This is a genomic window from Streptomyces sp. CBMA152 (assembly GCF_014596475.1).
Taxonomy (GTDB): domain Bacteria; phylum Actinomycetota; class Actinomycetes; order Streptomycetales; family Streptomycetaceae; genus Streptomyces.
On record NZ_MECJ01000024.1, the window covers coordinates 230,208 to 287,083 of the forward strand.

50 protein-coding genes and 1 pseudogene (2 of these 51 cut by a window edge) are annotated in these 56,876 nt (G+C 70.5%); 14 read left to right on the forward strand and 37 right to left on the reverse strand.

What is annotated here, in order from left to right; genetic code table 11:
• On the forward strand, positions 1-413 hold the 3' portion of the coding sequence (locus BG418_RS20950) for a gamma-glutamyl-gamma-aminobutyrate hydrolase family protein (protein ID WP_317453711.1). 340 nt of this gene lie to the left of the window's left edge; the window shows 413 of its 753 coding nt (coding positions 341-753); its start codon lies beyond the left edge, outside the window; its stop codon occupies positions 411-413.
• Between the two features lie 120 nt (positions 414-533).
• Here BG418_RS20950 and BG418_RS20955 read toward each other — a convergent pair whose 3' ends face one another.
• From BG418_RS20955 to BG418_RS20965, 3 genes are all read right to left on the reverse strand, one after another.
• Positions 534-1,400 carry a sigma-70 family RNA polymerase sigma factor gene (locus tag BG418_RS20955; protein WP_188275471.1) on the reverse strand — a complete coding sequence of 289 codons (867 nt, stop codon included), beginning with the start codon at positions 1,398-1,400 and terminating at the stop codon, positions 534-536.
• 186 nt (positions 1,401-1,586) lie between these two features.
• Entirely contained in the window at positions 1,587-2,351 is a 765-nt protein-coding gene (locus BG418_RS20960; RefSeq protein ID WP_188275472.1) for an SDR family oxidoreductase, read from the reverse strand.
• 186 nt (positions 2,352-2,537) lie between these two features.
• A complete protein-coding gene (locus tag BG418_RS20965) occupies positions 2,538-4,721 on the reverse strand; it encodes an MMPL family transporter (RefSeq protein WP_188275473.1) in 2,184 nt (727 codons plus the stop codon).
• A 225-nt stretch (positions 4,722-4,946) separates the two neighbouring features.
• On the opposite strand from BG418_RS20965, the gene BG418_RS20970 reads away from it, so the two are divergent.
• From BG418_RS20970 to BG418_RS21000, 7 genes are all read left to right on the forward strand, one after another.
• Entirely contained in the window at positions 4,947-5,873 is a 927-nt protein-coding gene (locus BG418_RS20970) for a sigma-70 family RNA polymerase sigma factor (protein WP_188275474.1), read from the forward strand.
• Between the two features lie 793 nt (positions 5,874-6,666).
• Positions 6,667-7,020, forward strand: coding sequence for a 4Fe-4S dicluster-binding protein (locus tag BG418_RS20975; protein ID WP_223185182.1), 354 nt, complete (start codon positions 6,667-6,669; stop codon positions 7,018-7,020).
• Positions 7,017-8,936 (forward strand): hypothetical protein, encoded by a 1,920-nt coding sequence (locus BG418_RS20980; RefSeq protein ID WP_188275475.1) that lies wholly within the window; start codon positions 7,017-7,019, stop codon positions 8,934-8,936. The genes BG418_RS20975 and BG418_RS20980 overlap by 4 nt, the downstream gene beginning before the upstream one ends.
• Before the next feature lie 34 nt (positions 8,937-8,970).
• Positions 8,971-10,356, forward strand: a complete 1,386-nt coding sequence (locus BG418_RS20985; protein ID WP_188275476.1) for an amidase — start codon at positions 8,971-8,973, stop codon at positions 10,354-10,356.
• 3 nt (positions 10,357-10,359) lie between these two features.
• The gene (locus BG418_RS20990; protein ID WP_188275477.1) at positions 10,360-11,862 is read left to right on the forward strand and encodes a glutamine synthetase family protein; all 1,503 of its coding nucleotides are present in this window, start codon (positions 10,360-10,362) and stop codon (positions 11,860-11,862) included.
• A gap of 91 nt (positions 11,863-11,953) precedes the next feature.
• Positions 11,954-13,240, forward strand: coding sequence for an adenylosuccinate lyase (purB, locus tag BG418_RS20995; protein ID WP_188275478.1), 1,287 nt, complete (start codon positions 11,954-11,956; stop codon positions 13,238-13,240).
• Positions 13,224-13,628: a GNAT family N-acetyltransferase gene (locus tag BG418_RS21000; protein WP_188275479.1), complete on the forward strand. Its 405-nt coding sequence runs from the start codon at positions 13,224-13,226 to the stop codon at positions 13,626-13,628. The genes purB and BG418_RS21000 overlap by 17 nt, the downstream gene beginning before the upstream one ends.
• Before the next feature lie 308 nt (positions 13,629-13,936).
• Here the strand turns inward: BG418_RS21000 and BG418_RS21005 are convergent, their stop codons facing one another.
• From BG418_RS21005 to BG418_RS21080, 16 genes are all read right to left on the reverse strand, one after another.
• Entirely contained in the window at positions 13,937-14,737 is an 801-nt protein-coding gene (locus BG418_RS21005; protein ID WP_371655131.1) for a response regulator transcription factor, read from the reverse strand.
• Positions 14,738-15,430: 693 nt separating this feature from the next.
• Entirely contained in the window at positions 15,431-15,727 is a 297-nt protein-coding gene (locus BG418_RS21010) for an acyl-CoA carboxylase epsilon subunit (RefSeq protein WP_223185183.1), read from the reverse strand.
• 28 nt (positions 15,728-15,755) lie between these two features.
• Positions 15,756-17,336 (reverse strand): acyl-CoA carboxylase subunit beta, encoded by a 1,581-nt coding sequence (locus BG418_RS21015; protein WP_188275480.1) that lies wholly within the window; start codon positions 17,334-17,336, stop codon positions 15,756-15,758.
• A 58-nt stretch (positions 17,337-17,394) separates the two neighbouring features.
• Positions 17,395-18,066, reverse strand: coding sequence for a 4'-phosphopantetheinyl transferase superfamily protein (locus BG418_RS21020; protein WP_317453712.1), 672 nt, complete (start codon positions 18,064-18,066; stop codon positions 17,395-17,397).
• A complete protein-coding gene (locus BG418_RS21025) occupies positions 18,063-19,385 on the reverse strand; it encodes an MFS transporter (protein ID WP_188275481.1) in 1,323 nt (440 codons plus the stop codon). The genes BG418_RS21020 and BG418_RS21025 overlap by 4 nt, the downstream gene beginning before the upstream one ends.
• Positions 19,386-19,394: 9 nt before the next feature.
• On the reverse strand, positions 19,395-20,273 hold the full coding sequence (locus tag BG418_RS21030; RefSeq protein ID WP_188275482.1) for an alpha/beta hydrolase: 879 nt from the start codon (positions 20,271-20,273) through the stop codon (positions 19,395-19,397).
• Between the two features lie 130 nt (positions 20,274-20,403).
• Positions 20,404-21,906, reverse strand: a complete 1,503-nt coding sequence (locus tag BG418_RS21035; RefSeq protein WP_188275483.1) for an FAD-dependent monooxygenase — start codon at positions 21,904-21,906, stop codon at positions 20,404-20,406.
• Positions 21,907-21,997: 91 nt separating this feature from the next.
• Positions 21,998-23,473 (reverse strand): FAD-dependent monooxygenase, encoded by a 1,476-nt coding sequence (locus BG418_RS21040; RefSeq protein ID WP_188275484.1) that lies wholly within the window; start codon positions 23,471-23,473, stop codon positions 21,998-22,000.
• A 7-nt stretch (positions 23,474-23,480) separates the two neighbouring features.
• Positions 23,481-24,416 carry an aromatase/cyclase gene (locus BG418_RS21045; protein ID WP_188275485.1) on the reverse strand — a complete coding sequence of 312 codons (936 nt, stop codon included), beginning with the start codon at positions 24,414-24,416 and terminating at the stop codon, positions 23,481-23,483.
• 30 nt (positions 24,417-24,446) lie between these two features.
• Positions 24,447-25,232, reverse strand: a complete 786-nt coding sequence (gene fabG / locus BG418_RS21050; RefSeq protein ID WP_188275486.1) for a 3-oxoacyl-ACP reductase FabG — start codon at positions 25,230-25,232, stop codon at positions 24,447-24,449.
• Positions 25,233-25,256: 24 nt separating this feature from the next.
• Positions 25,257-25,523 carry an acyl carrier protein gene (locus tag BG418_RS21055; RefSeq protein ID WP_188275487.1) on the reverse strand — a complete coding sequence of 89 codons (267 nt, stop codon included), beginning with the start codon at positions 25,521-25,523 and terminating at the stop codon, positions 25,257-25,259.
• A gap of 103 nt (positions 25,524-25,626) precedes the next feature.
• Complete coding sequence (locus tag BG418_RS21060; RefSeq protein WP_188275488.1) at positions 25,627-26,841, reverse strand: ketosynthase chain-length factor; 1,215 nt, start codon at positions 26,839-26,841, stop codon at positions 25,627-25,629.
• Positions 26,838-28,112 carry a beta-ketoacyl synthase gene (locus tag BG418_RS21065; RefSeq protein WP_188275489.1) on the reverse strand — a complete coding sequence of 425 codons (1,275 nt, stop codon included), beginning with the start codon at positions 28,110-28,112 and terminating at the stop codon, positions 26,838-26,840. The genes BG418_RS21060 and BG418_RS21065 overlap by 4 nt, the downstream gene beginning before the upstream one ends.
• Positions 28,109-28,438 (reverse strand): TcmI family type II polyketide cyclase, encoded by a 330-nt coding sequence (locus BG418_RS21070; protein ID WP_188275490.1) that lies wholly within the window; start codon positions 28,436-28,438, stop codon positions 28,109-28,111. Before BG418_RS21070 ends, BG418_RS21065 begins: the two co-directional genes overlap by 4 nt.
• A 439-nt stretch (positions 28,439-28,877) precedes the next feature.
• Complete coding sequence (locus BG418_RS21075) at positions 28,878-29,567, reverse strand: antibiotic biosynthesis monooxygenase (RefSeq protein WP_188275491.1); 690 nt, start codon at positions 29,565-29,567, stop codon at positions 28,878-28,880.
• Positions 29,568-29,618: 51 nt separating this feature from the next.
• Positions 29,619-31,034, reverse strand: coding sequence for an FAD-dependent monooxygenase (locus tag BG418_RS21080; protein WP_262928602.1), 1,416 nt, complete (start codon positions 31,032-31,034; stop codon positions 29,619-29,621).
• Positions 31,035-31,231: 197 nt separating this feature from the next.
• Here BG418_RS21080 and BG418_RS21085 point away from each other — a divergent pair, with 197 nt between their 5' ends.
• The gene (locus tag BG418_RS21085; protein ID WP_188275493.1) at positions 31,232-31,678 is read left to right on the forward strand and encodes a nuclear transport factor 2 family protein; all 447 of its coding nucleotides are present in this window, start codon (positions 31,232-31,234) and stop codon (positions 31,676-31,678) included.
• Between the two features lie 76 nt (positions 31,679-31,754).
• Here BG418_RS21085 and BG418_RS21090 read toward each other — a convergent pair whose 3' ends face one another.
• A complete protein-coding gene (locus BG418_RS21090; RefSeq protein WP_188275494.1) occupies positions 31,755-32,171 on the reverse strand; it encodes a pyridoxamine 5'-phosphate oxidase family protein in 417 nt (138 codons plus the stop codon).
• Between the two features lie 170 nt (positions 32,172-32,341).
• Between BG418_RS21090 and BG418_RS21095 the strand changes: the two genes are divergently transcribed.
• Positions 32,342-32,935, forward strand: a complete 594-nt coding sequence (locus tag BG418_RS21095) for a TetR/AcrR family transcriptional regulator (RefSeq protein WP_188275495.1) — start codon at positions 32,342-32,344, stop codon at positions 32,933-32,935.
• Positions 32,936-32,941: 6 nt separating this feature from the next.
• Here the strand turns inward: BG418_RS21095 and BG418_RS21100 are convergent, their stop codons facing one another.
• From BG418_RS21100 to BG418_RS21125, 6 genes and pseudogenes are all read right to left on the reverse strand, one after another.
• On the reverse strand, positions 32,942-35,875 hold the full coding sequence (locus BG418_RS21100; RefSeq protein ID WP_188275496.1) for a trypsin-like peptidase domain-containing protein: 2,934 nt from the start codon (positions 35,873-35,875) through the stop codon (positions 32,942-32,944).
• Complete coding sequence (locus BG418_RS21105) at positions 35,865-36,176, reverse strand: trypco2 family protein (protein ID WP_317453713.1); 312 nt, start codon at positions 36,174-36,176, stop codon at positions 35,865-35,867. Before BG418_RS21105 ends, BG418_RS21100 begins: the two co-directional genes overlap by 11 nt.
• A gap of 105 nt (positions 36,177-36,281) precedes the next feature.
• Positions 36,282-36,962, reverse strand: coding sequence for a dihydrofolate reductase family protein (locus BG418_RS21110; RefSeq protein WP_188275497.1), 681 nt, complete (start codon positions 36,960-36,962; stop codon positions 36,282-36,284).
• Between the two features lie 12 nt (positions 36,963-36,974).
• Positions 36,975-37,373 carry a 6-carboxytetrahydropterin synthase gene (locus tag BG418_RS21115; protein ID WP_188275498.1) on the reverse strand — a complete coding sequence of 133 codons (399 nt, stop codon included), beginning with the start codon at positions 37,371-37,373 and terminating at the stop codon, positions 36,975-36,977.
• A gap of 45 nt (positions 37,374-37,418) precedes the next feature.
• Positions 37,419-38,424, reverse strand: a pseudogene (locus tag BG418_RS21120) (zinc-binding alcohol dehydrogenase).
• Between the two features lie 79 nt (positions 38,425-38,503).
• Positions 38,504-40,666, reverse strand: a complete 2,163-nt coding sequence (locus tag BG418_RS21125) for a RecQ family ATP-dependent DNA helicase (RefSeq protein ID WP_188275499.1) — start codon at positions 40,664-40,666, stop codon at positions 38,504-38,506.
• 325 nt (positions 40,667-40,991) lie between these two features.
• Between BG418_RS21125 and BG418_RS21130 the strand changes: the two genes are divergently transcribed.
• The gene (locus tag BG418_RS21130; RefSeq protein WP_188275500.1) at positions 40,992-41,630 is read left to right on the forward strand and encodes a hypothetical protein; all 639 of its coding nucleotides are present in this window, start codon (positions 40,992-40,994) and stop codon (positions 41,628-41,630) included.
• Positions 41,631-41,804: 174 nt separating this feature from the next.
• On the opposite strand, the gene BG418_RS21135 is transcribed toward BG418_RS21130, so the two are convergent.
• From BG418_RS21135 to BG418_RS21145, 3 genes are all read right to left on the reverse strand, one after another.
• Entirely contained in the window at positions 41,805-42,440 is a 636-nt protein-coding gene (locus BG418_RS21135; protein WP_188275501.1) for a hypothetical protein, read from the reverse strand.
• A 105-nt stretch (positions 42,441-42,545) separates the two neighbouring features.
• Positions 42,546-43,256 (reverse strand): ribonuclease HII, encoded by a 711-nt coding sequence (locus BG418_RS21140; protein ID WP_188275502.1) that lies wholly within the window; start codon positions 43,254-43,256, stop codon positions 42,546-42,548.
• Positions 43,257-43,329: 73 nt separating this feature from the next.
• The gene (locus BG418_RS21145) at positions 43,330-43,956 is read right to left on the reverse strand and encodes a TetR/AcrR family transcriptional regulator (RefSeq protein WP_188275503.1); all 627 of its coding nucleotides are present in this window, start codon (positions 43,954-43,956) and stop codon (positions 43,330-43,332) included.
• A 196-nt stretch (positions 43,957-44,152) separates the two neighbouring features.
• Here BG418_RS21145 and BG418_RS21150 point away from each other — a divergent pair, with 196 nt between their 5' ends.
• Complete coding sequence (locus BG418_RS21150; RefSeq protein ID WP_188275504.1) at positions 44,153-45,712, forward strand: MFS transporter; 1,560 nt, start codon at positions 44,153-44,155, stop codon at positions 45,710-45,712.
• A gap of 3 nt (positions 45,713-45,715) precedes the next feature.
• On the opposite strand, the gene BG418_RS21155 is transcribed toward BG418_RS21150, so the two are convergent.
• From BG418_RS21155 to BG418_RS21170, 4 genes are all read right to left on the reverse strand, one after another.
• Positions 45,716-46,627, reverse strand: a complete 912-nt coding sequence (locus BG418_RS21155) for an ADP-ribosylglycohydrolase family protein (protein WP_188275505.1) — start codon at positions 46,625-46,627, stop codon at positions 45,716-45,718.
• Positions 46,628-46,639: 12 nt separating this feature from the next.
• Positions 46,640-47,299, reverse strand: coding sequence for a histidine phosphatase family protein (locus tag BG418_RS21160; RefSeq protein WP_188275506.1), 660 nt, complete (start codon positions 47,297-47,299; stop codon positions 46,640-46,642).
• A 98-nt stretch (positions 47,300-47,397) separates the two neighbouring features.
• Entirely contained in the window at positions 47,398-48,003 is a 606-nt protein-coding gene (locus BG418_RS21165) for a YdbC family protein (RefSeq protein ID WP_188275507.1), read from the reverse strand.
• Positions 48,004-48,036: 33 nt separating this feature from the next.
• On the reverse strand, positions 48,037-48,864 hold the full coding sequence (locus tag BG418_RS21170) for an arylamine N-acetyltransferase (RefSeq protein ID WP_188275508.1): 828 nt from the start codon (positions 48,862-48,864) through the stop codon (positions 48,037-48,039).
• A gap of 91 nt (positions 48,865-48,955) precedes the next feature.
• Between BG418_RS21170 and BG418_RS21175 the strand changes: the two genes are divergently transcribed.
• Positions 48,956-49,480: a TerD family protein gene (locus BG418_RS21175; protein WP_188275509.1), complete on the forward strand. Its 525-nt coding sequence runs from the start codon at positions 48,956-48,958 to the stop codon at positions 49,478-49,480.
• Positions 49,481-49,556: 76 nt separating this feature from the next.
• Here the strand turns inward: BG418_RS21175 and BG418_RS21180 are convergent, their stop codons facing one another.
• Positions 49,557-52,451, reverse strand: a complete 2,895-nt coding sequence (locus BG418_RS21180) for a vitamin B12-dependent ribonucleotide reductase (protein ID WP_188275510.1) — start codon at positions 52,449-52,451, stop codon at positions 49,557-49,559.
• Between the two features lie 140 nt (positions 52,452-52,591).
• A complete protein-coding gene (gene nrdR / locus BG418_RS21185; protein ID WP_188275511.1) occupies positions 52,592-53,113 on the reverse strand; it encodes a transcriptional regulator NrdR in 522 nt (173 codons plus the stop codon).
• A gap of 644 nt (positions 53,114-53,757) precedes the next feature.
• Between nrdR and lexA the strand changes: the two genes are divergently transcribed.
• Positions 53,758-54,552 carry a transcriptional repressor LexA gene (gene lexA / locus BG418_RS21190; RefSeq protein WP_188275512.1) on the forward strand — a complete coding sequence of 265 codons (795 nt, stop codon included), beginning with the start codon at positions 53,758-53,760 and terminating at the stop codon, positions 54,550-54,552.
• Positions 54,553-54,652: 100 nt separating this feature from the next.
• On the opposite strand, the gene BG418_RS21195 is transcribed toward lexA, so the two are convergent.
• Entirely contained in the window at positions 54,653-56,623 is a 1,971-nt protein-coding gene (locus tag BG418_RS21195) for an ATP-dependent DNA helicase (RefSeq protein ID WP_188275513.1), read from the reverse strand.
• A gap of 37 nt (positions 56,624-56,660) precedes the next feature.
• On the reverse strand, positions 56,661-56,876 hold the end of the coding sequence (locus BG418_RS21200; protein WP_223185184.1) for an IucA/IucC family siderophore biosynthesis protein. 1,674 nt of this gene lie beyond the right edge of the window; the window shows 216 of its 1,890 coding nt (coding positions 1,675-1,890); its start codon lies beyond the right edge, outside the window — the gene reads right to left on this strand; the stop codon is at positions 56,661-56,663.

The window sequence follows — 56,876 nt, forward strand, 5'->3', positions numbered from 1 at the left end:
CGTTGGAGGCCGATCTGCCCACCCTCGGCATCTGCCGGGGTGAGCAGCTGATCAACATCCTGCGCGGCGGCACGCTCCAGCAGCATCTGCCGGACATCGTCGGGCACGACAACCACTCGCCGGGCGGAAAGGAGTACGGGCAGCAGAAGGTGCGCCTGGAGCCGGGCAGCCATCTCGCCAAGTTCCTGGCCAAGGACGTCGTGCCGTGCCATCACCACCAGGTCATCGACCAGGTCGGCGACGGCCTGACGGTCACCGCGTGGTCCGAGGACGGGACGGTCGAGGCCATCGAGGTGAACGACCACCCGTTCGCGGTCGGCGTGCAGTGGCACGCCGAGGAGTCCGACGACGACAGCCCGTTCATCGCGCTCGCCGAGGCGGCCCGCCAACGGATGTCGGTCCGCGCCCGCTGACCCGAACACCCGGGAAAGAGCGGCGACTTCAGAACCGCTCAAGGAACGACAGAGGCGCAGCCCGGCCCGATGGCCGCGCTGCGCCTCTTCGTGTTTGCTGGAGAAGTGACCGCGCCCGGGTCAGCCCTCCAGCACCTTGACGTCCATTTCCGACAGTTGCTCGGCGTCGGCGAGCATGTCGATGGCGACGACCTGGCCGTCCACGACGATGAAGTCGAAGACGACGCGCACACTGCCGTTCGGCGCCCAGACCAGGCCCGGAGCCCCGTCCACCAGCGCGAGCTGGGCGACCTGGGCCCGGCCCGAGAACGTCTTCGCGACCGCCTGCGCACCGAGGGCACCGCTCGCGCCCATCGCCAGGGCCGCGCCGTCGACGCGGACCACGACCTCCGGGTCGAGCAGCGCGAGCAGGTCGTCGAAGCGGCCGCCGCGCGAGGCGGCGAGGAAGGCGTCGACGATCTGGCGCTGCCGGCCCCGGTCGGCGGCCGGGGCCTCGGCGCCCTGGACGCGGCGGCGCGCCCGGCTCGCCAGTTGCCGGGTCGCGATGGTGGAGCGCCCGACGACGGGGGCGATGTCGTCGAACGGCACCGCGAACATGTCGTGCAGCACGAATGCGAGCCGCTCCGCCGGGGAGAGCGTGTCGAGCACGACGAGCAGCGCCGGGCCGACGGTGTCGACCAGGACCGCCTGCTGTTCGGGGTCGGCGCCCTCATGGGCGTCCGGGGCGGGCGGCGGGCGCTCGCCGAGCAGGTCCTCGCGGCGCGACTCGCGGGCCCGCAGCATGTCCAGGCAGACGCGCCCGACGACCGTCGTCAGCCAGCCGCCCAGGTTCTCGACGGCGCTGACGTCCGAGCGGCTGAGCCGGAACCAGGACTCCTGCACGGCGTCCTCGGCCTCGCTCAGCGAGCCCAGCATCCGGTAGGCGACCGCCCGCAGATGGGTGCGGTACTCCTCGAAGCGCTCAGCCAGCCGTTCACTGTCGTCCATCGGTCACATTCCTCCGCCGGGTCCGTCATCGCCGTGAAGCGAAACCCAGCCTATGGGACAAGTCACATCAATCTCAGAATCTTGGATGTTCGGTATCCAGTTCGGGCAATTCACAGGAAATCTGCTCGCAGGCAGCCCGCGATCCCCGTCTGTCCCGGACGCCCCCCGGCGTCCGGGACAGAGCTGTCAGGCGAGCTTCGCGGCCAGGAACTCCTCCCAGGTCACCCGGGCCGTCGCGTACTCGCCCTCGGCCCCCTTCGGGAGCAGGCCACCGGAGCGGATCTTGCCGATGCCGGGCATCCACACCGGCAGCACGGGCGCGCCCTTGTGGATGGCCTTGAGATAGGCGCGGATCATGTCCGCCGCGTCGGTGGCCTCGGGTCCCACCAGGTCGGGCACCCGCCCGGCCGGCTTGCCCACCGCCAGCTCGGCGAGCTTGACCGCCACCTCCTCCGGGTCGATCGGCTGCACCTTGAACCCGGCGGGCACCGGGACCAGCGGCAGCTTCTTGGCCTTCTGGGCGCCGTTGAGGATGAAGTCGTAGAACTGGGTGACCCGCAGCATCGTCCACGGCACCCCGGACTCCTTGATCACCTGCTCGGACTCCAGCTTCGACTTGAAGTAGCCGAAGGTGACGTCGTCGACACCGACGATCGAGATGTAGACGAGATGCGGGACGTCGGCCTGCTCCGCCGCCCGGACCAGGTTGCGGGTGGCGTCGGCGTCGCCCTTCTTGTCACTGGCGCAGTGGACGATCGCCGAGACGCCTTCCACCGCCGGGCCGATGCCCTCGTTCTTGGCCAGGTCACCGGTGGCGTAGCTGAGACCGTTAGCGTCCGGGTGGCTCTTCCTGCTGAGCACCCGTACGTCACGGCCCGCGTCCCGCAGCCGCGCGACGACCAGTCGTCCCAGCGTGCCCGTGCCGCCGGTCACCAGGATGGGCGACGTCATGGCTCCTCCTCCGTTGAAGTGTCGCCACACTGACGATCCGGCCCGCAGAAGTGTGACTCCCGGTTCCGGACGGCCCCAAAGCCGCTTCGGAGGACGACCACGGGCGCACCGCTCCCGGAAGGAAGCGGCACGCCCGTGATCAAGGAACCGTACGTACGCGCCGGTGCGAGTGGCGTACGTACGGACTCAGCCCAGACGGGCCGATTCGGGGCTGAGCTGGACCGGGATGTCCGCCTCGTCGCGCTCCGGATGGCCGGGGCGCCAGAACCTCGGGCCGATCTCCAGGGCGAGCGCCGGGATCAGCAGGCTGCGGACGATGAACGTGTCCAGCAGGATGCCGACCGCGACGAGCAGACCCTGCTGGAGTGAGGCCACCGTCGGGATCGCGGCCAGCACGCTGAAGGTGGCGGCCAGCACGAGTCCCGCCGAGGTGATCACGCCGCCGGTGACGGTGAGGCTGGTGAGCACACCGCCGCGGTGGCCGCGTTTGCCGACCTCCTCCCGGGCCCGGGTCATCAGGAAGATGGTGTAGTCGACACCGAGGGCGACCAGGAACAGGAAGCCGAAGAGCAGCAGTCCGCGGTCGATCCTCGGGTAGCCGATGGCGTGGAAGAGCAGCGCCGCCGTGCCCACGGCCGCCGTGTACGAGAGCACCACGGACAGCAGCAGGACGATCGGTGCCACCAGCGCCCGCAGCAGGATGATCAGCATGATCAGCACCACCGCGAGGATGAGCGGGATCAGTACCTTCTCCTCCTTGCCCTGGGCGTTGGACGTATCGAGTGCGACCGCGCTCTGGCCGCCGACCTTCGCGTCCTTGGCCTCACCCGAGGTCTTGTCGAGCGCGGAGCGCATCCGGTCGACGGTCGTCCGGGCGGCCTGGGTGTCGGGCGCGTCCTTCAGCACCGCCTCGATATGGGTGTAGCCGTTCCTGGACGCGACGGGAGTGGCCAGGGAGACGCCGGGGACGTTGTGGAGCGCGGCGAGCGCGCTCTGTGTGCCCGCGTCCTTGACGTACACATCGGCGGGCGCCGACGAACCGGCCGGGAAGTGCTTCGACATCAGGTTCTGACCCGAGACCGAGTCCACCGTCTTGGTGAACTGCTCGGCCTGGGTCTGCCCGGTCGACAGCGACATCGCCCCGAACGCGAGAGCCGCGAGGACCAGCACCGTACCGATCCAGATCGGGCGCGGCGAACGGCCCACGAAGCCGGAGATCTTCGCCCAGAAGCCGTGCTCCTTCTCGACGCTCGCATGGTCGAACTCGTGCGAGAAGCGCGGGATGAACGGCCAGAACGCCCAGCGGCCGAGGATGACCAGGAAGGCGGGCAGCAGCGAGACCATCGCCAGATAGACGACCACGACGCCGATCGCCACCACCGGGCCCAGACCCCGGGTGGAGTTCATGGAGCCGAACACCAGGCAGATGGTGGCGATGCCGACGGTCGCCGCCGAGGCCGTGATCGCGGGCAGGCAGCGGCGCAGCGCGGACACCATCGCCTCGTGCCGGTCCTCGTGGCGGTGCAGCTCTTCTCGATAGCGGGCGATGAGCAGCAGCGCGTAGTCGGTACCGACGCCGAGCACCAACACCGTCAGTACGTAAGCACTTTGGCCGTTGACCGTGAGACCCGCGTGTTTGGCGAGCAGATAGACCACGGCGCTGGCGACCTGGCTGGCCAGACCCACCGAGAGCAGCGGGATCAGCCACAGGACGGGGCTGCGGTAGGTGAACAGCAGGAAGATGGCGACAAGTCCGAGGGTCGCGCCGAGCAGGGCGCCGTCCATGCCGGAGTAGACATCGATGAAGTCGGCGATGTTGCCGGCCTGGCCCGCGATCTTCACTTCGAGACCGTCGGGGGCGTTCTTCTGCGCGGCCTTGCGCAGGTCCTTGACGCCGTCGCCGAGGACGCTGTTGTCGGCCTTGTCGGACTTGACGGGCACGCTGAGGAACGCGGCCTGCTTGTCACCGGAGATCGTGACCGAGGGGACCGGCCCCGCCGCGAGCTTGTCGGCCACGAACGCGCCGCGGTCACTGTCGATCTTCGCCAGGTCGGCGGCGGTCAGGCCGCTTTCACGGGCGTAGACGACGACGGCGCCGATGCGGCCCTTGTCCTGGAAGTAGTCCTCGGCGATCTTCACCGCCTTCGTCGACTGCGCGTTGTTCGGCAACCACGTCTGGGCTTCGTTGTTCTGTACGTCGCCGAGCTTGGTCGCCAGGGATCCGCCCACCGCGATGAGCAGGACCCAGAGCACGAGTACGGCCCACTTGGAACGATGGCCGGCCACGGTCTTCGCGTACTTGTGGGCGAACGTGGACGGGGGCGGCGGCTCCTCGGTGGCCAGCCCAGGTGATGGAGGATGCGTCGTCATGACTGCTCGCTAAGGGTTGGGAGTCCTGCGCTCAGGGCTCGGTCGAACTCGGTCTGTTCGAGGGGCCTCCCCTGTACGACCCGATCGCCTCGACTCGATCGGGGTACCTCTTCCTGTCACATGAGCTGGGTTTTGTTCGTCACTGCTATGACGGAACGTGGCCAGAGGGTGTGACCGTGACGCGTTCGTCACTCACTGACGGAGCGCGACGGAGGAATGTGACCGATGGACGACGGCGAATGGCTGGCGCGGCGTTTCGAGGAGAACCGCCCGCATCTGCGGGCCGTGGCGTACCGCATGCTGGGGACGCTGAACGAGGCCGACGAAGCCGTCGAGGAAGCCTGGTTAAGGATCAGTGACGGGGGCGACCCGGAGGACGAGGGTGTCCGGGGGCTGCCCGCCTGGCTGATGACGGTGGTCGCGAACGTCTCCCTGGACCGGCTGCGCTCGCGCAGAACGGTTTCCCCCGATGCCACCGAGCCCCGGGTACCGGCGGCGCGGCGGCCGCCGGACGATCTGGCCGACCCGGTCCCGGCCGAACTGGTCGCCCGGCTCGGGCAGATGGGCCCCGCGCACGAGGAGTTGCTGGCGGACTCGGTGGGCCTCGCCTTCCTTGTCGTATTGGAGACGCTGGACCCGGCCGAGCGGATGGCGTTCGTGCTGCACGATCTGTTCGGCCTCCCCTATGACGAGGTGGCACCGATCGTGGGGGCCAGCGCCGAGGAGGCGTGCGAGCTGGCCGACCGGGCGCGGGCGCGGGTGCAGCGGGTCGATCCGATGCCGGACGAGGGGGCGACGCGGCTGCGCCGGATCGTCGACGCGTTCCTGACCGCCTCGCGCGGCGGCGACTTCGACACCCTGACCGCGATGCTCGCCCCGGACGTGGTGCTCCTCGCCGACCCGGAGGCGGTGGCGGTGGGGGCGCCGACGGAGGTGCGGGGCGCGAGCTCGGTGGCGAACGCGTTCTCGGGGCGGGCCAAGTTCGCCCAGCTCGCCCTCATCGACGGCGTGGTCGGGGCGGTGTGGGCGCCGCGCGGGCGGCCGAGGGTCGTCTTCGGGTTCACCGTCGTGGACGAGAAGATCACCGGGATCGACATGCGGGCCGCGCCCGACCGGCTGAGCCGGCTCGACCTCACGATCCTGGACGGGTGAGCGGCTTCCCCGCGACCCCTCCCGTGCGACGGATTCCCCCAATCCCCCTCATGAACTGGGCGTACGGCGACGGAACTTGAGGTGACACAGCTCCAACACCAGTGCGCCGCCGGGCATTTGACCCGGCGGCGCACTGCTGCTCCGTCCGGCGGCGCACTGCCGCTCTTCCCGGACAACGGATTCCCTTTCCCCCTGAAATAACGTGGCACAGGACCTGCCCCTCCCGCCCTCTTCCCTCTTTAAGAGCGATTCGCCGCGTGCGATATACACGCGTATCCGGCGACGGACAGAAGACCGCTAAAACGGTAGGCTGCGACCAGTGGGTTTTCGTGCACGGAGTTGACAGACCGGAGTGCACAGGTCGCGGTGTTCGACTGCGTGAGTTCCGCGGTTGCACGGGCTCCGTTCGCCTATACCGTCGTACGCCGGTGCTCGCCCCGGCCCGGGCCGCAGAGGCGCCGCCGAAGTTCCGATCACCCCATCGAAGCAGGTCAGAGCAGGTCCCGGTGAACCCGAAGGGGATCCCCCACGCCGTCGTCCGGTGGACGTCCGCGCGCCGACTTGAGCATATTGCGTCCCCTTGCGGAACGCGGGATTATCAGAAGCCCGCGGGTTCGAGATTCCCTCTAGCAGGAATCCACCGCACCCACGAAATCCGCGCCTGCACACCGCTCTCCCGCCGTTCCCATGGAGCGGGGCCGCGTGTAATTCTGGCCGTCGTCGCCGCACTGCGGCGCAGTTATTAATGCTCTCTTACCGTGGCACGAGCGAAACAGGACAAGAGGGGGGCCCAATGCCCACGAACACTTCGGACGACTCGCTGGACGAGACAGTGGAAGGCTCGGCGGCCGGGCGCGACAAGCTGATCGCCGAGCGGACCCGCAGCGAAACGTGGAAGAAGCCGCCACGCCGTATCGAGCGCGCGGAGTGCATCACCTGCGACACCTGCCTGCGCGCCTGCCCGCCCGAGTTCAACGCGATCTTCGACAACGGACTCGACGTCGTCATCATCCCCGAACTGTGCTCCGGCTGCCCCAAGTGCGTCCTGGAGTGCCCGGTCGACTGCATCTACGTCGACGAGGACTGGACGCCCACGACCGACGAGATGTGGAAGCACATCGGGCTTACCGCTGAGGGTGTGTCATGACAAGTTCCGCCGAGCGCAACGGCACCTCCCGCCGGGCCATCAACGCCAAGAAGCGGCAGAGCCGCCGGCCGAGCCGCCAGGGCGCGGTGGCCGGGGCCACGCCGAAGCCGGACCGCCTGAAAGACGAGGAGGCCGGTTTCCCCACTCTCCTCAAGCGCGCCTGGGAGCGCGCCACCGAAGCCCCGGACCTGCGGAGCGCGGTGGACACCCTGCTCACGCTGGACGGTCATGTCCCCGCCGAGGTCCAGCTGCGCGCCCTGCGCACCGCCGACGAGGCCGCGCTCAAGGTGCTCTGCGGCATCTCGTGGCGCGAGGAGAACCTGCCGACGCCGATACGCGACGTCAAGGAGCGCCCGGCGTTCCTCGGCGAGCTGGGCCTGACCACGACCGGCCGCATCGTCGTCCGCGTCCCTTCCCAGGGGCCGCTGGAGGACGAGGAGAAGCTGGTCGAGGGCGTCATGAGCGTGCCGTGGTCGGCGCAGGACCTGCTCGACTACGAGTCCGAGGTCGACCGGGCCGCCGCCCGCTTCGCCGACCAGGTCGTCGACTGCCGCCAGTGGCTGGCGGCGCTCGGCACCCAGGCCCGTGACGAACTCCTGGAGATGGTGCGGGAGTCCGCGCTGCGGACCGCCCCCTTCGTACTGCACCAGGAGGGGAAGCTCTACACCAACTTCCGCGAGACCAACAACGTCATCGGCAAGACGCTGTGGGCGGGCCACCCGAACGAGACGTTCAGCCGTCTCATGGGCGTCTCCATGGAGCAGTGGTCCGACCACGACGCGGTGATGGTCGTCTGCCTCACGCTGCTGGTGCGCTCCGCGGGCGCCGGGCGCATCGAGGAGGCCAACGGCACCCAGCTGACGCTGGATCACATCGCGTACATGCTGGAGCGCACGCGCGGCAACTACAACGCGGTCCCCGGCGGCGAGCCGGTCCCGGCCGCTCCCACGCACCGCGTCGAGGCGCTGAACGCCCTCGCCATGGCGCTGCGCGAGCGCCGCATCGGCCATGTCATCCCCAACGCCCAGCTCTACCGCGAGATCCACGGCGCGCTGATGCACAAGATCGAGCGCCTGGCCGGTCCGTACGGGGAGAAGTCGCAGCAGCGCGAGGCGGAGCTCGCCGCCCTGCTCAGCGACCGCCTCCCGGTCACCGGCGCCACCTTCGCCGAGCTCCGCGCGAGCCTGGCCGCGTCCCCCTCCTGGCTCGCCCGGCCGTACGGCGAGTTCGGCACCGGACTTGAGGCGCTGGTGTACGAGACGGTGGCCGGGGCGACGCAGGTCTTCGAGGCCGACTTCGCCATGAGCCGTGGCATGCGTTCGATCCCCGAACTGATGCGCGCACTGCGGGAGCAGAGCTGGGCCGAGATCACCAAGTGGGACATCACCGACTTCTTCTGCTGCGTGGTGCCCGCCCCGGCGGCCAAGCGCTACTTCGAGGACTCGGTGCCCCAACTCGCCGACACCGCCTGGGCGATGTCGTCCCGTATGCAGTACAACTCCTGGCACTTCATCGCCGGCAACCTGCCCAAGGTGGCCGCCGTGGTGGAGCGCGACCACTTCATCCCGCCGACCATTCCCGATGTCGCCTTCTACTCCGACCAGCACCACCACGGCCATGTGGCGGCCAAGGTGCGCTTCAGCATCCGCAGCCCGCAGGCGGTCGAGGTCCTGGACCGCACGTTCAACGGGTTCATGGACCTGCGGCTGCTGCGCTGCGAGGGCACGCCGTTCGACGAGAGCGACCTGCTCGCCGCGCACCGCACCTCCGGGTTCATCGCCGGCGCCATGAGCGCGGCAGCGGCCCTGGTGGCCCAGGGCGAGGACATCGAGGTCACCGCCTTCGACTCCGAGTGGCACCTCAAGTCGGTCCAGGCCGCGGCGGCGCGCGCCAAGCAGCCGCTGCAGGTGTCGTGACCGGCGGCCCGCCCTGTCCTGACGAGGAGCTCCGTTGACCTCAGCGTCCATCGGCGAGATACGCGACCTGTTCGCCCGGGGAGAGCTGTCCGCCGCCGACCATGTGCAGTCGGTCCTCACCGCGATCCAGAAGACCGACATCGAGCTCGGCGCCTTCGTCTCGGTCGCGGGCGACGAGGCCGTACGGGAGGCCGAACTGGCCGACGCCCGGATCCGCGAGGAGGGCCCGGCCGCTTTCGAGCGCCGGCCCCTGCTCGGGATCACGGTCTCGGTGAAGGACCTCATCCAGACCGGGGACCTGCCCACTGCCCGTGGGTCCCTGCTGGAGAACCGGCGGCCCCGGGCCGACGCGCCCTCGGTCGCGCGGCTGCGGGCCGCCGGCGCCATCGTCATCGGCAAGACCACGACGTCGGAGTACGGGTGGAGCGCCTCCACGGTGAGCCGGGTGGCGCCGCCCACCCGCAACCCGTGGGACCTGGAGCGCTCCGCCGGCGGGTCCAGCGGCGGCGCCGCGGCCGCGGTCGCGGCGGGGCTCGGCTCGGGGGCGCTCGGCACCGACGGCGCGGGCTCGATCCGTATCCCGTCGGCGTTCTGCGGTGTCGTCGGCTACAAGCCGTCGTTCGCCAAGGTGCCCTATGTGCCCGCGTGCGCCGACCGGCTCTCCCACCAGGGGCCGATCGCGCGGACCGTGCCGGACGTCGTCGAGCTCGCCTCGGTGATCACCGGCGGGCATCCCCAGGACCCGGACTCGCTGCTCGGGGTGCATGAACTCCCGCGCCAGCGGCGCCGGTTGCGGATCGGCTGGATCGAGTTCCCGGGCACGTCCCCGGAGGTCCGCAGGGTCAGCGAGCAGGGGCTCGACGCCCTCGCCTCGCAGGGGCACCGCGTGGAGCGCATCGAGGTGCCGTTCCGCGACCCGTATCCCGCGCTCGTCGACATCCTCGCCGCGAGCGACGCGGCCGGTACCTCGCCCGCCGACGAGGAGTGGTGCGACCCGGGCCGCCTCGCCATCGTGCGGCACGGGCGCACGCTCAGCGCGGCCACCGTGATGCGGGCCGAGGAGGTGCGCCTCGCGCTGCGCACCACCCTGCACCAGATCTTCGACCGGTACGACCTGCTCGCGATGGCCACCGTGCCCATCGAGCCGATCGATCCCCACATGATCGGCCCGGAGTGGGCGAGCCGTCCGGAGGACCTGCTCTGGCTGGCGTGGACACCCGCCGCGTATCCCTTCAATATGACTGGCCAGCCGGCCGTTTCCCTCCCGGCCGGACTCACCCGCGCCGGTCTCCCGGTGGGGCTCCAACTCGTGGGCCCCTTCGGCGCGGACGATCTGGTCCTGTCCGCCGCACGCCGTCTGGAGGCGGACCTCGGGCCGCTGCCGGCCGCACCGGACCGAGTAACCGAAAGGATCCTGTAACCCATGTACTCCCGGTCGTGGTCCAGCCCCTTCTCCGAGGCGGGCGGCACAGGACGTCCCGCGTTCGTCACCGAGTTCGGCCTGTGGACCGACGAACAGGCCGCTGCGGCCGAGCAGATCGAGGCGTCGCTCGACGAGATCGACCTCGTCCGCCTCGCCTTCGCCGACCCGCACGGCCTGGCCCGCTCCAAGACCCTGACCGTCGACGCGTTCCGCTCGGTGCTGCGCAACGGCATGGACTTCAGCTCGGGCCCGTTCATCTTCGACACCGGCCACGCGGCCGCGCTGGACTTCCTGGCCGACCCGGGCGTCGGCGTCGACGAGATCGCGGGCGCGGGCAGCTTCGTCCTGGTCCCGGACCCGCTGACGTTCCAGGTGCTCCCCCACGAGGGGCCGCGCACCGCGTGGGTGCTCGGCGACGAGTATCTGCGCGACGGCTCCCCGCACCCGCTCTCCGCGCGGAACGTGCTGCGCCAGGTCGTCGCCCGGTACGCGGCCCGCGACCTCACGCCGGTGCTCGGCCTGGAGGTCGAGTGGTACCTGACCCGCAGGCTCGCGGGTCCGCCCGGGAACGCGGGCAACGGCTTCGGTCTCCAGGGCGCGGCCCCCCGGGTCGAGGCGATGAACTCGGGCTACCAGTTCAACCTGGATGCCAACTACGACTCGGTGGCCCACTTCACCAGCCCGCTGGCGATGAAGCTGCTCGAACTCGGCCTGCCGCTGCGCTCGATCGAGCACGAGTCGGGCCCGGGCCAGATCGAGACGACCTTCAACCCGATGCACGCGCTGGACACCGCCGACGCGATGCTGCTGTTCCGCACCGTGGTCAAGCAGACCGCCGCGCGCCAGGGCTACCACGCCTCCTTCATGGCGCTGCCCCGCGTCGACAGCTTCGACCCGTGCGGCTGGCATCTGCACCAGTCGGTGATGGACGCCAAGTCCGGCCGCAACCTCTTCGCGGCCGAGGGCGGCGGCATCTCGGACCGGGGCGTCGCGTACATCGAGGGGCTGCTCTCCCGCGCCCGCGACCTGTGTCTGCTCTCGGTCCCGACGGTCAACGGCTACCGCCGGATGGGCGCGGACTTCTCGCTCTCGCCGACCCGGCTCGGCTGGAGCTACGAGGACCGCAGCGCGATGATCCGCGTGGTCGGCGGCGGCGCCGGCACCCACATCGAGAACCGGGTGGGCGAGCCCACCGCCAACCCGTACCTCAACATCGCCGCCCAGCTCTCCGCCGGGTTCGACGGCATGGCCGCCGAGGTCGGCGCGAGCCCGCGTGCAGGCGGCGAGGAGTCGTACGAGACGCTGCCGCAGGACCTCGGCGAGGCTCTTGAGGCCTTCCGGGCCGGGCAGGCCGCCGAGCTGCTCGGCAAGCCGCTGGCCGCCACGATGGCCAAGCTGAAGGAGAGCGAGCTCGCCCGCTTCGAGGCCTGGCGCGCGATCGAGCAGCCCGCCGACGGCCAGGTCACCGAGTGGGAGCAGCGCGAATACTTCGAGGCCTTCTGATGACGGCCCGTCCCCTCCCGACGGCCCGCGCACCGCTGACGGTCCGTCCGATCCACTTGTCGACAAGCTCACCCTGGGGGTGCTGGCCCAAATGATTCCCCGCTATACCCTGCCCGCGATGGCGGACATCTTCTCGGACCAGGCGCGGTACGCGACCTGGGTCCGGGTGGAGATCCTGGCTTCCGAGGCGCAGGCGCGCCTGGGACGGGTGCCCGAGGACGCGGTCGAGGACATGCGGCGGGCCAAGGTCCCGACGCCCGAGCGGGTGCAGGAGATCGAGCGCGAGCGCGACCACGAAGTGCTCTCGTTCCTCGCCGCCTACTGCGAGGACATCCCGGACGAGTCGGCCCGCTGGGTCCACCTCGGCATGACCAGCTACGACCTGGTCGACACCTCGCTCGGCTACAACCTGGCCCGCGCCACCGACCTGGTGATCGCGGCCGGGGTGGAGCTGCGCAAGGTGCTGGTCGAGCGAGCGCTTGAGCACTGGGAGACGGTCATCGTCGGCCGCACCCACGGCGTCCACGCCGAGCCGACGTCCTTCGGCCACAAGCTGGCGCAGTTCGCGTTCGCGGTGGACCGCTCGATCACCCGGCTGCGCGCGGCGCGCAAGGCCGTGGCGGTGGGCACGATCTCCGGCTCGGTCGGCACGTACGCGCTGATCGACCCCTCCGTCGAGGCGTACGTCTGCGAGGAGTTGGACCTCGGGGTCGAGCCGGCCCCGAGCCAGGTCGTCGCCCGCGACCGGCACGCCCAGCTCATCCAGGCCGTCGCCGTCCTCGGCGCGAGCGTCGAGCAGATCGCCCTGGAGCTGCGGCTGCTCCAGCGCACCGAGGTCCGCGAGGTGGAGGAGCAGCGCACGTCCGCGTACCAGGGCTCCAGCGCCATGCCCCACAAGCGCAACCCGACCACCAGCGAGCGCCTGACGGGTCTGGCCCGGCTGCTGCGCGGTTACGCGACCACGGCGCTGGAGAACGTGGCGCTGTGGCACGAGCGCGATCTGGCCCACCAGTCGGTGGAGCGGGTGATCCTGCCGGACGCGCTGTCGGTGGGGCACTTCCAGGCCACGATGGCGGCCGACCTGGTCCGCAACCTCAAGGTCTTCCCGGAGCGGATGCGGGCGGGTATCGACCAGACCGACGGTCTTGTGTTCAGCTCGGCCGTACTCGCCGATCTGCTGGCGGACGGGGTGGAGCGGGAGAAGGCCTACCGGGCCGTCCAGGCCGCCGCGAACCGCACCATCACGACCGGCGAGCACTTCGGGGACACGCTGCGGCAGGAGGGCATGGACATCGGCCAGCTCCGCCCGGAGCGTTTCCTCGTCAACCACGGTGTGATTCTCAAGCGATTGGAGCAGCTTCGTGACCTGGACGACTGAGCGGGTCGAGGGCGCCGACCTGGACCTGGACGAGGTCCTCGACGTCTACCGCACCTCGGGCCTGGGCGAGCGCCGTCCCATCGAGGACGTGGAGCGGTTCGCCGCCATGGTGCGAGGCGCCAACCTCGTACTCGTGGCGCGTGACGCCCAGGGCAGGCTCATCGGCATCGCCCGCAGCATCTCCGACTTCTCCTACGCGACGTACCTCTCGGACATCGCGGTGAGCGGCGACTACCAGCGCTCCGGCATCGGCCGCGCGCTGATCGACGCGACGCAGAAGGAGGCCCCGCAGGCGAAGATCATTCTCCTGTCGGCGCCGGCGGCGGTGGAGTACTACCCGCACATCGGCTTCACCCAGCACAACTCCGCCTGGGTCCTCAACCCGTAGGCACACGGCGGCAGTACGGCAAAGGCCCCCGCGGTCCGGCTTCTCGGCCGGTCGCGGGGGCCTTTTTCTGCGCACAAGGGGCCTGGCAAGGTGTGCAGGATGCCATGTTGCACGGAATTGATATTTTCGGGAGTTACTGCTAATACGGGCGGGGCCCCGGGGGAGGAATAATACCCCCGGGGCCCCGCCCGAAAACCCGTCTCACACTCGGCAATCATTACCGGCTGCGGCACCAGAGAATTCTTCGGATATAAGACGGTTGTTCAACTTGTTTTTCTGTTTCCCTCACCGGGCGGAAAGGCAGGAATTCACCCGTTGCCCAGCTTGAAACCGACTCCGCGCACGGTAATGATCCAGCCGCTGTCGCCGAGTTTTCCACGAAGGCTGCTGACATGGGTGTCGACAGTACGGCGGGACCAGGAGTCCCCCCAGACCTGCTGGAGCAGGCGCTTTCGCGGAATGACCGTGTCCGGGTGGGACGCGAGCAGGCAGAGCAGATCGAATTCCTTGCGGGTCAGCCCGACCTCACGGCCGTCCAGGCTCACCTCGCGGGAGCTCACGTCAATGCGCAACCGCCCGTGCAAGATCTCTCTGGCAACAGGCGGTTGGAACCTAGCGCGACGCATGACGGCTTCGATCCGTGCCATTAACTCCCGGAAGCCATAGGGCTTGACCACATAGTCGTCTGCGCCGGCCTGTAGGCCGAGCACACAGTCGAGCTCGGAGCCCCGGGCGGTGACGATGATCACAGGGATGCCGCTCACGGAGCGGATGGCCCGGCACACCTCCAGCCCGTCCAGGTCCGGGAGTTCGAGGTCGAGGAGGACAAGGTCCACGTCCTCGTACGCCTGCAGCGCGGTGCTGCCGCTCTTTACGCCGATGGCCTCGTGGCCGTGCCTGCGCAGCCTGCACACCAGGGACTCCGCGCCGTCGACGTCGCTGTCGACCACGAGGATCCGCCGGCCCCGCGAGAGGCCGGCCACCCTGCGCACCGCTTCCGACACGCCCTCTTCGATCAGGTGTGGTCCACCGGGACCACGCTGGACAGGTATATGAGGCTCCAGCACTGCCTCTGACGAACTCTGAGTCATGCCTCCCCCGCGAGTCATGTCCCTCCCCCATCTGAGTGAGTCCAATACGAGATCCGATCCAGATCTCACCGACGAACCTACAGACCGCTGCTACGGAATTCAAAGAGGTTCGAGCAAATAACAAATAAACTGTGTCGGTTATTGAGCGGGATCGGACAGGCTGCCTGCTCGTTTCCATACGTGATCACGGCCGGAAGCCCTCGTCAACCAGTCCTCGCCATGCGGAAGCGGAAGACCGGTACTGCTGTCGATTCAACCAAGCGTAACTCGCCGCGACTCGCATAAACCGGCCATCTTGGCGGAGCTCTGATGTTGGCAGAGTCATGACATGACGTTCGCCACATCGGCCTGCCCGTATACAGAATTCCGGCAGGTCTGTTGACAGCAAGTTAAATAACGGGTGTCCAAGTGGCGCCATGATGGCCGTTGGCTGAATTTCGTCTGCCTGCGCCTCAGTCGGGCGCTGCCGGAGCGCCCCAGCGCTCCCAGTGATCGGGCAGTAGCTTGCAGTACGGCAACACCTGCATGACGAAGACCCCCATTCACCGCACAGAATGGTCGTCCGGCCGAGCGTGTGTCAAGTAAAGTCCGGGCACCCTGAACAGGGGCGCACCCCGGGCGGTGCCGCCCTGGTGGGGCGGCCCGCACGGGGTGCGCGCGTGGTATGCGAGGGAGGGAAAGCGCTTCAGTCGCCTGGTAATTGACGAATCGTCAGACGAGTGCGGGGCCGCCCGCCCGCCAGGTGCGCGGGCCGTCGAAGCCCGGCGCCCGCTCGGTGCGGCGCCAGCTCGCGGAGCGCCGCTGCCTCGGGATCAGGACACGGGCGGCCTCCCGCCGCGCCTCGATCGCCGAGAAGTGCGCGAAGAACAGCGCCGCGAGCGCCGCGAGTTCCTCCGGATCGGGGTTGCCCCGTTCGATCCGCAACAGCTCGCGGCAGTCCTCCAGGGTCATCTCGGCAGGCTCGGCCGCGGTCTCGGCGGTCTCGGTGAGCTGCGTCATCTCGCTCATGTCGGTCACCTCTTCTGGGTCGTCGGGCCTACTGGGGCGGGTTGCCGTGCTTGCGGCGGGGCAGCTCGGCGTCCTTGGCGATGAGCATCGTGACCGAGCGGCACAGCACCGAGCGGGTCTCGCGCGGGTCGATGACGTCGTCGACCAGACCGCGCTCCGCCGCGAAGTAGGGGTGCACCAGCTCGTTCTTGTACTCGTCGATCTTCTGCTTGCGCATCGCGTCCGGGTCGTCGGCCGCGGCGATCTCCCGGCGGAACACCACGTTGGCCGCGCCCTCGGCGCCCATCACCGCGATCTCGTTGGTGGGCCAGGCGAACGACAGGTCGGCACCGATGGAACGCGAGTCCATCACGATGTAGGCACCGCCGTACGCCTTGCGCAGCACCACCGAGATACGAGGCACCGTCGCGTTGCAGTAGGCGTAGAGCAGCTTGGCGCCGCGCCGGATGATGCCGTCGTGCTCCTGGTCGACGCCCGGCAGGAACCCGGGCACGTCCACGAGGGTGATCAGCGGGATGCTGAACGAGTCGCAGAACTGGACGAACCTGGCGCCCTTCTCGCTCGCCTTGATGTCCAGGACTCCGGCCATGGCGGACGGCTGGTTGGCGACGACGCCGACGACATGGCCGTCGAGCCGGGCCAGGGCCACCACCAGGTTGGGCGCCCAGTTGGCGTGGATCTCCATGTACTCGCCGTCGTCGACGAGCTCCTCGATCACCCCGCGCACGTCGTACGAGCGGTTGCCGTCGGCCGGCACCAGATCGAGCAGGGCCGTGGCCTCGCGGTCCACCGGGTCCGAGGTCTGCGCCAGCGGCGGCATCTCCCGGTTGTTGGACGGCAGCAGCGACAGCAGATAGCGCACCTCGGCGAGGCAGCTCTCCTCGTCGTCGTACGCGAAGTGCGCCACGCCCGAGGTCCCGGCGTGCACATCGGCGCCGCCGAGCCCGTTCTGGCTGATCTCCTCACCCGTCACGGCCTGGACGACGTCCGGACCGGTGATGAACATCTGCGAGGTCTCGCGGACCATGAACACGAAGTCGGTCAGGGCGGGCGAGTACGCCGCGCCGCCGGCGCACGGGCCGAGCATCACGGAGATCTGCGGGATGACGCCGCTGGCCCGGGTGTTGCGCTGGAAGATGCCGCCGTAGCCCGCGAGGGCGCTGACGCCCTCCTGGATACGGGCGCCCGCGCCGTCGTTGAGCGAGACCAGCGGCGCGCCCGCCGCCAGCGCCATGTCCATGATCTTGTGGATCTTGGCGGCGTGGGCCTCGCCCAGCGCGCCGCCGAAGATGCGGAAGTCATGCGCGTAGACGAAGACCGTACGGCCCTCGACCGTCCCCCAGCCGGTGATGACACCGTCCGTGTACGGCTTCTTGGCCTCCAGGCCGAACCCGGTGGCACGGTGCCGCCGCAGCTGCTCGACCTCGGTGAAGCTGCCCTTGTCCAGGAGGAGTTCGATCCGCTCGCGTGCGGTCAGCTTGCCCTTGGCGTGCTGCGCCTCGGTCGCCTTGTCGCTGGGCCCGCGTACGGCCTGTTCCTTGCGTTCGCTGAGTTCGTCCAGCCGGTCGGAGACCTCGGCGGAGGACTGTGTGGTCGGCGTGGTCGGCATGGTTCGGTTTCCCCCTGTTGGTTGCGGAATCCTGGTGCGGAATCGACTGCCTTCTCGATCAGGTCGGTTGGTGGCGGAGCGCGGCCGCGGCCGCGTAGCCCGGCTGTACGGACACGTTGCGCACCGTCCAGCCCGCCGGGCGGGCCGCGGCCTCCAGATCGCCCAGATAGTCCGCCGCGGGCGAGCGGGTGAGGCCGGTGCCCAGGCCCTTGAGGTAGGCCTCCTTGCGGGTCCACAGCCGCGCGAACGCCTCCGGGCGCTCCGATGCGGGCAGAGCGCGCAGTTCCTCGCGCTCGCGCGGATGCAGTCTGGGCAGGACCACCTCGACGGCCTCGGGCGTCGGGACGCGCTGGACGTCGACGCCCACCGGGTCCGCCGCGACCCCGATGGCGATCAGGCCGTGGCTGTGCGAGAGGTTGAAGTGCAGCGGCACGGGCGGGTCGATCAACTGCGGCTTTCCGTACGGCCCTTCGGCCCGGCCGAGCGGCACCCGGTTGGGTTCGTGCCCGGTGTACTCGGCGAGGACGCGCCGCAGGGTGGCGTGCGCCGCCACGTACTGGCGGCGGTCCCTGTCGTGGACGAAGGTGGCCGCGCGGGCCGCCTCCAGCTCGTCCAGGGCCTGCATCAGCGGGCACACCGTCGCCACGTCCTCGGCGGGCGGGCGGAAGACGGTCAGATGCAGCTGCCCGGCCTCCGGCGGCGCCTTCAGCGGGGTCACGGTCGCGTTCACCGGCGCACCGCCTCGGGCTCGAAGCCGTCCTGTCCGGGCGCGGCTTCCTTTGCGATGGCCACGCCTTCGGGTTCGACGTCCTTGGTCATCGTCACGTCCTCGGACGCCTCCTTGCCCGTACGCCGGTCGAAGGCCAGGGCCGTCAGGGCCGCCGCGAGCGAGACCAGGCCGCCCACGTAGAACCCCGAGCGGGCACCCAGGTGTTCGGCGAGAGCGCCGATGAGGAGCGAGCCCAGCGGCGTCGAGCCCTGGACGATGAGCGTGTAGAGCGCCATCACCCGGCCCCGGTACTGCGGGTCGCTGCCGAGCTGGACGCGGTGGTTGGCCGCCTGGACGAAGTAGATGGTCGCGCCGCCGGTGAGCGAGAGCAGCACGATCGCGGAGGCGAAGTCGGGCGCCCAGCCCGCTACCGTCTCCAGGGCCGCGAACACGATCGCCGAGGCGACCACCAGACGGCTGGAGGGACGGCCGCGCCGCGCCGTGGTGACGAACGCGGCGACCAGCGAGCCCGCCGCGAAGCCGGTCGTGAGCAGCCCGAACGAGGCCGCGTCGGCATGGAAAACCGTTTTGGCAAACAGCGGCAGCGTCAGCTGGAAGTTGAGCCCGAAGAGCGAGATCACCCCGACGAGGGCGAGCGGCAGCTTCAGATCGGGACGGCTGCGGATGTACCGCAGCCCGTCGATCACCCGGGGCCGGGTGTCCGGCTGTGCGCCCCGCAGCAGCTCGTCCGGCCGCATCATCCGCAGCCCGGCGACGGTGGCCAGATAGCTGACGGAGTTGAACAGCATGACCCAGCCGGTGCCGAAGCCGGTGATGAGCAGTCCGGCAAGGGCCGGGCCGACGACCCGGGCGGTGTTGAAGTACGCGGCGCTCAACGCCGAGGCGTTGGGCAGCAGTTCGGGCCCGACGAGCTCGCTGACGAACGACATCCGGGTCGGCACCTCGACGGCGTTGACCACCCCGAGGCCGAACGCGCACAGCCAGATGTGCCACAGCTGCACCGCGTCCGCGAACGCGAGCATCGCGAGGACCAGCGCCAGCGCCCCGGACGCCAGGTTGGCGCAGGTCAGCAGCAAGCGCTTGTCGTAGCGGTCGGCGAGCCGCCCGCCGTACAGGGTGAACAGCAGCAGCGGAGTGAACTGCAGCGCGGTCACCACGCCCAGCGCCGTGCCGGAGTTGTCGGCCAGGCCCAGGACGATCCAGTCCTGGGCCACGACCATCATCCAGGTGCCCGCGACGGAGACCACCTGCCCGGCCGCGAAGAGCCGGAAGTTCCGTACGGACAGGGAACGGAAGGGGGTTGCGAGAGTGCTGGTCATAGGCTCGGATCACCCATCGCGTCCTGCCCGCGTGATGCAGTCCTCCAGGAACGCGAGGGTGCGCAGGTGGTAGGAGCGGGCCGCCCAGCCGAGGCTGATGTTGTGGCCGGCGTCCGGCTGGCGGTCGACGACGATACGGGGCGAGGCGGTCAGCTGGGCGGCGAGGTCGGCGAGGTCCTGCTCGCCGTGCAGCCACCAGCCCTCGTGCTCGGCGAAGGTGAGCCGCACCGGGATGCGTACGCGCGGCGCGAGGGTCGCGAACAGCTCGGGCCAGCGCTTGAGTTCGCCCGCCTCGCGCTCCGGCATCGGCGCCACCAGGTTGCCGCTGCTGCGGAAGGTGTCCGGCGGGTAGAGCCGCAGCGGGCCCCAGTGGCGGGCGATGTGCTTGAGGCCCTTGCGCAGGACGCCCGGGGTGACGGCGTAGCGGTGGCCGCAGCCGGAGATGTCGATGCCGAGCAGACCGTCACCGGTGCAGTGCGCGGCGGCCGAGAGCGCGAGCTTGCCGCCGAAGGAGTGGGCGACCAGCAACACCCCCGCGCCGGTCGGGTACTTGGAGGTGAAGTCGTCGATCCCGGCCCGCAGCACCTCGGTCTGCTCGGCGACGGTCAGCCCCTCGGGCAGCTGCGCGGCGGAGTGGCCGTAGCCGGGTCGGTCCACCGCGAGCACGGTGTAGCCGAGCCGCGCGCCGAGGGTGAGCAGGGACAGCTCGGGGTGCGCCTGACCGTCGAAGTACCCGGCGTTCATCCCGCCACCGTGCACGGCGACGACGGTGGCGCGGGGCGTCCCTTCCGGCTCGCACAGCAGCGCGGACAGCGTGACTCCCCCGGCGTCCAGGGTGATCCTGCGAACGCCCTGGGAGACCGCGCCCGGTGCGAGCGTGCTTTCCATCAATGCCCCCGTTTGCGTTGACTGTTGAGTGGCCAGGTGCCCGCGCCCCGATAGGGGCGCGGGGAACTGCGCGACAAGCCAGGGACGGCCCGCAGCCGCGAAACGACCACGAGAACCGAGCCGGTGGGCGTCACGAACTGGCCGGACCGAACCACTGGTTCAGCGCGTCCGCGAGGCCCACCGCGCTCTCTCCGGCCCAGGCGACGTATCCATCGGGCCGTACGAGCACGGCAGCCGCACCCGCGAGCGGGTCGACGCCACCGTCCACCGGCTTGGGCGAGGCGGTGAAGACGTCCACTCGCTCCGACCACGCGGCGGCGGCCGCCCGCAGCGAGCTGTCGTCGGTGAGGTCGAGGAACACCCCGCGCGCCGGGTGCAGCAACTCCGTGGTGCTGGTCTCCCCCGCCGCACCCACCAACCGCCGAGGCGGGATCCGGCGCCCCACCAACGGGTGCGCGTCCCCGATCTCGTACCGGATGTCCAGACCACTGACGACACCCGCGAGATGCCGCTTCACATCGTCGTACTGGATGAGCTCGCCGAAGAGCTGCCGCAGCGGCTCGGCCTCGGGCCCGCCGAGGAACACCATGCCCTGGGCGCGGGTGTTCATCAGGAGCCGCGCGCCGACCGGGTGCCGCTCGCCGTGGTACGTGTCGAGCAGCCCTTCCGGCGCGGTCCCGGCGACCGACGCGGCCAGCTTCCAGCCGAGGTTGACCGCGTCCTGGACGCCGGTGCTCAGGCCCTGGCCGCCGGCCGGGAGGTGGATGTGGGCGGCGTCGCCGACCAGCAGGACCCGGCCGCGCCGGTACTCGGAGGCCTGGCGGGTCGCGTCGCTGAAGAAGCTGACCCACTCGGCGCCGCCGTGCGAGATGTCCTCGCCGGTGATCGACTGCCAGGCGGCGGCGACCTCTTCGAAGCTGACCGTGTCGCCGCTGGCGCGCGCGGGCGTGCCGTCGGGGCAGACGATGATGCGGTCGACGCCCTCGGCGAGCGGGGCCGCCATCACCATGCCGTTGTTCAGCCGCTCGCCGAGGAAGCGCGGCTTGAGGTTGCAGCCGGTCACATCGGCCAGGAACATCGCCCGGGTCGCCGAGGTACCCGGGAAGTCGAACCCGGCCGCCTCGCGCACCACACTGCGACCGCCGTCGGCGCCCACGAGGTACGAAGCGCGCAACTTCCGTACGGAGTTGGGCGTCTGCACCTTGATCTCGACGCCGTCGCCGTCCAGGTAGCCGTCGGCTATCTCCAGGAAGTCCCAGCCGCGCCGGATGTCGACGCCGAGCTCGGTCGCCCACTCCTCAAGCACCGTCTCGGTGATGTTCTGCGGGATGCCGCGCGCCCCGAAGTGGGCGCCCTCAAGCACGGTGTAGTCGAACTGCACGCCGCCGAAGTGCCCGAGCGGGCTGATCTCCAGCGTCTCGCCCTGGCCGAACCGGGGCAGCAGCCCGCGCTGGTCGAAGATCTCCATGGCGCGGGCGGTGAAGCCCAGGCCGCGGGACTGGCCGGTGGGCTTCGTCAGCCGCTCGACGACGACGACGTTCGCCCCGCCGAGGCGCAGTTCCCCGGCGAGCATGAGACCGGTCGGACCCGCGCCGACGATGATCACATCGGTGTCCACGGCTGTCCCCTCCATAGTGTTCCCTTTCCTGGGCGTGCCCGGTGGTGCTGTGAGGTGGAGTCATACGGTCGTGCGCGGGGGTGGGGGGTTCTTCTCGTACGGGGACTCAGTGCGAGGGGCCGAACCAGCGCTCCAGGGCCTCCCGCAGCCCGGTGCCGTCGGTGTCCGGGCTACCGGCCCAGGCCACATGGCCGTCGGGGCGGACCAGGACGGCGCCCACCGAGTCGAGGGCGCCGTCCTTCTCCGGCACGGCGGGCAGAGCGGTGACCCGGTCCGCCCAGCCGGAGGCGTCCGGCAGCACCGCACTGCCACCGGACAGATCGAGGAGCACACCGCGTGCGGTGCGCAGCAACTGGGCGGTGTTCAGGGGGCCTTCGCCGGTGGTGAGCCCGGCGTCCGGCAGCCGCGCGCCGAGCAGCGGGTGCTCGGGGCCGCCCACGTCGTAACGGATGTCGAGGCCGCTGATCATCCCGGCGAGGTGCGCCCGGACGTCGTCGTACGGCAGGAGTTCGGTGAGGACCGAGCGCAGCGGCTCGACCTCCTGCCCGCCGAGCAGCAGCATGGCCTGCGCCCTGATGTTGGACAGGACCCGCCGGCCGACCTCGTGCCGCTCGTCGTGGTAGGTGTCGAGCAGGCCCTCGGGGGCCGACTCGCCCAGGTGCAGGGCCAGCTTCCAGCCCAGGTTGAAGGCGTCCTGGAGGCCCAGGTTGAGGGCCTGGCCGCCGATCGGCATCTGCCGGTGGGCGGCGTCACCGGCGAACAGGATCCGGCCGGCGCGGTACTGCGTGAGCTGGCGGTTGGCGTCGCCGAACGAGTTCGCCCACAGCGGGGTTCCGCCGCTGATGTCCTCGCCGGTGACACGCTTCCAGACCCCGGCGATCTCGCTGAACTCCGGGTCGCCGGTGCGGGGTTCGGCCTTCGAGCCGAACTCGTGCACCATCACCCGGGTCACCCCGTCGCGGGTCGCCGCGATGGCGAGCCCGGCGGGCAGCCGCTCGAAGCGGCGGTTGGGGATGGTGACACCGGCCACGTCCGCGCGCAGCAGCTCGCGGCCGGCGTCGTTGCCCGGGAAGTCGGCGCCCGTCAGGCGGCGCACGGCCGACTCCTCGCCGTCGCACCCGACGAGGAACCGCCCGCGCACCACGACCGCGCCCTCGGGCCCAGCCGCCCGGGCCTCGACGAAGTCGCCCTCGTCGGACACGGCGACCAGCTCGTGGCCGCGCCGGATGTCCGCGCCCAGCGACAGCGCCCACTCCTGGAGCAGCGCCTCGGTCCGGGTCTGGGGCATCTTCCACTGCCCCGGGAAGGGGCTGGGCAGCGTGAGGTCCATCGGGATGCCGCCGAAGTGGCCACGCGGCTCGTTCGGCGGCGTCCCGAACATCTCCAGGAGGCCGCGGCTGTCGAGGAGCTCCATGGTGCGGGCGTGCAGCGTGGAGGCCCTCGACTCCGTGGTGGGCGTGGCCCGCTGTTCCAGTACGACCACATCGGCACCGCCAAGACGCAGCTCACCGGCGAGCAGAAGCCCGACGGGGCCGGCGCCGACGACGATGACCTGGGTGTCGAGGCGGTCCGTGGTGGTCATCTCCGGTTCAGCCCTTCGACTCGGCGTACGTCTTGGCGTGGTTGAGCGTGGCCGTGCTGTTGGTGGACAGCGCGGTGTGGACGTACTCACGGGCGTCCGCGACGGTGGCCTCGGGGCCGAGGATCTTCGCGATGTTGTCCGTGTTGAGCGTGACGGTGTGCTGCGAGGAGGCGGCCGTGCCCTCCGGGGTCTCCTCGAACGTCCAGATCCCGGTGTGCAGGGTCATCAGCGCGGGCAGCGTGATCTGCTTGTACGCGATCTTGTGGTGCGGGAAGGTCACCCGGTACGACTTGGTGGTGTGCACCGAGCCGTCCTTGGCGCGGGTGTCCATCTCCAGGGTCTGCAGGCCCGGGGTGTCCTCGGTGAGCCGGACGACGGCCACGTGCGGCAGCCGCTCGGACCAGAGGTTGGCCTCGTTGATGAAGTCGTACAGGTCCTTGGGCGAGCCCTGGACGATGACGGTGTCGGTGAACGAGAACGTCACCTCTTCGGTCGCGTGGGCCAGTTCGACGTTCTGCTTCAGCGCGGCCAGCTCCGAGCGGCTGTTCTTGTCGACCGCCTCGTCGATCCAGGCCAGGCCCTCGGGGTCGTCGTCGATGGCCCGGTAGTCGTGGAGCAGCCGGACCCGCGAGGTGGACTCGCCCAGGGTCTCGATGATCCAGGTGCCGCCCATCGCGGCGACCGGCGGCGTGGTGACCTCCTGGCGGAAGGTGATCCGCAGGGCCTCGGGGTCGAGCTCACGGTGCGAGGTCCAGTTCTTGGCCTCGCCGTTGGCGGTGGCCCAGATCCGGATGCGCTCGTGGTTGTTGTGCTCGCCCACCTGGTCGACGTAGATCGTCGGCGGGAAGATCCGCGGCCAGTTGGTGACCTCCGCCAGCAGCCGGTACACGGCGGCGGCGGGGGCTTCGACGGTGATCTCGTGCTCGACCTCGCGGGTCGTCATATCCGCTGCTCCTTCGGGTACGTGGCGGGACTAGAAGTTGCCGAGGCCGCCGCAGACGTTGAGCGCCTGCGCGGTGATGGACGCGGCCGTGTCCGAGGCGAGGTAGCCGACCAGACCCGCGACCTCGTCCGGGGTGGAGTAGCGGCCGAGCGGGATCTTGGACTGGAACTTCTCCAGGATCGCGTCCTCGGAGGTGGAGTACGCGGCCGCGTAACCCTGGCGAACCCGCTGCGCCATCGGCGTCTCGACGTATCCGGGGCAGACGGCGTTGACCGTGATGCCGGTCGGCGCGAGCTCGTTGCCCAGCGCCTTGGTGAAGCCGACCACGCCGTGCTTGGAGGCCGAGTACGGGGCGCCGAGGACGACACCCTGCTTGCCGGCGGTGGAGGCGATGTTGATGATCCGGCCGCGGTCCTTGTGACGCATGCCGCCGGTGTTCAGGACCTCACGGGTGACCCGGAAGACACTGTTCAGGTTGGTGTCGATGACGGCGTCCCACAGCTCGTCCTCGATGTCGGCGGTGACGCCGCCACCGGAGCGGCCGGCGTTGTTCACCAGCACGTCGACGGTGCCGAAGCGGTCGACGGCCGCCTGGACGAAGGCCTTGACGCTGTCGGCGTCGGTGACGTCCAGCGCCGAGCCGTCGGCCTCCAGACCCTCGCCCTGGAGCTGCTTGACCGTCTCGGCGACGTTGTCGGCGTTGCGCGCGCCGATGAAGACCTTGTGGCCCTGCGAGCCGAGCAGCCGGGCGACGGAGAGCCCGATGCCGCTCGTGGCACCCGTGACCAGCGCGACCCGTGCGGTGTTCTCGGTCATGATTCCTCTTCCTTTTCGAGCGGCTCAGGCGGCGGACGCGGAGGACAGCTGGGCGTTGACGACCTCGATGAGGGCGCGCGGGGTGACCGCGTCGGTCAGCGCGTCGTCGTCGAGCGAGATGCCGTACTCGCGCTCGATGCGGCCGCCGGTCTCCAGCAGAGCGAGCGACTCGTATCCCAGGACCTCGAACTCGGTGTCCAGAATGTCGCCGTCCAGGTCGACGCCCTCGTCGGCGCCCGCCGCCTCCAGCAGAATGCGCTTCAGGTCTTCGAGGGTGAACGTGGTGGCCATGGGATTTCCCTTCCTCAGTACGCGTGCCCAAGTGGCTGGTCGCAGTGGTGTTCAGCGGTGGTGCGTGAATATCGGGTGGAGCGGTGGAGCTGGTGCGTACCAGCTACTCGGCTGCGCGTACGACGACGGCCGAGTTGAAGCCCCCGTAGCCGCGGGCCAGGACCAGCGCGGTGCGCACCTCGGCGGTGCGCGGCTGGCCGGTGACCAGGTCCAGGTCGTACTCGGCGGCCGGATCGACGTGCACGGTCGGCGGGATCAGACCGTCCTTCATGGCGAGGAACGCGGCGGCCAGGTCCAGCGGGGCCGCGCCCGAGTAGAGCCGTCCGGTCATCGTCTTGGGAGCGGTGACCGGCACGCCGCGCACGCCGAACACGGCGTTGATGGCCTCGGCCTCCTGCCGGTCGAGCTCGGGGTCGGCGGCCGCGTCGGCGAAGACCACGTCCACGTCACCCGGGGCGACCCCCGCGTCCGCCAGGGCGAGTTCGATGGCCTTGCGCAGCCCCGGCGGACGGCCGGAGCCGGCCTTGGGGTCGATCGTCGAGCCGTAGCCCGAGATCTCGCCGTAGACGCGGGCGCCACGGGCGCGCGCCGACTCGGCGTCCTCCATGATCAGGATCGCGCCGCCCTCGCCGGGCACGTACCCCGCGGCCTCGCGGTCGAAGGGGAGGTAGGCGCGGGTCGGCTCCTCGCTGGTGGAGAGCCGGTCGCTGGCCAGCTGTGCCACCCAGCCCCACGGGCAGACCGAGGCGTCGATGGCGCCGGAGACGACCACGCTGGTGCCCTTGCGGATCTGCCGCCGCGCCTGCGCCACCGCGTCGAGCCCGCCGGCCTGGTCGCTGACGACCACGCCGCTGGGGCCCTTCATGCCGTTGCGGATGGAGATCTGGCCGCTGTTGACCGCGTAGAACCAGGCGAAGGACTGGTATGCCGAGACGTACTGGCTGCCCTTGGACCACAGCGCCTGGAGCTCGTTCTGGCCGAACTCGAAGCCGCCGGCCGCGCTCGCGGTCACCACGCCCATGTCGAACTCGCCGAGTTCGGACGGGGTGATGCCCGCGTCGGCGAGCGCCCAGTCGGCGGCGACGAGCGCGAGCCGGGTGACCCGGTCGGTCTGCGGGAGCAGACGGCTGGGCAGCAGCTCCTCCGCGACGAAGCCCGGGACCTCGCCGGCCAGCTTGGCCGGGTAGGACGACGGGTCGAAGCGGGTGATGCGGCCGATGCCGCTCTTGCCACCGACGGTCGCCGCCCAGAAGTCCTCGATGCCGAGCCCGTTGGGGGACGCCACCCCCAGACCGGTGACCACCACGGACGACGTCATGCGAGCTTCCTCTCGGGACGGGCGAGCACCACGGCGCTCTGGAATCCACCGAAGCCGCTGCCGACCGAGAGGACCGCGTCGGTCTTGCGGTCGCGGGCGGTCAGCGGGACGTAGTCCAGGTCGCACTCGGGGTCGGGCGTGTGCAGATTGGCCGTGGGCGGTACGACGTTGTACTCCATGGCGAGCGCGGACGCGGCGATCTCGATGGAGCCGATCGCGCCGAGCGAGTGCCCCACCATCGACTTGATGGAGCTCATCGGCGTCCGGTAGGCGTGGTCACCGAGGATCCGCTTGACGGCCGCCGTCTCGTGGCGGTCGTTCTGCTTGGTGCCGGAGCCGTGGGCGTTGATGTAGTCGATCTCGTCGCCGTTCATCCGCGCCTCGTCGAGCGCCACGCGGATCGCCTCGGCCATCTCCGCGCCGTCGGGGCGCAGTCCGGTCATGTGGTACGCGTTGGAGCGCGTGGCGTAGCCCGCGATCTCCGCGTAGATGTGCGCGCCACGCTTCTGCGCGCTCTCCAGCTCCTGAAGGACGAAGAACGCGGTGCCCTCGCCGAGGACGAAGCCGTTGCGCGAGTTGTCGAAGGGCCGCGAGGCCGTCTCGGGCTCGTCGTAACGATTCGTCGTGGCCTTGATCGCGTCGAAGCACGCCATGGTGATCGGCGAGATCGGCGCGTCCGAGGAACCGGCGATCATGACGTCGGCGGAGCCCTCGCGGATCAGCTCGACGGCGTAGCCGACCGAGTCGATGCCGGAGGTGCAGCCGGTGGAGACCACGGTGCTGGGGCCCTCGGCGCCGACCGCCCAGGCCACCTCGGCCGCGAACGAGCTCGGCACCAGGTGGTTGTAGAGGTGCGGCGCGGCGTACTGGTGGTCCACGAGGTCGAGCCGGCCGCCGTCGCTGACGACCCGGTACTCCTCGTCCAGGCCCATGGTGGCGCCGACCGCGCTGCCGACCGTGACACCGACCCGGTACGGGTCGAGCGCGCCGAGCTCCAGACCGCTGTCCGCGAGCGCGCCGCGCGAGGCGACGACCGCGAACTGGCCGGCGCGGTCCATGCGCCGGACCTCCTGCGGGCTCAGACCGTGCTCGTACGGGTCGAAGTCGATCTCTGCGGCCACCCGCGAGCGGAACGGCGTGGGGTCGAAGAACGTGATCCCCCGGGTCGCCGTGCGGCCCTCGCTGAGAAGGCTCCAGAAGTTCTTGGCGCCGATACCACCGGGGGCGAGAACCTCCATCCCGGTGATGACCACCCTGCGAGGCGTACTCACGCGCGCCCCTCCCAGTTGTAGAAGCGCGTGGCCATGGCGTCGGCGGGCGAGCGCCAGGTGGCCGGGTCGTACGCCTGGATGAACGGCTTGAGGTCGTTGCTGATCCCGATGAACCGCGGGTCGTTCTTCGCGGCCTCGATCAGCTCACCGCCGTTGTCCGCGTCGAAGTCCTGCAGGTGGAAGTAGAGGCCCCGGTAGGAGAACAGCTGGCGGCGCAGCGTTCCCATCCGGTGCGGCATCTCCGTCGCGTCGAACTCGGCGAAGAGCTTGGCGACGTCGGTGCTCGAACCGGGTTCCATGCGGGCGACGATGAGCGTGCTGTGCATACGTATTCGCTCCTCAGCGGTTGCGGTTGATCCGGCACTGGCCCCGCTTCCTGCGCGTACGACGTCGGACGCGGCCGAATGCGAGAGCCATGAACGGGAGTTGAGCGAGAGGATCAGCGGTGGCGAACCACGCCCCGGATCATGCATTCAAGGGTCCGCTGAGCGGGCATGTCCTTTCAAGGCGCCCCGGTTCAGGTCTACGTCCGGTTCGGTCAGGTTCCGCAAATGTCCCGCAGCCATGTCAGAGAACCCGCAGTAATCAGCAGCTGACCCGTGCGGAATTGTCACGTCGGCGTCAGGTGCCGTCAGGTCGCGAACCGGACCGTCTTGCCATCGGAAAGCCGCCCGAACGGGCCTGAAAAGCCGGAACGCCCGGCTCCATAAAGGGAGTCGGGCGTCCGGATGTGCTCATTCCGCCTCAGCGGAATGCTCTGTTTCGTTACTCGCCGGCCGCGCGGGTGTGGACCACGCGGTAGGTGTTGGAGTCCACCGACGTCAGGAGCGAGCCGGTGCGCCTCTCCGCGTCCTGGCGGGCGGCGGGCTTGTCGCCCTGCGCCGTGGCCTGGTAGGCGTCGAAGGCCTCCTTGCTCTCCCACTGCGAGTAGGAGACGACGAAGGAGCCCTCAAGGCCACGGGCAGCGATGCCCTTGAGGATGGTGTGCGAGACGTAGCCGGGAACGTCGCTGAGGAACTTCATCGACGGGCCGAGCGCGTCCACCAGGTCGTCCTGGTTCTTCTCCTCGACACCGAAGACCGCGATGACGGTGTAGTCGGTGCGGGCCGGGGAGATCTCGACGCCGTCGCCCGACTTGGTCTGCGAGTACGCGACCTCGTTCTGGAGCAGGCGGATCGACGTGGTCAGCTCGCCGAAGAGCGGGAGCGTGCGGTGCTTGAACTCCTCGCCGTCGTAACGGTCCTCAAGGTCCGCGCGGCTGCGCCACTGGATGAAGTTGGCCGTGCCCGGCTTGTCCACACCGGCGTGCACGGTGGACGACATCCAGCCCGGGTAGGCCGCCGCGTCGACGATCTCGCGCATCGCGCCGAGCAGCCCCTCCTGCTTCTCCGGGGCGTCCGTGGAGAACAGGTTGAGGACGGTCAGGTGCTTGTCATCGGAGGAAATCTTGGGCATGTTCTTCGCTTCCTTCGGTCTCTACGGATGTGAAAGGGAGTCAGGCCCAGCTCAGTTGGGTCGGCCGAACCATCGGTTGAGTGCTTCGGCGAGCCCCTCCGTGCGCGACGCGGCAGGGGCGACCCATGCGACATAGCCGTCGGGACGGACCAGGAAGGCGTCCAGCCCGTTGTCGCAGTCGTGTTGCTCGGCGGTGACCGTGATGACACGGTCGGCCCAGCCTGCGGCGAGCTCCCGCAGGTGGGGGTCATCGGTGAGGTTGAACAGGATGGCCTTGCCGGCCGAAAGGAGCTCGAAGTTGGTGGTCTTCTTGCCGTCGACCACCAACTCCTCGTCCTTGAGACGCCGGCCGAGCAGCGGATGGTCGCCCGCGCCCACGTCGTGGCGGATGTCCAGGCCGGTGACCATGCCGATCAGCGTCTTCTGGACGTCCTCGAACCCGGTGAGCTCGGTGAACACATCGAGCAGCGGGGTGATCTCGTCGCCGCCGAGGTAGAGGATCCGCTGGGCGAGCGTGTTGGTGAGGACCCGCGCGCCGACCGGGTGCCGCTCGGAGTGGTACGTGTCGAGCAGGCCCTCGGGAGCCTGGCCCTTGATCTCCAGGGCGAGCTTCCAGCCGAGGTTCACCGCGTCCTGCACACCGGCGCTCATTCCCTGGGCGCCGATGGGCAGATGGATGTGGGCCGCGTCGCCGGCCAGGAAGACCCGGCCCCTGCGGTACTCGGCGGCCTGCCGGCTCACATCGCTGGTGGTGGAGACCCAGTGCACGGTGGCGCCGCTGATGTCCTCGCCGGACAGGCGCTTGAACGCCTCGGCCACCTCGTCGAAGGTGATCGGGTCCGGGCTCTTGCGCAGCGGCTCGCTGCGGTCGAAGTAGACGATCCGGCAGCGCTCCGGGCCGAGCGGCAGCACCATGACCATGCCGCCGGGCACCCGCTCGCCGCTGAAGCGCGGGCGCAACGGCACCCCGCTGATGTCGGCGAACCGGAGCTCGATGGCCGGGTCGGTGCCCGGGAAGTCGATGCCCGCGAGCTTGCGCACCGCGCTGCGGGCGCCGTCCGCGCCCACCAGGTAGCGGCCGCGCAGCGTGGCGGGCCCCTCGGGGGTGCTGACCTCCACGCTCACGCCGTCGGTCCCATTGTCCAGGCCGGTGACCTCGACCCCGCGCCGCACCTCGGCGCCGAGCTGCCCGGCCCAGTCGGCCAGGACGCCCTCGGTGCGCGACTGGGGGATGCCCCGCGCCCCGTACGAACCGCCCTCGACCAAACGGTAATCGATGGACACTCCGCCGAAATGACCGACCGGAATGACGTCGACTTCACCGAAACGGGACAGCAGGCCACGCTGGCCGAATTCCTCGATGGTACGTGCCGAGAATCCCAGCGCACGGGACTGCTGAATGGGCTCGGCAAGGCGATCGACGACAATCACGGACACGCCGTTCAGGCGCAGTTCGCCTGCGAGCATGAGTCCAGTGGGGCCGGCTCCCGCGATAATTACGTCCGCGTCAAAGTTATCCATCTACCCTCTTCCGACTGGCGTTTCACCAGTATCCCGAGGGGTCCGGCGGGCGTAAATAGCCGCTAGTACAGACCTCTGACAAGTACGTCAAGTCTGCGACAAGGACTCTTGGTCAGAGGCTTGTTCCGGAGCCATCCTCAACCATGACCTCAAGCCAATCCTCCGCCGATGTCGCGGGACTGCTGAACCGCTACCTGATCAATCTGGACGACGACAAGCTCGATGACGCCTGGGCCAAGGGGCTGTTCACCGAGGACGCGGTCGTCGAGTTCCCGATGAGCCGGCACGAGGGGATCACCGGACTCGCCGAGTACCACAGCACGGCGCTCGCGGCCTTCGCGCGCACCCAGCACATCAACTCGCCCGCCGTCGTGGAAATCGACGGTGACCAGGCGTCTTTGCGGTGCAACATCGTCTCCACCCATGTGCACCACCCGTCCGACCATCCGGAGGACGCCGACCGCGATCCGATATTCGCCAACGGAAGCCTGGTGAGCGCCAAGGCCCGACGCACCCCGGACGGCTGGCGGCTCAGCCTGCTGTCGCTGCGCATGATCTGGGTGACGGGCACCCCGCCCCGCAAGGGCTGACACCGACGACAAGAGCGCGGCGGTACGGGGAGCGTCCTCCCCGTACCGCCGCGCTCTGCCGTTGTACGGAACCGGCTCAGACGTTGAGGGTCATGACCCGGTCGACCGCGATCTCCACGACCACCCGGCCGGGCGGGTTGGGCGGGCCGGACCGGTAGCGGCGGGTGTAGCGGCGCGCGCCCTCGGTGACCCGCACCGGGTCGTCGGCCACCACGGCGGAGCCTTCGAGGGTGACCCAGGCGAACCCGGCCACCTGGCATATCGCGACCCGGCTGCCGGGCGCGGCGATCAGGTTGCGCGCCTTGCGGGAGGTGGACACCGTCATCACCCGGGCGAGACCCGCCTGCGCGTCCCAGGTGAACCGCACCGGCGCCACATGCGGGGACCCGTCGGGCCGGATCGTGGTCAGCACGCCGATGTGCGGCTCCGACAGGAATGCCTCCACCGACGCCGACACCTCCGGCGCACTCGTACGCCCCAGGGGCAACGACATCGTGTTCGTCCTTCCGTTTCACTGTGCGACCAGGCCATTGTCAACACCCCGGGCCGCACTGCGTAACCGACTGGGCAACTGCGAACCGCATACCCCAACTGGCGCGAAGTCAGGGCTGGTTCAGTAGGTAACGGCAGGGCATAGTAGAGTCAAACGGAGGGAGGTTCCGTATGCCAACGTCAACGCCAGTCACCGAGAACGGTCCCCGTCGGCTCCGGGCCGACGCGGAGCGCAACCGGGCCAGGGTGCTGAACGCGGCCCGGGAGCTCTTCGCGGAACGCGGCGCCAACGTGTCCATGGACGAGGTGGCCCGCCGCGCCGAGGTCGGCGTGGGGACGCTCTACCGGCACTTCCCCACCAAGGAAGCCATGGTCGTCGCGGCCTCCCAGCAGCGCTTCGGCGAGATCCTCACGTACTACCGCACGGTCTGCCGCGAGTCGGCCGAGCCGCTGGAAGCACTCCAGATGCTGCTCACCCGGGTCGGCGAGGTGGAGGCGCGCGACCGGGGTTTCGCCAGCGTCGTCGGCGGCACGCTCGGCTCCGAGGGACCGCCCAGCACCATGCGCGCCGACCTGGAGGCCGAGCTGGTGGACCTGGTCGGCAAGGGCCAGGCGGCGGGCTCCATCCGCACCGATATCGCGGGCGCCGACATCCTCGCACTGACCTGCGGCCTCACCTCGATCGTGCACCGGCGCAGCGGCGACTGGCGACGCTACATCGACATCGTCCTCGACGGTCTGCGCTCCGCCCACGTCACGTCGTAACGGCGCTCAGCCCACCAGGCGGCGTGCCTCGGCGGTGAGCCAGGCGGGGGTGACGACCTCGGCGTTGCCGTCGAGGGCTGCCGCCGCGCGGATCAGGGCGTCGGCGGCGGCCCGGGGGTCGTCGGGCAGGGCGCGGGCGGCCTCGGCGAGGAAGCGGGCCGCCGCCTCCTGCGCCGCTCCGGCGATCTGGAGGGCGGTCGAGGCGCGTTCGGCCGTGGCGGCGCACTCCTCCGGGCGGCCGTCCCGCCAGTACGCCCAGGAGAGGTTGAGCAGGCAGACGCCCTCGGCCCGGGGGCTCTCCATCAGCGAACCCTCGTGGCGGGCCTCTTCGAGGACCGCGGCCGCCCGCGCCGGGGCATCGAGCGCCAGCAGGGCAAGGCCCCGCGCGTTCAGCGCGTACGCGACCGCTTCCTGGCTGTCTGCGGCGCGATACGCGCGGGCCGTCTCGGCGCCCGCGTCGGCCGTCTCCTGCCAGCGGCCCAGGGCGAGCAGGGCGATGGTGCGCGCGTTGCCCGCGCGGGCGATGGCGAGCAGGTCGCCGCTCGCCCCCGCCAGCACGGCCAGCCGGTCGGCGCCGTCCAGCGCACGCTCGCCGTCGCCGAGGTAGCTGTGGGCGAGGCTGAGCGAGAGCAGCGCGTGCGCTTCGCGCTCGGCGTCGCCGAGTTCATGGGCCAACTCGGCGGCGCGGGCGAGCGGTTCGACCGTGGCGCCCTGATCGCCGAGCTGACGGTGGGCGTCGCCCAGGCCGAACAGCGCGTTCTGCAACGCGGGCCGGTCGCCGAGGCGTTCGGCGAGGGCCGCGGCTTCGGTGAACAACTCGACCGCCTGCTCCATCGGACCGGCGCTGAGCCGGGCGTGCCCGTACGCGACGGTATGGGCGAGGCGTACCCGCTCGTCGGTGAGGTGTCCGTCGACCGCCAGGTGCATCGTGACCGCGGCGAGCACCGAGCCGTGCCAGACGAGCCATTCGCTGATCTCGCTCAACACCCGTGCGGCGCCGTCGTGGTCCCCGGCGGCGACAAGGTGGTCGAACTGCCGCCGGTGCGGCTCGACGTCCCCCAGCGTCCGCCAGGCGCCACGCGGCTTCGCCTTCAGCGCGTACCAGGATGCGATCCGCCGTTCCACCGCTTGCCTCCCGAAAGGTCCGTACCAGGGCATCTGGTCGCGGGCGATGTCCGCGTCCAACGGATGCAGGACGACCGTCCGGCTGGCCCGGTCGACGGAGACCAGGCGTACCCGGACGAGCGCCTTGAGGACCGGGCCCACCCGCAGCTCCGGGTCGAGTCCGCCCGCGATCTGTGCCACCGCGCTCTGCTCCACCGGGGTACGCAGCGCGGCGAGGACACCGAGGACGGCACGCGCGGGCTCGTCGAGGCGACGGTAGCGGTCCTGCGCGAGGTCCGCGACGACGTCGTGGCGACGGGTGAAGTCCTGCAACACGTCCTTGAGGCTGGGCAGCAGCACCGTTTCCTCGGCGACGGCGCCGACGAGGAGTTCAAGGGCGCGCGGGACGCCGTGGACCCGTAACGCCGCGTCGAGGAGTTCGTCGTCGGACAGGTCGGCGATGCCGAGGCTGCCGTCGCGGTCGAGTTCGCGCAGCAGCGCGGCGGCCTCGGCGGGGCGCAGTCCCTCCGAGAGCGGCACCTCGGCGGCGAAGCGGCGAAGTTCGGGCGCGAGTCGCACCGGCACCTGGCTGGTGACCAGCAGACGCGGGGTGGTGCGGGCCCGGAACAGCCAGTCCAGGAAGAGGGCCAACTCCTCGTCCTCGATGGTGCCGTCGTCGCCGAGCAGTTCCTCCACGTTGTCCATGAGGATGACGATCAGCCGCTCGCCCATCGCGTCGAACAGCGCGGCGAGCCGGTCCTGCGTGCTGCCGCCGCCCGCCCAGACCCCGCGCAGATGTTCCTCCCGCTCAGGGCCGAGCAGCCGGGCGCAGTCGAAGTAGAGCCGCTCCAGGGAGATGCCCGAGGTACGGGTGGAGAGATTGACCAGGCCGGACGGGAGGGGTCCTGCGGCGGGGCCCGGCCATTCGCCCCGGTCGAGGAGGTCCATGACCTTGGCGGCCAGCGCGCTCTTGCCGATTCCGCGCCGCCCGACGACGGTCACCATACGGATGGCGGGATCGCTCAAGTGGCGTGCGATCACGTCGCTTTCGCGGGTGCGGTTCTTGAACAGCTCGATGCCGTACGCCACGGGGACGCCGACCACCCGTATGCCAGGTGATTCCCCGGGGACGGCGAGGGGCAGGGCCGACATGTCGGGGAGCGCGAGCAACCGGGCCAACTCGGCGCGCTCCACGGCGTCGAGCCCGCGCAGCGCGTGGTCGAGACGGACGGCGGTGAGCCGTCCCGGGCCCTCGAAGCGATGGTGTTCGGCAACCACGCCGACGATGCGGCTCCCGGCCCACACCGCCGCGCCCGACATGCCCGCCCACGGCGACGCCAACGGGTCGGGATCGGTACCGGCCGGTGCCACGGTCATCTCCAGCGTGCCGGTCCGCAGATTGGAGAGCGTCGCCACCGTCCCGTCCGCCTGGTGCAGTTCACGGAAATACGCGCCGTCGGCCCGACGGCGACGCTTCCACAGCGGGAACCCGGCGGCGTGCACGCCGATCACCCCGTGCCGGTCGTCGGCGATGCGCCCGAAGCGGGCGGGTTCGGTGACGACGGGGGCGGCGGCCGGTGCCTCGATACTCAGCACGGCGAGGTCGCTGTCCATGTCCGCCCAGATCACGGCCGCTGGGACCGACCACTGTCCTGGCTGGTCGGCGTCGCACCGTACGACTGTCGAGGTCGCGTCGGCGACCACATGGGCGGCGGTGAGGACCGTCCGGGCGGAGATCCGGTAGCCGGAACCGCGCCGTCTGCCGTCGCCGCTCTCGACGATGATCTCGGCGATCCGATGCGGGTCAAGACCGTCGGACAACGGCTCAGCTCTCATCGGGCAGCTCCGCGCCCGAGATCAGCGCGGGGCTGTCGGGTGCGTCGCCGAGCACCGGCTGAAGGGTGAGCTTGATCCGTTGGGTGGCCGTGTGCGCGGAACGGGCGGAGCCGTGGACGTCGAGCACCCAGAACCGCACCTTCGCGCCCGGCTCGCGGCTGCGCTCCACTGCCACCGTGAGTTCGAGCTCCAGCTTCTCCGCCTGGAACCGCAGCCCTTCACCCGCCCCGTCCGCCATGGCCCGGCTCAGCTCGCTCCGCAACTGGCCGATCATCTCCGCCAGTTCCACCGCGTCGTCCACTCTCGTCCCCGTCTCGTCCGCCACCGTCCGGCCACGCGCCCGAGGAGCATACCGACGGATCGTCAACTCGGCTCGGCACTGGCCGACTTACGCACCAGCACCGGCTCAGGAGCGGAGTTTCGGGGCGTAGCGCAGCAGCACGACGTCGTCGACGGGGCGCGCCTCAAGGAGTCTCATACGGGCCGTGGGGCCACCGGGGTACGGTGCCGGGCCCAGGAACGCCGGTGCGGCGGCCTCGCCCACCAGCAACGGGGCGACGACGAGGTGGAGTTCATCGGCCAGGTCCTGCGCCAGGAGCTGGGTGTGGACGGTACCGCCGCCTTCGACCAGAAGCCGTTCCACCCCACGTCGGCCGAGTTCGTCGAGGAGGCGGGGCCAGTGGAGAGCTGGGCCAGTACTGACGACGTCGGCGAAGGCTCCGAGGGCACGGCGGGCCCGGGCGAGTGCGCTGTCCACCGTGAAGACCAGCTTCTCCCCGCCGCAGTGCCAGAACGCGTACGACGCGTCGAGCTCGGCGGACCCGGTGACCGTGACCTTCAGCGGATGCTCCGGCTTGCCGAGCACGATCCGCCGGGCGCGCCGTCGGGCGCTCGCCACCAGCAGCCGCGGGTCGTCCCGGCGCAGGGTGGTGGCGCCGACGAGGATGGCGTCCGCCGCGGCGCGTTCATGGTCGACACGGTCGAGGTCGCGCCGGTTGGAGAGCACGAGCCGGTCACGCGAGGTGTCGTCCAGACGGCCGTCCAGGGAGACGGCTGCGGACAGCAGTACGTACGGGCGTATGGCCATGACCGGGGCCGGTCAGAGCGTGCGGTGGTAGTCGGCCCACGCGATGTGCGACTCATGGAGCCGGACGGTGAGTCCGGTCAGGCCACGGGCGCCGGGGCCGAGGGAGCCGTCGTGTACGCGGGTGGCGATCCGGTCGGCGATGACCTTGGCCAGGAACTCGGTGGTGGTGTTGGTTCCGGCGAAGTCGGGGTCCTCGTCGAGGTTGCGGTAGGACAGGTCGCCGACGATCCCGCGCACTTCCCTGGCCGCCAAGCCCATGTCTATGACGATGTTGTCGTCGTCCAGCTCCGGCCGCTGGAAGGTCGCGTCGACCAGATACGTCGCTCCGTGCAGGCGCTGCGCGGGCCCGAAGACCTCGCCGCTGAAGCTGTGGGCGATCATGAGGTGATCGCGGACGGTGACGGTGAACATGACCTCTCCGGAAGGGCGTTGACGGCGGCTGACGGCGGGCGCGGGTCAGCGGGGGCCGTAGCGGATGCGGTGGCAGAGGCCGGGCAGCGCGCCGTTGGCGATCTCGGCCATGACCTGCGGGAGGTCGTCGAAGTGGGACTCGCCGGTGATCAGTGAGTCGAAGACCGGGTCCCGGAGGAGGTCGAGCGCGAGGGTGAGCCGGTCGGCGGTCGTGTGGCGTGCGCGCCGGTCCGGCGCGATGGCGCCGACCTGGCTGCTGCGCAGCGACAGCCGCCGGGAGTGGAAGAACTCCCCCAGCGGCAACGTCACCGGCTGATCGCCGTACCAGCTCAGGTCGACCACGCAGCCCTCGGGAGCGAGCAGTTCCAGGGAGCGCCGCAGCCCTGCCTCGGTGGCGCTGGCGTGGAAGACGAGATCGCAGTCGGCACTCGCGCGTGCCGGATTGGCGAAGGCGACGCCGAGCGCCTCGGCGACCTCCTCGCGGGCCGGATCGACGTCGACGAGCTGTACCCGCACTCCGGGGAACCGGGCCAGCAGCGCGGCCGCACAGCAGCCGACCATGCCCGCGCCCACCACGGCGATGCGGTCACCGATCCGGGGCGGCGCGTCCCACAGCGCGTTGAGCGCGGTCTCGACGGTCCCGGCCAGCACGGCCCGCTCCGGCGGCACCTCGTCGGGCACCGGCGTAAGGGCGCCGACGGGGACCCGGAACCGGGTCTGATGCGGATACAGACTGAACACGACCCGGCCCACAAGCTGGGCCGGCCCCTCCTCCACGCGGCCGACATTGAGATACCCGTACTTGACGGGCCCGGGGAAGTCACCTTCCTGAAACGGGGCACGCATCGCTGTGTACTGACTCGCGGGCACCCGGCCGTGGAAAACGAGCGACTCCGTGCCACGGCTCACGCCGGAATACAGCGTCCGGACTACGACCTCGTCATTAGCAGGCGGGCAGGCGGGCAGGCGGGCAGGCGGGCAGGCGGGCCGAGGACACGATCTCACCCTGTCCCGGGGCGGTGACCCAGAAGGAGCGTATGTGGCTCGGCACGCGTGATCCTCTGCTAAGTGGCCCGCCTGCGGGCCGAGTTCCGTGATCCTAGACGACGGTCACGCCGGAACGGAGAAGCTCAGCCCGCCGCCGCCAGCACCAGCGGCAGAACCCCCTCGCTGCCCGCCCGCCGCAGCAGCCGCGCGGCGACCGCGAGGGTCCAGCCGGAGTCGGTGTAGTCGTCGACGAGCAGGACCGGGCCGGGTGCGGCGGCCAGCGCGGCGGCCAGGTCCTCCGAGACGGTGAAGGCACCCGACAGCGCCCGCAGGCGTTGCGCGGAGTTGCTGCGGCGGGCCGTGTGCGCCGCGTCGCCCGGCCCCGTGTACGTCAGGCTGCCGAGGAAGGGCAGGCGGCCGACCGTCGCGATGCCCTGGGCGAGGGAGCCGACCAGGTGCGGGCGGGCCAGGGACGGCATCGCGACGACTCCCACCGGCCGGGCGATGGCGTCCGGGACGTTCGGTGCCCAGCCGCCCGCCGAGCGCGCCCAGTCGGCGAGGACCGACACGGCGGCCCGCAGGACGTCGTCGGGGACCGGCCCGTCCGGCGCGTTCTCGGCCAGCAGCGGGCGCAGCCGGTTGCCCCAGCCGATGTCGGACAGTCGCCCCAGGGCGCGTCCGGTGGAGCACTGCTCCTTGGCGGGGATGCGCCCCTTGAGCTCGATGCCGAGCGCGGGCATCCCCGTCGGCCACATCCGGCGCGGCTCGACCTCCACGCCCGGCCGGTCCAGCTCCTTCGCCGCCCCCGTCACCGTCTCCGCCGACACGGCGGAATCGGCCCAGGCCCCCGCGCAGTTGTCGCAGCGGCCGCACGGGGCCGCCCCCTCGTCGTCCAGCTGCCGACGCAGGAACTCCATCCGGCACCCGGTCGTGCTCACGTAGTCGCGCATGGCCTGCTGCTCGGCCGCCCGCTGCCGCGCCACCCACGCGTACCGCTCGGCGTCGTACACCCAGTCCGCCCCCGTGGCCGTCCAGCCGCCCTTCACCCGCTTCACGGCGCCGTCGACGTCCAGCACCTTCAGCATCGTCTCCAACCGGCTGCGCCGGAGGTCGACCGCCGCCTCCAGGGCCGGTACGGACAACGGCCGTCCCGCGCCCGCGAGAGCCGAGAGGGTCTGGCGGACCTGGACCTCGGGCGGGAACGCGGTGTCGGCGAAGTAGCGCCAGATGGCTTCGTCCTCCTTGCCCGGCAGCAGCAGGACATCGGCGTGCTCGACGCCACGACCGGCGCGCCCGACCTGCTGGTAGTACGCGATCGGCGAGGACGGCGAGCCGAGATGGATCACGAAGCCCAGGTCCGGCTTGTCGAAGCCCATGCCGAGCGCGGAGGTCGCGACCAGCGCCTTGACGCGGTTCTCCTGGAGGTCGACCTCGGCCTGCAGCCGGTCCGCGTTCTCCGTACGACCCGTGTACGAGGCCACCGTGAAGCCGCGCTGGCGCAGGAAGGCGGTGGCCTCCTCGGCCGCGGCGACGGTGAGGGTGTAGATGATCCCGGAGCCCTGGAGCTCGTCGAGGTGCTCGGCGAGCCAGGCCAGGCGGTGCGGGGCGTCCGGCAGCCGGACCACGCCCAGGCGCAGGCTCTCGCGCTCCAGCGGGCCGCGCAGTACCAGCGCCTCGCCCGCGCCGGTGCCCAGCTGCTCGGCCACATCGGCGGTGACCCGGGCGTTCGCGGTCGCGGTGGTGGCGAGCACCGGCACACCGACGGGCAGCTCGGTCAGCATCGCCCGCAGCCGCCGGTAGTCCGGCCGGAAGTCATGCCCCCAGTCGGAGATGCAGTGCGCCTCGTCCACCACCAGCAGACCGGTGGTGGCCGCGAGCTTGGGCAGCACCTGATCGCGGAAATCGACGGAGTTGAGCCGTTCCGGACTCACCAGGAGAACATCGGTCTCGCCGCGCTCGACCTCCCCGTAAATGGCGTCCCACTCCTCGGGGTTGGCCGAGTTGATGGTGTGCGCGCGGATGCCGGCCCGCGCCGCCGACTCGACCTGGTTGCGCATCAGCGCGAGCAGCGGCGAGATGATCACCGTGGGACCGGCGCCGCGCCGGCGCAGCAGGGCGGTCGCCACGAAGTACACCGCCGACTTGCCCCAGCCGGTGCGCTGCACCACCAGGGCCCGCCGGCGCTCCTGGACCAGAGCCGCCACCGCCTGCCACTGGTCCTCGCGCAGCCGCGCGGAACCCCCCGGGTCGCCGACCAGCTCGGCGAGGATGGCGTCGGCTTCGGCACGCAGCTCCTGGTTGCTCATGCCCCCCATGCAACCGCACACCACTGACAACGGCCCAATCCCCCGCCGTGAAGATCAGGCCAGGGCGTGTTTCCGCTGGTCCTTGCCGTACGGAGGGGACGGTTGTGGCGCCGATGGCGTGGCCGCGGGTGCGGCTGGGCAGGGATATGAGCGTCATACCCTCCGATTCCAGTCAGCGGCGCCATTTGCTCGTTGCCGCGCACCGGCGCGCCAGCGAGAATTGGAGCCGTGCCTTCACGCTTCGCCCGGTGTTCACGGGCCCTGTCGTGCTGCGCCCTCACCCGACCCTGCCCGCACTGTGGGCGCGTATCCGGAAGGGAGGACCGTGACCTTCGGATTCGCTCCGTCCGCAGCCTCGGCGGCCTCGTCGTCGCTCGCCTCCGCCGGCTCCGCCAACCGCCTGGGCCGCACCCTGGAACCCGCCGAGTGGGCCTCGGCGGGGATCCCGCTGCTGCGCAACCCGCGTGAGGTGGTGAGCGGGCTGCACGCCCGGCACCACCCGACCCCGTCGACGGCCGTCGTCGCCGTCCTCGACCACGAGGAACGGCTCGCCGCCAGCGCGTCGTTCGCGCGGCGCGCGATACCCGCCGACGGCTGGGAGCTGCGCAACGCGCTGCTCGCGCATCTGCGCCGGGTGATCCCGCACGACCTGCGCCGCCGCACCCCCGTGCGCACCGCCGTACTGCTCTACTGCCGTGACGGCGACGAGCGTTGGACGGAGGAGGACGGCGCGTGGATGTGGGGTCTGCGCGATGCCTGCACCCTGCACGGCCTGCGCTGCGGCGCGTACATCACGCTGACGCGCGCCGGCTGGCAGGTGCTCGGCGAGGGCCGCGGCGGCCGCCGCCCCAGCTCCACGAGTCCGCCGGGCTCCCTGGCGGACGCGTCCACCGACCCGTCCCCACTGCCCCTGCGCACGGCGGGCGGAGCGACGGAGCCACTGCGCAAAGTGGCAGCCCGGTAGGCGCTCCGCGGGGGTGCGATATCCGTCTGCGGACCGTGCGTGGCTTGTCGCGCAGTTCCCCGCGCCCCTAAAGGGACACGGAACCGCATCGGTCTTCCAAAAGTGGCGCGCCCACCAAGGGGCGCGGGGAACTGCGCGGCCGACCCAGGACGGCCCGCAGTCGAAGAACAACCCCTAGACGCCCGAGCCCAACGCCGAGTCGATCCGCTGAGGATCGCCGCAGACGATCAGCAGCGCACCCGCCCGCTCGCGGGCGAGAGGCAGCGACGCGAGGGCCGCGTCGTCCCCGCCGTTGACGGCGACGATCACCACGGGCCGGGCCGAGGCCCGGGCGACCGAGGCGGCGGACGCGTAGAACACGTCGTCGCGGGCGTCGTGCTGGGCCCAGTACGACGCCTCCCCGAAGGACAGCTCGTGCGCCGCCCACGGGTGCGGCTCACCGGTGGTGAGGACCAGGATGTCGCCCGGCGCGCGACCGGTGTCGAGCAGCAGGTCCACGGCCTCACCGGCGGCGTCGAGCGCGCCGTCGGCCGGGGCCGGGATCAGCTGGATCTGCGGCCCGGAAACAGGCCCGGAAACGGGCTCGGCGGGCTCGGAAACAGGTGCCTGGGGCTGCGCGGCACCGTGGGTGCGCTGCGCGGGGGGCGTGGGCCGGGCGGGACCGGGGCCCGGGTGTCCGGGACGCGGTGCGGCCGCGGTACGCGGACCAGGAACGGGACGGGGGGTCGGCGCGGTGCGGCCGGCGGCCGGAGTGACGCGGGGACCCTGGGCGCTCTCGTGAATCTGAGGCTCCTCGGGGATGAGAGGCATGAGTGAATGTCTATCAAACGCCGGTGAAGGGAACACCACCGGGTGGGCACAAAAGTGCGATCGGGCGGGAGTCTCCCCGTAAAGGGCGGGGAAAGTCCAGGGATTTCAGAAGTCGAAGCCGAGCTGGCCCCCGCTTTCCAGTGCGGCCGCCGCCGCGGAGACCCGGACCTTCTTCAAGTGCCGCCACTGGGGCAGCGCGTCGAGATACGACCAGGACAGCCGGTGGTACGGGGTGGGACCCCGCTCCACCAGGGCCGTCTTGTGCGTGGGCGAGGGGTAACCGGCGTTGTCGGCGAAGCCGAACGCCGCGTACTCCCCTGCCGCTGCCCCCAGTTCGGCCATCATCGCGTCCCGGCGCACCTTGGCGATCACCGAGGCGGCCGCGACCGCGATGCAGGACTGGTCCCCCTTGATGACGGTACGGACCCACCACGGCTCGCCGAGGTAGTCGTGCTTGCCGTCGAGGATCACCGCCTGGGGCCGTACCGGAAGCTGATCCAGCGCGCGTACGGCGGCGAGACGGAGCGCGGCGGTCATTCCGAGCTCGTCGATCTCCTCGGGCGAGGAATGCCCGAGTGCGTACGCGCTCACCCAGGATTCCAGTTCCCCGGCCAGTTCGAGGCGGCGCTTGGGGCTGATCAGCTTGGAGTCGGTCAGGCCCTCGGGCGGTCGGCGCAGCCCCGTGATGGCGGCGCACACCGTGACGGGACCGGCCCACGCCCCGCGTCCGACTTCGTCGACTCCGGCGATGATCTTGTAGCCGGTGGTGGCGCGGATCGAGCGCTCGACGCTGTGGGTGGGTGGTTCGTACGGCATGGCGCCAGCAAGGTTACGCCGCCGCGGCCGCCGATGACACCCCGGCCCGCCCGCCCCGCGCGATCGGGGCCGGTCAGCGCGTCAGGGGCCGCAGCAGCGGGACCAGCACCAGGTCGACCATCTCGGCGACCGCCTGGTCGGGCCATTCGCTGCCGCGCACTTTCGTGCGGAACATCATGAGCCCGGGAATCACATCGAAGATCACTTCGGCGTCGGCGTCACGCCGTACGTCACCCCGCTCGATTCCGTGCCGTATCGCCTGCGCGAAGAGCCGCTGGGCGGGCGCGACCATACGGTGCAGCACCATGCCGTGGAACCGTTCGGCGCTGGCGGCGTCGCATTCGTAAAGCACCGAGCGGAGCGCGAATCCCGAGCGGGAGTACATCGCGTCCCGCAGCCGCAGACAGAGCCGGTAGAGGTCCTCGCGCACCGATCCGTGGTCGTCCGCGTGGTCCAGGTCGGGCAGCCCCGAGCGCAGCGCGTCGGCGACCAGCTCCTCCTTGGACGACCAGCGCCGGTACACGGCGGCCTTGCCGGTCTGCGCGCGGGCCGCCACGCCCTCCATGGTCAGGGCGTTCCAGCCGACCGTGCTCAGCTGCTCCAGGGTCGCGTCGAGGATCGCCCGCTCCAGGACGGGCCCCCGGCGGCGCGGCGAGACCGGCGGGGCCTCGTCGGCCGCGGGCGGTCGCGAAGTAGCCATCGTCTTCTCTCCGTTGGGGAGACGCCATGAGGGGCGTCATGGGGGACGGTATGCCCTCATGGTGGTCGCCGCCCGATCGTTTGACCAGGACCGCCCCAACTCCCCTTAGAGAACGATTGCGTTCACTGTTTTCCGCTCGTTACAGTCGTCGATAGTGAACGGTGGCGTTTCCTAACACCCCTCAAGGGGACGACATATGACGTCGGAACAGATAGACGCACAGCCCCACTCCTCCACGCCCGAGACCGGCCCCCCGCGCGCGGACCACAAAGGCATAGCCCTCGCCGTGATCGCGATGTGCCAGCTGATGGTGGTGCTCGACGCGACGATCGTGAACATCGCGCTCCCCCACATCCAGACCTCCCTCGGCTTCTCCACCAGCGATCTGACCTGGGTCATCAACGCGTACGCGCTGACCTTCGGCGGACTGCTGCTGCTCGGCGGGCGGGCCGGCGACCTGCTCGGCCGGCGCCGGATGTTCATCACCGGCATCCTGCTCTTCACCCTCGCCTCGCTGCTCGGCGGCTTCTCCCAGGAGCCCTGGCAGCTGCTCGCGGCCCGCGCCCTCCAGGGCGTCGGCGGCGCCATCGCCTCCCCCACCTCGCTCGCCCTGATCGCGACGACGTTCCCCGAAGGGCCCGAGCGCAACCGGGCGTTCGGGGTCTTCTCGGCGGTCTCGGCGGGCGGCGGCGCCATCGGTCTGATCGCGGGCGGCATGCTCACGGACTGGCTCAACTGGCGCTGGGTGCTCTTCGTCAACGTCCCCATCGGCCTGGTCATCGCCGCCCTCGCGCCCCGCTACATCAGGGAGTCGCAGCGCCATTCGGGCTCCTTCGACCTCGCCGGCGCCTTCACCTCGACGGGTGGCATGGCCGCGCTGGTCTACGGGTTCATCCGCGCCGCGAACGACGGCTGGCGCGACGGCGGAACGCTGGCTTCCTTCGGCGCGGCCGTGGTCCTGCTGCTCTCCTTCGTCGCGGTGGAGCGCCGCTCGGCGCAGCCCATCACGCCGTTGCGGATGTTCGCCGACCGCAACCGCTCCGGCACGTACGTGATCATGCTGAGCCTGGCGGCCGCCATGTTCGGCATGTTCTTCTTCATCGTGCTCTTCGTGCAGAACGTGCTGCACTACAGCCCGGTCAAGGCGGGTGTCGCGTTCTTCCCGTCGACGCTGGCCATCGTCCTGGCGGCGGGCCTCGCGACGACCTTCCTGCCACGCATCGGCCCCAAGCCGATCGTGGTCACCGGCTCGCTGATCACCGGCGGCGCGATGGCCTGGCTGACCCTGATCAAGCCGGACAGCACCTACGCGGGCGGGATCATCGGCCCGCTGCTCCTGTTCGGCTTCGGCATGGGCCTCAACTTCGTCACCCTCACCCTCACCGCGGTCTCCGGCATCGCCGAGCACGAGTCGGGCGCCGCGTCCGGCCTGCTCAACACCACCCAGCAGGTCGGCGGCGCGCTCGGCCTGTCGATCCTGACCACGGTCTTCGGCACCGCGAGCCGCAACGAGGGCAAGACGCAGGTCAAGGACTTCCTGGCACACGGCTCACCCGAGCAGAAGGCGGCGTTCGCCAAGTCGCATCAGCTGCCCGCCCCTTGGAGCGACGAGGTCCTCGCCCATGGCATCGGCACGGCCTTCATCGCCGCCGTGGCGCTGGTCGCGGTCGCGGCCGTGGTCGCCCTCTTCGTCATCCAGGTCCGCAAGAGCGACCTCGAAGCCCTCAGCGGCCGGACCGGGGCCCCGGCCGGATAGAGATCAGCGCGGCGCGGTCGCCGGGACCCAGTCGGGCAGCTCCTCGGTCCGCTCCAGCCACTCGGCCGGGGGCGCCCCGGCGGAGGCCGCGGCGACCACACCGCCGACGATCGCGCAGGTCGTGTCGATGTCTCCGCCCGCCTGCGCGGTCGTCCAGAACGCCTTCTCGTACGCCCCGAGCCCGCGCGCCGCCGACCAGAGCGCGAACGGCACGGTGTCGTGCGCGCTGGTGCGCCGGCCGCAGCCGAGCACCGCGGCCACCGTGGTCGCGTCCCCGTAATCGAGCATGTCCCGCGCCCGCCGCAGCCCCGCGCCGACCGCGCTGCGCGGCACCAGCGCGACCACGCCGTCCAGGAGGTCACCCGGGCTCGGCGGGCCCGCCGGAGCGGCCACGAGCGCCGCGGCCGCGGCCACCGCCATCGCGCCCACCACGGCCTCGCGGTGCTGGTGGGTGGTGTACGAGGAGATCTCGGCCTGATGCGTGGCCTGCTCCGGGTCGTCGGCGTACCAGGCGCCGAGCGGCGCGATCCGCATCGCGGAGCCGTTGCCCCAGGAGCCCTGGCCGTTGAAGAGCCCGGCGGCCAGCTCGCGCCAGTCCCCGCCCTCCCGGATCAGCCGGAGCATCCGGTTCACGGCCGGGCCGTACCCCCGGTCGAAGTCATGGTGCTCGGCGAAGGAGCGGGCCAGCAGGTCCTGGTCGATCCGGCCGCTCGCGGCCAGGACCGCGAGGACCGAGCAGGCCATCTCGGTGTCGTCGGTCCACTGCCAGCGGCCGGCGGGCAGGTCTCGGCGCTTGAGCAGCGGATAGTTGACGGGGACGAAGAACTGGGAGCCCAGGGCGTCTCCCACGGCCAGTCCGCGCAGGCTGGCCAGCGCGCGTTCGAAGCGCACTTCGAGTGTGGAGTCAGCGGTCATCGCACACCCACTCTAACCGGAGATCCCATACGGCTCGGGGACACGCCAGCGTGCGAACGGCCGGTCCAGGGTGTAGCGCCCGTCCGTACCGAGAACGAGCGTGCGCGTCTCCGCGTTCCCGGGGTTGGACAGCGACTCGAAGTCGGCCACCGTCCAGTGGAACCAGCGCATGCAGAACAGCCGCATGGTCAGACCGTGGGTGACGAGCAGGACGTTCGGCGGATGGTCCGGCGCCTCGAAGCTGCGGTGCAGACTCTCCAGGAACGACCCCACCCGGTCGTACACGTCCGCCCCCGACTCGCCCTGCGCGAAGCGGTAGAAGAAGTGCCCGTAGGCGTCCCGGTAGGCCTTCTGCAGGCGCACGTCGTCGCGGTCCTGCCAGTTCCCCCAGTCCTGCTCGCGCAGTCTCGGCTCCTCGCGGATGCGCACCAGCTCCGGGTCGAGTCCGAACTCCCGGAACGTCTCATGGGTGCGGCGATACGGCGAGACGTACACGCTGACCCGCTCGCGCCCGAATATCTCGCGCAGCAGCTCCCCGCTCGCCCGGGCCTGGCGCCGCCCGGTCTCGGTGAGCCGCAGCGCGTGGTCCGGCTCGCGCTCGTACACGGTGTCATCGGTGTTCCCCTCCGACTCGCCGTGCCGGACGAGGACGATGCGACGCGGTCTTGCCATGCACAAACCCTAGATCGCCGCGCGCGCGTTCGAGCACTCGTCCGGGCCCGTACGGCGTACCGGGGCGTTTTGTCGTACGACGTACGGGCCCGGGCCGGTCAGACCGTCCAGGTGGGATTCAGGTCGACGACGTCACCCGTCAGCCCGGCCACATCGGCCTCCGTCTGGGCCCGCAGCGACAGGCGCTCGACCCGGTCGGCCCGGTATTTTCCGTGTTCGGCGGCGGACTGCCACATGGAGAGCACCAGGAACTCGTTCCCCGGCGCCTCGGCGAACACCCCGCGCAGCATCCCCGGCGACCCGGCCATCGCCGGGTTCCAGATCTTCTCCTGCGCCAGCGCGAAGTGCTCGACGCGGTCCTCATAAACCCGGCAGTGCGCGACCCGGACCACGTCGGCGTCCGTGAAGCGCGGCTCGAAGCCGGTCTTCACGTCGAAGCGATGGGCGAAGAGCGCGGCGCGGGCGTCCCGGTAGGTGCCGGACTGGGCGGCCGCGAGCCGGTCGTGCGCCCGCGCCATGAACGAGTCGTAGAACGGCCGACTCTCCCAGAACGTGAACACATGGGCGACATCCGGCCGCCCCCGGCTCCACCCGCCGCCCTGGCCCCGGAACCCCGGCTCCCCCAGCAGCCCCGCCCACTTCCGCTGACCCCGGTCGAAACCGGGACGGTCGACGACGGTGCAGCGAATCCACTTGACCAGCACCGCGCCATCGTACGGCGCGGAGCACCGCCCCGGTCACGCTCCGGCGGACCCGCCCGCCCCGAGCTCGGCGAGACGGGCGACCTCGTCGTCGGTCAGCACGATCCCGAACACGTCGGTCAGCACACGTCCCAACTCCCCGGTGGGCACGGTCACTTGATCGACCGAACCATCCGTACGGGTGGTGGTGAGCTCATCACGCACCAGCGCGCGACGCACGTCGGGCGCCCTGCGCTGCGCCACCACCTGGCCGACGAACTTGGACGCCGGATGCGAGGAGCTGTAGTGGTTCATGACCGCGAAATCGGCGGGGTAGAGCCTCTGCGGGGCGAAGGCGTACAGCCCCACCCACCCCTCGGGCCGCAGCGAGCTCAGCACCTGGATGCCGTCGTCCTCGGCGTTGATCCCGAACGTCCAGCCGCCCTGCTCGACCACCGCGCCGTCGCACAGCGGCACCGGCTCCAGCGGGCCCTGACTGCCGAAGCCGGTGTCGCACAGCCACTGCTCGCCGTCGACGGTGACCACCAGCAACGCGTGCGTGACCGGCGGCAGTACGGCACCGCGGGTACGGTTGCGCGCCCCGCGCGCCACCACCTCGAAGCCGAGGCGCTCCACGACGGCGGCGAAGAGCGTGTTGTGCTCGTAGCAGTAGCCCCCGCGCGACTGCTCCACCAGCTTGCGCTGGATGCTCTTGACGTCCAGCGGTACGGGTCTGCCGAGCGCCACGTCCAGGTTCTCGAAGGGTATGGCGACCGTGTGCGCCCGGTGCAGGGCGCGCAGCGTGCTCAGCGTCGGCGCCGTGTCGCCCGCGTATCCGATCCGCGCGAAGTACGCGTCCAGGTCGATCTCTTCACCGTTCCACATCTCCAACCTCCTGCATATCCGGGGGACTTCGTGACCCCCGCCCATCACAATGATCGCGCCACGCGCGCGAAGAGCGTGGCAGCATGGGGAGATGAGCATCAGCAAGGGGCTCGACAAGGTCGAGGTGGCGCTGCGCTGGGACCCCAGTCCCGTGGGGGCCCCGGACCACGACCTCGATGTGATCGCCGCCGTCTACCCGGCCGGGGCGCCCTACGGGCCGCCCGCCTATCTGGTGCACTTCGACAGCCGCTCCCCCGACGGAACGGTCTACCTCAGCCGCGACAGCACGACCGGCCAGGGCTTCGGCGACGACGAGGTCATGACCATCGAGTTCGCCCGCCAGCCGGACGCCCACGCGCGCGTGGTGGTCGGCGTGGTGATCCAGCAGCACGCGGGCAGACTGGTCTTCGCGGACATCGCCGCCCCGGCCGTACGGATCCGCGAGGGCTACACCCTGCTCGCCGAGCACGACTTCTCGGCGGTGGCGGGGAGCACGGCCGCGGTGGTCGCCGAGTTCGTCCGCGCCGAGTCCGGCGCCTGGGAGTTCCACCCGTGCCTGCGCGGCTTCGACCTGGACCCGGACGCGTTCACCGCGGCGATGGGCTCGGCCGCGTAACGCCGAAGCGGGGACCGGTAGTTGAACCGGTCCCCGCTTCTTCAGGGCCCCTCAGCCCTCAACGACACTCGCCGTGTCAGCTGCAACCGCTGGTCGAGCCGCAGCCCTCGCAGATGTAGCAGGAACCGGCCCGCTGCATCTTCGTACCGCAGGAGAAGCAGAGCGGCGCGTCGGCGCTGACACCGAGCTGCATCTCGACGAGCTCCGCCGAGTTGTGCACGACCTTGGGGGCCTCGACGACCGCCGCCTTGGGCGCGGCCACGGCCTTCAGGGTCTCGGTGTGACGCGGGGCGGACTGGGCCAGACCCTCGACGTCCACCTCCTCATCCTCCAGGGTCGGCTCGTACGAACCGGTGTCCAGGTGGCGCTGACGCTCCTCGGCGGAGTGGATGCCGAGCGCGGAGCGCGTCTCGAACGGCAGGAAGTCCAGCGCCAGGCGGCGGAAGATGTAGTCGACGATCGACTGCGCCATCCGCACGTCCGGGTCGTCCGTCATACCGGCCGGCTCGAAGCGCATGTTGGTGAACTTCGAGACGTACGTCTCCAGCGGGACGCCGTACTGCAGACCGACCGAGACGGCGATCGAGAAGGCGTCCATCATGCCCGCGAGGGTCGAGCCCTGCTTGGACATCTTCAGGAAGACCTCGCCCAGACCGTCGTCCGGGTAGGAGTTGGCGGTCATGTACCCCTCGGCGCCACCGACCGTGAAGGAGGTGGTGATGCCCGGGCGGCCCTTGGGCAGACGCTTGCGGACCGGGCGGTACTCGACGACCTTCTCGACGGCCTTGCGGATCTCCGCCTCGGCCTTCTCGGTGACCTCGACCTTCTCCTTCTCCTTGGTCTTGGCGGAGAGGGGCTGGCCGACCTTGCAGTTGTCGCGGTAGATCGCGAGCGCCTTGACGCCCATCTTCCACGCCTCGAAGTAGACCTCTTCGACGTCCTCGACGGTCGCCGTCTCCGGCAGGTTGACCGTCTTGGAGAGCGCGCCCGAGATCCACGGCTGGATGGCCGCCATCATGCGGACGTGGCCCATCGCGGAGATGGAGCGCTCGCCCATCGCGCAGTCGAAGACCTCGTAGTGCTCGGCCTTCAGACCCGGGGCGTCGATCACGTTGCCGTTCTCGGCGATGTGGGCGACGATCGCCTCGATCTGCTCCGGCTGGTAGCCGAGGCGGCGCAGCGCCTGCGGGACCGTGCCGTTGACGATCTGCATCGAGCCGCCGCCGACCAGCTTCTTGAACTTGACCAGCGCGAGGTCGGGCTCAAGACCGGTGGTGTCGCAGGACATCGCGAGACCGATGGTGCCGGTGGGGGCGATGACGGAGGCCTGCGCGTTACGGAAGCCGTTCTTCTCGCCGAGGCGGACGACGTCCTGCCAGGCCTCCGTGGCGGCGGCCCAGATCGGCGAGTCCAGGTCGTCCATGCGGACGGCCTTGGTGTTCTCGTCGGCGTGCTGCTTCATGACGCGCTGGTGCGGCGCGGCGTTGCGGGCGTAGCCGTCGTAGGGACCGACGACCGCGGCGAGCTCGGCGGAGCGCTTGTACGAGGTGCCGGTCATCAGCGAGGTGATGGCGCCGGCGAGCGCGCGGCCGCCGTCCGAGTCGTACGCGTGGCCGGTCGCCATCAGCAGGGCGCCGAGGTTGGCGTAGCCGATGCCGAGCTGGCGGAAGGCGCGGGTGTTCTCGCCGATCTTCTGGGTCGGGAAGTCCGCGAAGCAGATCGAGATGTCCATCGCGGTGATGACCAGCTCGACGACCTTGGCGAACCGCTCGACCTCGAAGGACTGGTGGCCCTCGCCGTCGTCCTTGAGGAACTTCATGAGGTTCAGCGAGGCGAGGTTGCAGGACGTGTTGTCCAGGTGCATGTACTCGCTGCACGGGTTCGAGCCGTTGATCCGGCCGGACTCGGGGCAGGTGTGCCAGTGGTTGATGGTGTCGTCATACTGGATGCCCGGGTCGGCGCAGGCCCAGGCCGCCTCGGCCATCTTGCGGAAGAGGGACTTGGCGTCGACCTCTTCGATGACGTCACCGGTCATCCGGGCGCGCAGCCCGAACTTGCCGCCGGTCTCGACCGCCTTCATGAACTCGTCGTTCACACGGACCGAGTTGTTGGCGTTCTGGTACTGGACGGACGTGATGTCGTCGCCGCCCAGGTCCATGTCGAAGCCCGCGTCGCGCAGCGCGCGGATCTTCTCCTCCTCCTTCACCTTGGTCTCGATGAAGTTCTCGATGTCGGGGTGGTCGACGTCGAGGATGACCATCTTGGCCGCGCGGCGGGTGGCGCCACCGGACTTGATGGTGCCGGCGGAGGCGTCCGCGCCGCGCATGAAGGAGACCGGACCCGAGGCGTTGCCGCCGGAGGACAGCAGCTCCTTGGAGGAGCGGATACGGGAGAGGTTCAGGCCGGCGCCGGAGCCGCCCTTGAAGATCATGCCCTCTTCCTTGTACCAGTCGAGGATCGACTCCATGGAGTCGTCGACGGACAGGATGAAGCAGGCCGAGACCTGCTGCGGCTGGGGCGTGCCGACGTTGAACCACACCGGCGAGTTGAAGCTGAAGATCTGGTGCAGGAGGGCGTACGCCAGCTCGTGCTCGAAGATCTCCGCGTCGGCGGGCGAGGCGAAGTAGCCGTAGTCCTCACCGGCCTTGCGGTACGTCTTCACGATCCGGTCGATGAGCTGCTTGAGACCGGTCTCGCGCTGCGGGGTGCCGACGGCTCCGCGGAAGTACTTGCTGGTGACGATGTTGACCGCGTTCACCGACCAGAAGTCGGGGAACTCGACGCCACACTGCTCGAAGTTGATCGAGCCGTCGCGCCAGTTGGTCATGACGACGTCACGGCGCTCCCAGGCCACCTCGTCGTACGGATGCACGCCCGGAGTGGTGTGGATGCGCTCGATGCGCAGACCCTTGCTCGCCTTGGATCCCTTGGTGCGGGATCCTCGTGCCGGGCCGCTCGCCGTCTCTGTCATGCCGCCTCCCATACGCGGGCGAAAACGCCCAGAAGTGCCCGAATGTTCCCGTGGCACGGTGTCTGTCTTGTGCCCCGGGCGCCGCGCAGAGCGCCCGTTGCAGGTCCTGGATTGCCGCCGCTAGGCGGCCGGGCCGCCGGTCAGTCGGCGGCGGTGGCGGGCACGGGGACCTCGGGGGTCACTCCGGCCACGCGTGCGTCCGCGAGGTTCGCGGGAGGCCGTTGTTCGCGGAGTTCCGCGATGGCGGCCTCGAAGTCTTCAAGGGTGTCGAATGCCCGGTACACGGACGCGAAGCGCAGGTACGCGACGAGGTCGAGCTCCTGCAACGGGCCGAGTATGGCCAGCCCCACGTCGTGGGTGGTCAGCTCGGCGCTCCCGGTGGCGCGCACCGCCTCCTCGACCCGCTGGCCGAGCTTGGCGAGGGCGTCCTCGGTGACCGGCCGCCCCTGGCACGCCTTGCGGACGCCAGAGATGACCTTGGTGCGCGAGAAGGGTTCAGTGACGCCCGACCTCTTGATCACCATCAGCGAGGCCGTCTCCACCGTCGTGAAGCGACGGGAGCAGTCGGGGCACTGACGGCGCCTGCGGATCGACGTGCCGTCGTCGGTGGTGCGGCTGTCGACGACACGGCTGTCGGGGTGCCTGCAGAAGGGGCAGTGCATAAATCCCAACCCTCCTTCACAGCACGACTGAATAGCCCCGCCAGGCCCGTTGGACCCCGCGAAGCAGCCACAAGCATAGGCGATGGCCGCAGCCCCGAAGGACCAAGACCACAACTTCTGGGTGACTGTGTCCATCCAACCACTACATCTGGGGTTTCGCCGTCATCGACCCACTACCGCGTGTCGCGGCGCCATCGCCTACGGAACGCCTTGGAGCGGCTTGGTTCCGGGCCGTGTCCACCCGCAGCCGCAGGGCGACGAAACGGCGCCGCGCGACGACGCGGAACAGGAACGGGCGCGCCCCGCCGGGGTTTCCCGGGGGCCGGATGGCAAACTGGGTGACCGGTATCGGCCGGCGCGCCGTCGTCGTACGTACGTCGTACGTACGCAGGGTGCGGCGGTCGTCGGCGGAGCCTTCGGGGGCGTCGCCCCGGCGTTCGGCTCCGGATGCGGTTCCCGTGGTGAAGGGTACCTAATCGACCGAATTGCCTGCCGATCGGCCCCCGTGAAGAGGGCTCGCATACACCCCGCCCCATAATCGCGTCACGCTTTCTGCGTTTTTTCACTCGAACGTGTGTTTGGCGCAACCTTTCGAAAGCAACTACCGTTGTCCAGCTAGGGAGACCATTTCGAGAGGGGCCGACGTGACCACCACCGCAGACAGTGCCACCATCACTGCCCAGGACCGCTCCCAGACCCGACTTGAGCCGGTGCATGCCATGAATGACGTAGTCACGAACCAGGAGGGCGGCGACCCCGCGCGGCCCGCGCGCTCGCTGCCCGGCCGACCTCCGGGCATCAGGGCCGACAGCTCGGGTCTCACGGACCGCCAGCGGCGGGTCATCGAGGTCATCCGTGACTCCGTCCAGCGCCGGGGCTACCCGCCGTCGATGCGGGAGATCGGTCAGGCGGTGGGTCTCTCCAGCACGTCGTCGGTCGCCCACCAGCTGATGGCCCTGGAGCGCAAGGGCTTCCTGCGCCGCGACCCGCACCGGCCGCGCGCGTACGAGGTGCGCGGCTCGGACCAGCCCAGCACCCAGCCGACGGACACCACCGGCAAGCCGGCCGCGTCCTATGTCCCGCTGGTCGGCCGGATCGCCGCCGGTGGCCCGATCCTCGCCGAGGAGTCGGTGGAGGACGTGTTCCCGCTCCCCCGCCAGCTGGTCGGGGACGGCGAGCTCTTCGTCCTGAAGGTCGTCGGCGACTCGATGATCGAGGCCGCGATCTGCGACGGCGACTGGGTCACGGTGCGCCGCCAGCCGGTCGCCGAGAACGGTGACATCGTGGCCGCCATGCTCGACGGCGAAGCCACCGTGAAGCGCTTCAAGCGCGAGGACAACCACATCTGGCTGCTCCCGCACAACGCCGCCTACCAGCCGATCCCCGGCGACGAGGCGACGATCCTCGGCAAGGTCGTGGCGGTGCTGCGGCGGGTCTGACCGACCGGCCGCCAAGGACCGGCCCCGGGACCCACTGCGCCGGTCCCGGGGCCCTGTTGTGTCCGGGGGGCGGCTACTTCCCGTCCGCCCCTGATGCGGGCTACTTCCCGTCCGCCTTCGCCACCGCGTCGATCGCGGCGAGCGAGCGGCGTACCTGGTTGCGGTCGGTGGTGTACCAGAAGTCGGGCAGCGAGGCCCGCAGATAGCTGCCGTAGCGCGCGTTCGCCAGCCTCGGGTCGAGGACGGCGACGACGCCCCGGTCCCCGGTCGCCCGCACCAGTCGGCCCGCGCCCTGCGCCATCAGCAGCGCGGCATGGGTCGCGGCGACCGCCATGAAGCCATTGCCGCCGCCCTCCTCCACCGCCTTCTGGCGTGCGCTCATCAGCGGGTCGTCCGGACGCGGGAACGGAATCCGGTCCATGACCACGAGCTGGCAGCTCGCGCCCGGGACGTCCACGCCCTGCCACAGCGACAGCGTGCCGAACAGACAGGTCTCCGGATCGCCCGCGAACGTCTTGATCAGTTCGCCGAGCGTGTCCTCGCCCTGGAGCAGGATCGGCTTGTCGATGCGTCCGCGCAGCTCCTCTGCCGCGGCCTGAGCCGCCCGCATCGAGGAGAAGAGGCCGAGCGTACGGCCCCCGGCCGCCTCGACCAGCTCCGCCAGCTCGTCCATCATGTCGCCCCGCGAGCCCTCCCGGCCCGGCGTGGCCAGATGGCGCGCGACATAGAGAATGCCCTGCTTGGGGTAGTCGAAGGGCGAGCCGACGTCGAGGCCCTTCCACTGCGGGACGTCCTCGCCCTCGGTGCCCTCCGGAGCCAGGCCGAGCGACGCGCCCACCCCGTTGAAGTCGCCGCCGAGCTTGAGCGTGGCCGAGGTGAGCACCACCGAGCGCTCGGCGAACAGCTTCTCGCGCAGCAGCCCGGAGACCGAGAGCGGGGCGACCCGCAGCGACGCGCCGAACCGGTCGTGCCGCTCGTACCAGACGACGTCCCACTCGGAGCCGTTCGTGATCCGCTCGGCGACGTCATGGACGCTCTCGACCGCCGCGAGCGCCTGCTTGCGTACGGCGTCCTCGTCCTGGACCGACTTGTCGCGGGTCGAGCCGATCGCCGAGATCACCGTGCGGGCCGCGTCGCGCAGCGCCATCAGCGCGTAACCCAGATCCTCCGGGATCTCCTCCAGACGGCCGGGCAGCGCGAGCTCCATCAGCCGCTCGAAGCCCTCGGCGGCCGTCTGGAGCTGGTCGGCCGCCTTCTCGTTGACGAGCTTGGCGGCGCGGCGCACGGCCCGGTTGACCTGTCCGGGCGTGAGCTCGCCGGTCGCGACGCCGGTGACCCGGGAGACCAGCTCATGGGCCTCGTCGACGATCAGCACCTCGTGCTGCGGCAGCACCGGGGCGCCCTCGATGGCGTCGATGGCGAGCAGCGCGTGGTTGGTGACCACGACGTCGGCGAGCTTGGCGCGCTCGCGGGCCGACTCGGCGAAGCACTCCGCCCCGTACGCGCACTTCGTGGCGCCCAGGCACTCGCGGGACGACACGGACACCTGGGCCCAGGCCTTGTCGGAGACGCCCGGCGTCAGATCGTCCCGGTCCCCGGTCTCGGTCTCGTCCGCCCAGTCCCGCATCCGCAGCAGGTCCTGGCCGAGCTTGCTGGTGGGCGCGGCCGCCTCGAACTGGTCGAAGAGCCCCTCCTCCTCTTCCTGCGGCACGCCCTCGTGCAGACGGTGCAGACAGAGGTAGTTGGAGCGGCCCTTGAGCATGGCGAACTGCGGGCGCCGGCGCAGCTGCGGGTGCAGCGCCTCGACCGTACGCGGAAGGTCACGCTCCACGAGCTGGCGCTGGAGCGCGAGCGTCGCCGTGGCCACCACGACACGCTCGCCGTGCGCGAGCGCGGGCACCAGATAGCCCAGGGACTTTCCGGTGCCGGTACCGGCCTGGACGAGCAGGTGGGAGCTGTCGTCGATGGCGTCGGCGACGGCCGTGGCCATCGTGACCTGGCCGGGCCGCTCCACACCGCCGACGGCGGAGACGGCGGCGTGCAGGAGCTCGGGGAGAGATGGCTTCGTCATAGCCCGTCCACCCTACGGGGCGCCACTGACAATCCGATCACGACGGAGGTGCGAGCGGGTTCGGGACGGTCCCCGCCACGGCCGCGTGCGGGCGCTCGGAACGGTCCCGGTAGCCGTCCAGGTGCAGCCGGTTCCGGTTCAGGCACAACCGCTCGATACGCGGGGTGAGCAGGTCGAACGTCTCGTACCGGTCCTTCAGCTCGGGGAACCGGGCCTGGTGGCGCAGGATCTCGTCCCGCACCAATGCCCAGAA

Bases quoted from the DNA above. Each gene is read 5' to 3' on its own strand.
- BG418_RS20955 (WP_188275471.1), bottom strand. From the start codon at position 1,400: ATGGACGACAGTGAACGGCTGGCTGAGCGCTTCGAGGAGTACCGCACC.
- BG418_RS20960 (WP_188275472.1), bottom strand. From the start codon at position 2,351: ATGACGTCGCCCATCCTGGTGACCGGCGGCACGGGCACGCTGGGACGA.
- BG418_RS20965 (WP_188275473.1), bottom strand. From the start codon at position 4,721: ATGACGACGCATCCTCCATCACCTGGGCTGGCCACCGAGGAGCCGCCG.
- BG418_RS20970 (WP_188275474.1), top strand. From the start codon at position 4,947: ATGGACGACGGCGAATGGCTGGCGCGGCGTTTCGAGGAGAACCGCCCG.
- BG418_RS20975 (WP_223185182.1), top strand. From the start codon at position 6,667: ATGCCCACGAACACTTCGGACGACTCGCTGGACGAGACAGTGGAAGGC.
- BG418_RS20980 (WP_188275475.1), top strand. From the start codon at position 7,017: ATGACAAGTTCCGCCGAGCGCAACGGCACCTCCCGCCGGGCCATCAAC.
- BG418_RS20990 (WP_188275477.1), top strand. From the start codon at position 10,360: ATGTACTCCCGGTCGTGGTCCAGCCCCTTCTCCGAGGCGGGCGGCACA.
- purB (WP_188275478.1), top strand. From the start codon at position 11,954: ATGATTCCCCGCTATACCCTGCCCGCGATGGCGGACATCTTCTCGGAC.
- BG418_RS21005 (WP_371655131.1), bottom strand. From the start codon at position 14,737: ATGACTCGCGGGGGAGGCATGACTCAGAGTTCGTCAGAGGCAGTGCTG.
- BG418_RS21010 (WP_223185183.1), bottom strand. From the start codon at position 15,727: ATGAGCGAGATGACGCAGCTCACCGAGACCGCCGAGACCGCGGCCGAG.
- BG418_RS21015 (WP_188275480.1), bottom strand. From the start codon at position 17,336: ATGCCGACCACGCCGACCACACAGTCCTCCGCCGAGGTCTCCGACCGG.
- BG418_RS21025 (WP_188275481.1), bottom strand. From the start codon at position 19,385: ATGACCAGCACTCTCGCAACCCCCTTCCGTTCCCTGTCCGTACGGAAC.
- BG418_RS21030 (WP_188275482.1), bottom strand. From the start codon at position 20,273: ATGGAAAGCACGCTCGCACCGGGCGCGGTCTCCCAGGGCGTTCGCAGG.
- BG418_RS21035 (WP_188275483.1), bottom strand. From the start codon at position 21,906: ATGGAGGGGACAGCCGTGGACACCGATGTGATCATCGTCGGCGCGGGT.
- BG418_RS21040 (WP_188275484.1), bottom strand. From the start codon at position 23,473: ATGACCACCACGGACCGCCTCGACACCCAGGTCATCGTCGTCGGCGCC.
- BG418_RS21045 (WP_188275485.1), bottom strand. From the start codon at position 24,416: ATGACGACCCGCGAGGTCGAGCACGAGATCACCGTCGAAGCCCCCGCC.
- fabG (WP_188275486.1), bottom strand. From the start codon at position 25,232: ATGACCGAGAACACCGCACGGGTCGCGCTGGTCACGGGTGCCACGAGC.
- BG418_RS21055 (WP_188275487.1), bottom strand. From the start codon at position 25,523: ATGGCCACCACGTTCACCCTCGAAGACCTGAAGCGCATTCTGCTGGAG.
- BG418_RS21060 (WP_188275488.1), bottom strand. From the start codon at position 26,841: ATGACGTCGTCCGTGGTGGTCACCGGTCTGGGGGTGGCGTCCCCCAAC.
- BG418_RS21070 (WP_188275490.1), bottom strand. From the start codon at position 28,438: ATGCACAGCACGCTCATCGTCGCCCGCATGGAACCCGGTTCGAGCACC.
- BG418_RS21075 (WP_188275491.1), bottom strand. From the start codon at position 29,567: ATGCCCAAGATTTCCTCCGATGACAAGCACCTGACCGTCCTCAACCTG.
- BG418_RS21080 (WP_262928602.1), bottom strand. From the start codon at position 31,034: ATGCTCGCAGGCGAACTGCGCCTGAACGGCGTGTCCGTGATTGTCGTC.
- BG418_RS21085 (WP_188275493.1), top strand. From the start codon at position 31,232: ATGACCTCAAGCCAATCCTCCGCCGATGTCGCGGGACTGCTGAACCGC.
- BG418_RS21090 (WP_188275494.1), bottom strand. From the start codon at position 32,171: ATGTCGTTGCCCCTGGGGCGTACGAGTGCGCCGGAGGTGTCGGCGTCG.
- BG418_RS21095 (WP_188275495.1), top strand. From the start codon at position 32,342: ATGCCAACGTCAACGCCAGTCACCGAGAACGGTCCCCGTCGGCTCCGG.
- BG418_RS21100 (WP_188275496.1), bottom strand. From the start codon at position 35,875: ATGAGAGCTGAGCCGTTGTCCGACGGTCTTGACCCGCATCGGATCGCC.
- BG418_RS21110 (WP_188275497.1), bottom strand. From the start codon at position 36,962: ATGGCCATACGCCCGTACGTACTGCTGTCCGCAGCCGTCTCCCTGGAC.
- BG418_RS21115 (WP_188275498.1), bottom strand. From the start codon at position 37,373: ATGTTCACCGTCACCGTCCGCGATCACCTCATGATCGCCCACAGCTTC.
- BG418_RS21125 (WP_188275499.1), bottom strand. From the start codon at position 40,666: ATGAGCAACCAGGAGCTGCGTGCCGAAGCCGACGCCATCCTCGCCGAG.
- BG418_RS21135 (WP_188275501.1), bottom strand. From the start codon at position 42,440: ATGCCTCTCATCCCCGAGGAGCCTCAGATTCACGAGAGCGCCCAGGGT.
- BG418_RS21140 (WP_188275502.1), bottom strand. From the start codon at position 43,256: ATGCCGTACGAACCACCCACCCACAGCGTCGAGCGCTCGATCCGCGCC.
- BG418_RS21145 (WP_188275503.1), bottom strand. From the start codon at position 43,956: ATGGCTACTTCGCGACCGCCCGCGGCCGACGAGGCCCCGCCGGTCTCG.
- BG418_RS21150 (WP_188275504.1), top strand. From the start codon at position 44,153: ATGACGTCGGAACAGATAGACGCACAGCCCCACTCCTCCACGCCCGAG.
- BG418_RS21155 (WP_188275505.1), bottom strand. From the start codon at position 46,627: ATGACCGCTGACTCCACACTCGAAGTGCGCTTCGAACGCGCGCTGGCC.
- BG418_RS21160 (WP_188275506.1), bottom strand. From the start codon at position 47,299: ATGGCAAGACCGCGTCGCATCGTCCTCGTCCGGCACGGCGAGTCGGAG.
- BG418_RS21170 (WP_188275508.1), bottom strand. From the start codon at position 48,864: ATGTGGAACGGTGAAGAGATCGACCTGGACGCGTACTTCGCGCGGATC.
- BG418_RS21175 (WP_188275509.1), top strand. From the start codon at position 48,956: ATGAGCATCAGCAAGGGGCTCGACAAGGTCGAGGTGGCGCTGCGCTGG.
- BG418_RS21180 (WP_188275510.1), bottom strand. From the start codon at position 52,451: ATGACAGAGACGGCGAGCGGCCCGGCACGAGGATCCCGCACCAAGGGA.
- nrdR (WP_188275511.1), bottom strand. From the start codon at position 53,113: ATGCACTGCCCCTTCTGCAGGCACCCCGACAGCCGTGTCGTCGACAGC.
- BG418_RS21195 (WP_188275513.1), bottom strand. From the start codon at position 56,623: ATGACGAAGCCATCTCTCCCCGAGCTCCTGCACGCCGCCGTCTCCGCC.